Origin of the sequence: Flavobacterium restrictum (assembly GCF_007097245.1) — a bacterium.
GTDB classification, from domain to species: domain Bacteria; phylum Bacteroidota; class Bacteroidia; order Flavobacteriales; family Flavobacteriaceae; genus Flavobacterium; species Flavobacterium restrictum.
Window position 1 is genome coordinate 57672 of record NZ_VJZT01000006.1, and the last position, 55993, is coordinate 113664.

Below are 55993 nucleotides of genomic sequence, written 5' to 3' on the forward strand. Positions count from 1 at the left end.
ATCTTTGTACTGATTCTTATTTTTGAAATCATTGATTTGACCAAGGATGATCCCCATTTAAAAACAGTTCCGCAGCAAATAGGGGTGAAGAAAACCAAAACTCTTGGATTTGTTTTATTATTTGTATTTTGTGCACTAGCGTTTTGGACTGTTAATGCTAATGCTAATTTTGAAGTTTTACAATTGCAATTGGTTTTTATAATAACAATTGTTATTGCTTTTTTTCTGGCTTTTGCCAATACCCAACGCTCGAATTATTATACTGCTTTTTGGGTAGAAAGTATCCCTATTGTATGGTGGCTGTTGCTCTTCGTTTTAGTTAATTGCGTCCGGCGTTTCTAAAATACTCGATTTTATAATTAAACATTTGCGCCATATTTTGGGCTCTTAATTTGGCATCATCGGCTAATTTTCCTGTAAATAAATGGTCTACGGTTTCCGTAAATAGCGCCATCCAACGGTCAAAATGTTGAGTGTTCACAGGCAACTGTTTGTGAGGTGGGAAAGGACTTCCTGTATATGTGTGTTCTTCTAATAAAATGGTTTGCCAAAAACGATACATTTTTTCTAAATGTTCAGGCCATCTTCCCATTATTTTTTCGTTAAAAATAGGACCAATAAGTGCGTCTTCTTGCACTTTGGAATAGAACGAATTTACTAATAATTTGATGTCTTCTAAACTGGTAATGTCTGTATTTGGAGTCATAATAGCGTGTAAAAAAGCCTACGCAAAGGTAGGCTATTTGTAATTGTTTTATAAAAATAAATGGATGATTCTATTTTTTAACTGGCGGATATTGCGCTAAAATTTTACTCACAAACTCGGCAACACGTTCGTCTTTGTGTGCGGTGTTTTTGGTCAAAATACCACTTCCTTCGCCTTGCCAAATCATTTCTTTCTTTTTGGCATCGATTAAATCAATGTACAAAGTGCCTTCCGTCGATGTAGAAACGCTGGTTTGACCGCCCATCATGTAAGGATTCCAACCGTATCCCCAACCATAACCCCATCCGGCATTGAACTGGTTTACGTTGACTTGTTGGCGGGATTTGGTGAAAATATTGATTAATAAATCGGGATTTTCACTTTTTGTAAATCCTTTTGCTGTCATTTGGTCGTCAATGGCGTGTAGAATTCTGCGTTTATCCAAATCCGAAATTTCTACTTTGTCAATCCCCGCTTTAAAAAAAGCATAGGTTTTATACGGTGCAAAATCCACGTTTTTATCGTAATCCGAGTTGACGCTTACGGAACTGCAAGAAGCCATAACAAAGAGGAATAATAGCGGTACTAATTTAATTGTTTTCATATTTAGTCTTTTTTAAATTTTGGGTTCTATTCTTTTGTTTCTAAAATAACTGTTCATCGACACTATTTGGGAGAGTTACTTTCAATAATGGTTCTTTTTCCATGGCTCTTTTTATAGCAAAAATGGCTCCTTCGTTTCTGGCCCAACTGCGTCTGGAAATTCCGTTATTGACATCCCAAAAAAGCATAGATGCCAATCGTTTGGAAGCTGCTGTAGAACCATCAAGAACCATACCAAAGCCACCGTTAATAACCTCGCCCCAGCCTACGCCGCCGCCATTGTGTATAGAAACCCAAGTAGCACCACGAAAGCTATCGCCAATCACGTTTTGTATCGCCATATCAGCTGTGAAGCGGGAACCATCATAAATATTCGAAGTTTCTCGGTAGGGCGAATCCGTTCCAGAAACATCGTGATGATCCCGACCCAGGATAACGGTTTCTATCTCGCTTTTGGCAATAGCCTGATTGAATGCTTCGGCAATTTTTACACGACCTTCGGCATCGGCATAAAGGATTCGGGCTTGCGAACCTACGACCAATTTATTTTCTTGCGCGCCTTTTATCCATTGTATGTTATCTTGGATTTGCTGCTGTATTTCAATAGGAGCAGTTTTGGACATTTCTTCCAAAACTTGACAAGCAATGGCATCTGTTTTGGCTAAATCTTCCAGTTTTCCTGAAGCACAAACCCAACGGAAAGGACCAAAACCATAATCAAAACACATAGGGCCCATAATGTCTTGCACATAACTTGGGTATCGGAAGTCAATCCCCACCCCAGCCCTCCCCGAAGGAGAGGGAGAAGCACCGTTTTCTTCTTTTAAAATATCAGCACTAGCACGAGAAGCTTCCAGCAAAAAAGCATTTCCGTAATCAAAGAAATACGTTCCTTTGACGGTATGTTTGTTGATGGCTATGGTGTGGCGGCGCAAAGTTTCTTGTACTTTTTTCTTAAATAAAACTGGATTGTTCGCCATCATATCGTTGGCTTCCTCAAATGAAATTTCAACAGGATAATAACCGCCAGCCCACGGATTGTGGAGTGAAGTTTGGTCAGAACCCAAATCAATATGAATGTTTTCTTCATCAAATCGTTCCCAGACATGAACTATATTCCCGAGGTAGGCAATAGAAACCGTTTCGTTATTGGCTTTCGCCAAAGTAACTCTTTTGACCAATTGGTCTAAATCTTCGATGACTTCGTTTATCCAACCTTGACTGTGGCGAATGTGGGTGATTTTGGCATTTACCTCGGCACAAACCGTTATACAACCCGCAATATTTCCCGCTTTGGGTTGTGCACCACTCATTCCGCCAAGTCCAGAAGTTACAAACAAACCTCCTTTTGGGGAACGTTTTATTTTACGGAAACCATTCAAAACAGTTATGGTTGTTCCGTGTACAATGCCTTGTGGACCAATGTACATATAACTTCCCGCAGTCATTTGCCCGTATTGGGAAACGCCCAAAGCATTCATCCTTTCCCAATCATCGGGTTGCGAATAATTAGGGATTACCATTCCGTTGGTCACCACCACTCTCGGCGCTTCCTTGTGCGAAGGGAATAATCCCATGGGATGCCCGGAATACATCGTCAAGGTTTGCTCATCTGTCATTTCTGATAAGTATTGCATCGTTAACAGGTATTGCGCCCAGTTCGAGAAAACCGCTCCGTTCCCGCCATAGGTAATCAATTCGTGCGGATGTTGCGCCACGGCATAATCCAGATTGTTCTGAATCATCAGCATAATGGCTTTGGCTTGCTCACTTTTTCCAGGATATTCAGAGATTGGGCGGGCATACATTTTATAATCGGGACGCAAACGGTACATGTAAATACGGCCGTAAGTGGCTAGTTCGTTGCGAAATTCAGGAATTAATTCGGCGTGATGCTGTGGTTCAAAATAACGCAAAGCATTCTTAAGGGCCAGTTTTTTCTCATCGTTTGACAAGATGTCTTTTCGCTTGGGAGCGTGGTTAATGTTTGTTTCGTACGCTTTTGGTTGAGGTAATATAGCAGGAATTCCTTGTTGTATTTGTTCTTGAAAAGTCATTTTTTTGGTTTTTAAAATCTAAAATTAAAGGGTATGTATTGTTTTTAAAAATGCTGAAAAACAACATCCACTAGGGATATCGTATATCCGACCTGTGGTAGGATTTATGAATTTTTATTTTATATTTTAAAGAAAGAATGTCCATAAATAATAATGTAATACTGTTTTCTGAAAGTTGAATACTAAAAAAAGGAACACTGATCACTTTTTCAAAAGCCCCGTTTTTTTATCAAATCCATACGGACAATGGCGGCAACCGCTTTTGCAACAATGACCTCTTTTTAAATGGTATTTCTCGGTGAAACACCTATAGCCTTCGGGGGTTAAATAAAAATCTTCGCCTTCTATTAATTTATTTTCGTTATTTTGCTCCTTCATAGCAACAAATTTATAAACTTTATAACGAATGTACTTCATTGTTACGAAATATTTAATACCAAAAGGATATCGTGGTTTGGCGGCTTTTCCGTTTGTTTTTGTAAAATATCGGAGCGATATCGAGAATAAAACTTTTGTTACTCATGAGCGTATTCATTTGCGGCAGCAGCTGGAATTGTTAGTGATTCCATTTTTTATTTGGTATGGTTTAGAATATCTTTTTCGGCTTATGCAGTACAAAAAAAAGGATTTAGCCTACCGAAATATTAGTTTCGAACGAGAAGCGTATGCCTATGAATTGGATTGTGACTATTTGAAAAAAAGATCTTTTTGGGGATTTTTACCCTTTTTACATTTAAAATAAAAAACCATTTTGAACCAGAAAATACCTTTACTTTTTCCTAATGCTATTTCTTTGACTATCAAAAGAGAGGATTTGCTTCATCCGTTTGTTTCAGGAAATAAATTCCGAAAATTAAAGTATAATTTGCAGCAAGCCAAAATTCAAAACAAAGAGAAATTACTCACTTTTGGCGGTGCTTTTTCGAATCATATAGCGGCAGTGGCTTATGCGGGTGCGGCACGCGGTTTTCAAACCATTGGGATTATTCGGGGGGAAGAATTGCGCAATAAAATCAATGAAAATCCTACATTACAATTTGCTCAAGAATGCGGGATGCACTTTGAGTTTGTGACTAGAGCTGCGTATCGATTGAAAAATGAAACTTCATTTTTGGACGAATTAAAACAAAAACAGGGCGATTTCTATTGCATTCCCGAAGGTGGTACGAATGCTCTCGCAATACAAGGTTGCCAGGAAATACTAACTCACGAAGATGCTGTTTTTGATTTTGTATGTTGTGCGGTGGGAACTGGCGGTACGATTTCGGGAATTATAAATAGTATTTTGCCACACCAAAAAGTTTTGGGATTTCCTGCCTTAAAAGGAGACTTTTTGAAAGATGAAATTCGTAATTTTGTGCAAAATGAACAATGGGAAATCATTTCCGATTATCATTTTGGCGGTTACGGAAAAGTGAATGAAGAATTAGTAGCTTTTATCAATCAGTTTTATGGCGAAACTCAAATCCCATTAGATCCTATTTATACTGGAAAAATGGTTTTTGGCGTTATGGATTTGATAAAAAAGGATTATTTCCCCAAAAATTCCAAAATTTTATTGATTCATACCGGCGGTTTACAAGGAATTCAAGGCATGAATTTGAAATTAAAAAAGAAACAATTACCAACAATTGATACCCATGTTTAAAAAAAGTTTACTGCTATTATCGTTTTTGTTATTGATACGTTGCGGCTCGTCAAAACCAGCTATTATTACCACTAAAGGCTCTCATTATAAGTCCAAAAATGAGGGGAGTTACAGTTCTAAAAAATCAAATTCTAGGTATCCCAAAAAATCCAATTCAGATACCGAAATTATCGAATCAACATCCAGAACACTCGTTACCAGCGATGTTGTTAATGGCTATGTTTTTCATTACAAAGATGTTGCTATGAAAAACATGAAAAAATATGGCATTCCAGCGAGCATTATTTTGGCTCAAGGTATTTTGGAATCGGGAGCGGGACAAGGCAATTTAGCCGTTACAGCGAACAATCATTTTGGGATTAAATGCTATAAAGATTGGACTGGCGAAACGGTCTATCATGACGATGATAGCAGCAACGAATGTTTTAGAAAATACAAAAATCCCGAAGAATCTTTTCAGGATCACGCCGAAATTGTATCCAAAAGAACCCGATACGCTTCCTTATTTAGTTTGCCAAAAGACGATTATGCGGCATGGGCCAAAGGACTACGTGCGGCAGGTTACGCAACGGATGCTAAATATCCCGAAAAATTAATTAGTTACATCGAGCGCTACCATTTAGATCAATATGACAATCAGGTTTTAGGTAAAGAGTATGTAATTGACAAAAGTCAAAATGCAACCGTAATTCCCGTTACCAATACAGAAGGAAAGGTTTATGAAGTTCAAAAAGGGGATACGTTGTATTCTATTTCCAAAAAATTCAATATTTTGGTGGAGGATTTAAAACAAAAAAACAACCTTCCTGATTTTTCAATAGCGGTAGGGCAACAATTAATTGTAAAATAAAAAAAGCAGAGTTGCAAGACTCTTAAAACGAATATAAAATGAAATACCAAAGAAGCAGTCAGTTATTTGCAGCAGCAGAAAAAGTAATTCCGGGTGGTGTAAATTCACCAGTTAGAGCCTTCAAAGCAGTAGGTGGAACGCCAATATTTGTAAAAAGTGCCAAAGGAGCCTATTTATATGACGAAGACGGCAACCGATTAATCGATTATATCAATTCTTGGGGGCCAATGATTTTGGGTCATGCCTACGAGCCCGTGGTTCAAGCCGTAATCGAAAAGGCAAAACTAGGAACTTCTTTTGGAATGCCAACCGAATTAGAAACTCAAATTGCCGCCTTGGCAGTGGCGATGGTGCCTAATATTGATAAAATTCGTTTTGTGAATTCGGGTACCGAAGCCTGTATGAGTGCGGTGCGTTTGGCTCGCGGATTCACCAAGAGAGATAAAATTATCAAATTCGCAGGCTGTTACCACGGTCATTCGGATTCGTTTTTGATTCAAGCGGGTAGTGGTGCCATTACCTTTGGAACACCCAATAGTCCGGGCGTTACAGCGGGAACTGCCAAAGATACCTTGCTGGCCAAATACAATGATTTAGACAATGTTGCCACCTTGATAGCAGCGAATCAAGACGAAATTGCAGCCATAATCGTAGAGCCAGTAGCAGGAAATATGGGCTGTATTCCTCCTAACAAAGGATTTCTTGAAGGCCTACGCCAATTGTGTACAGAGAACGGAATCCTATTGATTTTTGATGAGGTAATGACTGGTTTTCGTTTGGCAGCAGGAGGCGTTCAAGAATTGTTGCATATCAAAGCCGATATAGTGTGTTTTGGCAAAGTGATAGGAGGTGGTTTACCGGTTGGTGCTTTTGCCGCAAGAGCCGAAATTATGAATTATCTAGCACCTCTTGGTCCCGTTTATCAAGCAGGAACGTTGTCAGGAAATCCTTTGGCGATGGCTGCTGGATTGGCAATGTTGCAAGCATTAGATGCTGATCGGGAAATTTTTAAACGATTGGAAGCCAAAACCGCTTATTTAGAAACAGGTATCCGTAGGGTTTTGACCGCTAATAATGTCGTTTTTACCATTAATAGAATTGGTTCTATGATATCGGTACATTTTGATGAAAACCCAGTAGTTGATTTTCAAAGCGCTACAAAAGGTGATAACGAAACCTTTAAGAAATTTTTTCACGGTTTGTTGAACGAAGGGATTTATATTGCGCCATCGGCTTATGAAACGTGGTTTATTACTGATGCCTTAACGTATGACGATTTGGATTTTACCATTCAAGCAATTGATAAAGTGTCGCAAACATTTTAGAGTAAAAATGTATATTTTAAAAAGGAGCTTACCAAAACGGTAAGCTCCTTTTTTTTTGAATTAATTAATTATTCCTTCTTTCGTGCATTCTCTCTTTCATTTTGTCTCTTCTTTTTTCATTGTTTTCGGTCCATTTTGCAAATTGTTCAGGAGTTAAAATCGCTTTCATTTGAGCATCCATAGCGGTTTTTTCATCCATCATTTGTTTTTTGAAATCAGCTCGTTCTTCTGGGCTAGGTTTTTCTTGATTGGCTTTAAAGTCTTCTCTTTTGGCTTTCATGGCTTCTCTTTTAAGCCCTTGTTGCGTGATAATTTTACTTACTTGTTCTTGCTGTTTGGTGTTCAAATCTAAATCGGCAGTCAATTTTTTCAGTCTTTTTTCGTTGCGTTGTTCGGGAGTTAACTTCTCCATTTCGTCTCTATTGGGTTTGTCGTTTCTTTCTTGAGCAAAACTGTTCAATCCCACTAGTAATAATGCGGCAATAAGTACTTTTTTCATTTGTTTATTTTTAAGTTATAGGTATAAGATAGATATGACCTTAATTGGTTTAATTGTTAACATAAGTTTAGTATTTATTTTTAAGGCATACTAGTAATACCTATAAATCATACTAATACTGTTTATAAAATAGTCCAATCAACTCGTTCTTTTTCGACAATGCTCCCTTAAAAAATAACTTCGCCTTTTTGCAACTATTTTACAAACAGTATTGGTGTTATAAACACGAAGATGTTTTACGATAAAAAAACAAACAAAAAACCCACAAGACCGATAATCCTGTGGGTTTCTGTTGTTTTTTATGTACTATTATTTCAAATTACAAACTTCGGCTGCTTTAATGGTTATCATTTTGCCTTTGTGCATCATTACTACCGATTGGTCTTTGGCTATTTTTTCGGCAATCATTTTTTGACCTGAAATTTTTAAACCCATTTCAACTTTCTCAAAAAAATCTGAATATAAACTTCTTTTAGTTTTCATTATGGTTTCGCTTTAAAAAAACACCAAGTGTCTTCGTTAATAATATCAATTTGATTATCTCGCTTTCCTTTAGCAATTATTTTTGATATGAATTGTGTATTATCATAAACAGCCCATTTATCACACAAAGGTATGTATATTTTGAATAAGTTTTCAATTCCACGAAAATATCTTCGCTCGATTACATCTGTCGGAATATTATGTCCACCTTCTTTTACTCTAGTTGCAACTCTATTTACAGCCATTTCGACAGTGGGCAACCAAAAAAATAAAAGCACAACCTTAAACCCTCTTTCTTTTGCCAGAATCAATTTATTCTTATAACTTCTGGTTGACAATGTCGTTTCTATAGCAAAACTTTCTTCCTGCAACAATAGTAAATCTACTCGCTCAATCATAATTCGTCCTGCTTCAAAAGCAACGGTTTCGGGCTGAAAAGGGGATAATCCTTTGGCAATCAAATCGGCATTGACAAACTCTTTGCAATCCAAAATTTCGGGCAAAATAGTATAGGAAGCCGTAGTTTTACCAGCTCCGTTGCAACCAGCAATGATATAGAATACTTTCTCTTTCAATGGTTTTCTTTTAACAAAGGTATTAAAATTGAATTTGTATTTGTTGATTTTTTGGAACGTTTAGAAGTTAGTTGTCCTCTTTTTTTTTAAAAGACTAGCTAAAAAACGACTTTACCTGGTCTACATCAAATGATTTTTTCTCTTCATCGATACTAATAATACTCGTGGCGACAGCTTTCTTTTTGCCTTGCAATAGCGCTATTTTTTCTTCAATCGTGTCTTTGCAAATCATTCGGTAGGCCATTACTTTTTGCTTTTGTCCAATGCGGTAACAACGGTCAATGGCTTGGTTTTCGACTGCGGGATTCCACCACGGATCGACTAGGAAAACATAATCGGCTTCGGTTAAATTGAGTCCCGTTCCGCCTGCTTTCAAGCTGATTAAAAACACTCGAACATCGATATTATTCTGAAAATTATTGACTTTTTCTTCCCTATTGGTCGTTTGCCCGTCGAGGTATTCGTAGTGAATTTGCTCTTCGTCTAATCGTGTTTTTATCAGTTGTAGCATTTTTACAAATTGCGAAAACACCAATATTTTATGATTTCCTGTTTTTTCTTTGATATTTTCTAGCAATAAATCCAATTTGACAGATTGATTTCCATAATCTTCCTCATCCGAAATTAAAGCGGGCGAATTGCATATTTGCCTCAATTTGGTCAATCCTTCCAGAATGTACATTTGGGCATTTTCTACTCCGTTTTCGTCAATTTTGTTGATGAGGTAATCACGGTATTTGTTTTTAAAACTATCATACACCTTGCGCTGTTCGTTGCCCATTTCGCAATAAATAATACTTTCGGTTTTCTCCGGAAGTTCTTTTGCCACTTGCTCTTTGGTTCTTCGAAGTAAAAACGGGGCAATCATTTTGCTCAACAAATGCGAGGCTTCGTGGTTCTTTTCTTTATCAATCGCATCCGAAAATTCGGTTTTGAAATGCGTCATATTGCCCAATAAACCGGGGTTGATAAAATTCATTTGAGCGTATAAATCAAAGGTGTTGTTCTCGATAGGAGTTCCTGTAAGTACCAATCGATTGTAAGAACTCAATAAACGAACGGCTTTGTATCGTTTGGAATTTGGGTTTTTAATGGCTTGACTTTCGTCCAAAATAATATAATTGAACTTGTAATCTTTCATAAATTCAACATCATTCAAGAGCGAACCATAAGTGGAAATAATTAGGTCGTATTTAGAGAAGTCGTCTTTGTTTTCCAATCGATTTCCACCTACAAAAGTCAGCATTTTTAGCGTGGGACAAAATTTTGCAATTTCATTTTTCCAGTTAAAAATTAAGGAAGTCGGCGCAATAATTAGCGAAGGCAAACATTTTTTGTCTTTCAGCTTCAAATATTGCAAAAACGTAATGGCTTGCAATGTTTTGCCCAATCCCATATCATCCGCCAAGCATCCGCCCAATTGGTTCTTGTCCAAAAATGCCAGCCAGTTCAATCCGTGGTGCTGATAATCTCTCAATTTTGCTTTGATGCCTTTCGGAATCGGAACTTCTTCAATATTGGAGATGTTTTGTAAGCGTTTCTTTTTTTCTAATAATTCGACTAGAAACGGAGGTTTTTTCTCTATTTCTTCAAATAATTCGTCGATTATTCCAAATTGATAATTCGAAAGTTTGATGCCATCTTTCTTAATTTCTCCAACTTTAAAATAATTAGAGAATTTTTTCATCCATTCTTCTGGCATTATTCCAAGCGTTCCATCGCCAAGAGCCACATAATTGGTTCTTTTTAAAAATGCTTTTTGTAGTTCTTTTAAGCCCACTTTTTGATTGCCAAAACTAATGTCGATTTCCAAATCAAACCAGTCAATATCCGACTTTAAACCGATTTTGATAACGGGTTTATTGATGTTGAATTTGAACGATTTTAAGTTATTTGCTCCAAAAACTTTCATTTCCTGTTGCTGCATTCTATCGGTGGCGTGCAGCATCCAATAGTTTTCCATCAATTGCTCTGGTGTGAGAAAAAAGAATTCGTCTTGCTCGGCAAATGCGGGGTGCAATCCTCTAAATTCTTCAATAAAATTGTCCTCAAAAGACTGATTTCTTTCTTGGTATAAAATATTTTTTTTGGCGGTGCCGTTCTTTGATTCTTCGACCAGCATTTCATTGGAAAAAACAGAAATCAATTGATTAGGATATTGAACAGCGGGTTTAAAAACGACATATTGCCCTTCAAAATCAGTGATGTAAACGTGTTTTTCGAGGGTAGTTTCCTTAATTTCAGCTTTGCTTTTTTTGAAAATAGCTGTTTGAATTTCAAATTTTTCGGACAATGGTCTTACTATTTTTTCAAAAAAATCAGGTGTGTCTTTTTTTAGATAATTAATCTCCGCATAATTGCTAAAATGGTTTAGATATACCGAAAGCTTGGCGTCATTTATGGGTACAATTACGTCATCTACAAAAATGTATAATGGAGTGATTTGTATTGTGGGACTGTCTAAATTATAGTTCTTGTCGTTTAAAGCAACTTTAGCTTTTAGAGTATAGAAATAGGGAGTTTCGCTTATTGTAAAAAACAACTTTATCGTTTTATTGTCATAAAAACAGGGCGTTAAATTTTTGCAAACCAAGTTTTTACTACCGTCATAAGTATAGCTGAAATTGTTTTGCAAGACCACCAAAAGTTCTTGGTTGGAAGCGATGGCTTTTTTTAAATAATTTACGTCTTTGGAAGACTTGTATTTGGATAATGCTGTATTGACTTGCATTGTTTTTACAATCAAACTTTGCTCTTGATCCGAACTGTAAACCATCAAGGCTTCTTCAAAATTATAAGTATTTATTCTTGTAATGGAGGAAGAAAAATCGGTTTTTGCTTTATTGTATTTGGCTTGAAAAAGAATGAGTTCCGTGAATTTTTTTCTCTCAAATTCAAAACAAACCCCTAAACCAAAATCGTTGTCTTTACTTTCTAAAAAAGGTAAATTTATGATAGTTTCTACTTCGGTCGTTTTGAATATTTTTGAGTAATCTCTGGAATCGGTTGTGATGTTTTTTGCTTTGGGTTTAGCTTCAAATCCTTTGGGCGTAATTTTAAAATTAAAAACACTGTTGTAATCATCCTCCGTTGTGAAACCATATTTTGCAATGGCTTCTTTAGTTTTTTCTTCGATATAGTTTTTAGCAAACAAATTTTCTCCAAAAACCGTCTCTATTTCTTGTAGTGCTTTACCCGTATGTTCACACGGTTTTTTTGTTTTGGTGCAACTGCATTCAAATTCTAAAATTTCGGTTTCGGGATTGTACCTAAAAATTTGTCGGGAACCGTTCCAACCCGTTGTTTGAGTGTTTACTTCGGTTTGGGAGACTGCTGTTATTTTATAGTCATCATAATTGTAGCCACGATATCTTGGTGCAACCGTCCAATTATTAATCGTGTTTGATGTAATAATTCCGTCAATTAGTTTGGCTTGGTTGCCTTTGAGTTTTTCGGTTTTGTTTGCTGTTGCAACAGGAAGTTCTTCGAATAAAGTATATGTTTTGTCTTTCTCTGGAACTATTGTTGGAATCGCACCATTATAATCTTCGATAATTATTTTCAAAGAAGCAATTACGTGTTTGCAAATGCCGGAATAGGTGTTTTTGTATGGGCAAGAGCAAGAGGTGCTTATGTTGTTGTTTTCTATGTCGATTTTTATGATGTAAGCTTCGCCAGAATTACCTTCGCATTCCAATTCAAATTCATTGGGAGAATATTCAGTAACTACTGGATATACATAATGTGAATTGCTCCTTGAATTGGGATTGCTATGTGTTTTAATGTGTTTTTTTATTGCCTTGATATCCATTCTAATTTTTGTTTTGCCAAATGTATAGAAAGATTTGCTTTTTAAAAAGCAATTAAAAAAAACCGAAGCATTTCTACTTCGGTTTAAATCTTAAATCAAAAATTGTTAATCTTCAATCTGAAATCTATAAAAGTCCCGCTCTCTTCAACAAAGCATCAGGTTTTGGCTCCTGACCTCTGAAGCGTTTGTACAATTCCATTGGCAATTCCGTTCCGCCTTTTGAAAGGACGTTGTCTTTGAATTTGGTTGCGACTTCTTTATTGAAAATGCCGCATTCCTGAAAGTAAGCAAAAGCATCGGCATCCAAAACTTCTGCCCATTTATAGCTGTAATATCCAGAAGAATAGCCGCCTTGAAAAATATGTGAAAATGAAACCGACATACAATTTTCGGCTACATCAGGATATAAAGTGGTGTCTTCAAAAGCAGTTTTTTCAAAAGCTTTGATGTTGGTAATTTCAGTTGGATTGTTGCTGTGGAAAGCCATATCCAATAATCCGAAACTAATTTGACGCAAAGTCGCCATTCCTTCCTGAAAACTCGCACTTTCCTTGATTTTTTGGACATATTCTTGTGGAATAATTTCGCCAGTTTCATAATGTTTAGCGAACAAAGCCAAAGCTTCCGGCTCGTAACACCAGTTTTCCATCACTTGACTTGGCAGTTCTACAAAGTCCCAATATACCGATGTTCCTGACAAACTTGGGTAAGTCGTATTGGCCAACATTCCGTGTAATCCGTGACCGAATTCGTGGAATAAAGTGGTTACTTCATTGAATGTTAGTAAAGATGGTTTGGTTTCTGTGGGTTTGGTAAAGTTGCAAACGTTCGAAATATGTGGTCTTTCGTTTACGCCATCTTTACTATATTGTGATTTGAACGAAGTCATCCAAGCTCCATTTCGTTTGCCTTTTCTTGGGAAAAAATCGGCGTAGAAAATCGCCACCAGTTCTCCAAATTCGTCTTTAACTTCATAAGTAGTCACTTCTTCGTGGTATTTATCGATGTCGAATATTTCGGTGAAAGTCAATCCGTATAATTTACCAGCAATGGTAAAAGCTCCATTCAAAACGTTTTCTAATTGAAAATAAGGTTTCAGTTTTTCGTCGTCTAAATTGAATAATTTTTGTTTCAATTTTTCAGAATAATACGCGCCATCCCATTTTTCTAATTGGTCAATTCTGTCTAATTCTTTGGCGAAAGCCGTTAATTGGGCAAATTCTCTTTGTGCTGCAGGCTTGGCTTTGGCCAATAAATCGTTCAGAAAGGATTTTACCTTATCAGGATTTTGAGCCATTCTTTCTTCTAAAACAAAATGTGAATGAGTTTCGTAACCTAATAAATTGGCTCTTTCGAAACGCAATTTGGCAATCTTTAAAGTGATTTCCTGATTGTCGAATTCGTTGTTTTGAAATGCTTTTTTACCGGCAGCGATAGCCATTTCCTTTCTTAATTCACGGTTGTCAGCATATGTTAGAAACGGAATATAACTGGGATGATCAAGCGTGAAAATCCAGCCTTCTAATTCTTTGTCTTTTGCCAATGATTTTGCGGCTTCAATGGTTCCTTCTGGAAGGCCTTGTAGATCGCTTTCTTTGGTAATATGCAATTGATAGTTGTTGGTTTCTGCCAAAACATTTTCGCCGTAAGTCAGTTTTAGTTTCGCTAATTCCGTGTCGATTTCGCGCAGTTTTAATTTTTTTTCGTCAGAAAGTAAAGCCCCATTTCTAGAAAAGCTTTTGAATTTCTTGTCCAATAATGTGGCTTGTTCTGGAGATAAATTCAGGCTGTCTTTTTGCTCGTAAACGGCTTTTATTCTTTTGAATAAATCTTCGTTTAACGTTATATCATTGCTGAATTCGGTTAACCACGGAGAAACTTCCTGAGCGATTTTTTGCATTTCTTCGCAGGTTTCTGCCGAATTTAGATTGAAGAAAATAGACGATAATCGATCCAAGGCATTTCCTGAAAAATCTAAAGCTTCGATAGTGTTTTCGAAAGTTGGAGCTGCTGGATTATTGATTACAGCATCAATTTCTGCTTTTGCCGTAGCGATGTTTTCGATAAAAGCAGGTTTATAATCTGAAAGGTTTATCTGCAAAAATGGCGCAGTATTGTATTTGGTATGAAATGTTGAAGTTAAGATGCTCATGAATATATTGTTTTGTTACACAAAGATTCACAAAGCTAAACAGAGATTCACAAAATATTTTTGGTGCATCTTCCTGTATTCTTCGCGAATCTTCGTGAAATGTTTTTATTTTTTTAAACCCTCGGCGGCTTTATTGACGGCTGTTTTTAGACCTTCTTTGTAAAGAATTATTTTGTCTAAAACGCATTTGTCTGATGTTGCAATGATTTGGGCGGCAAGAATTCCGGCATTTTTCGCTCCGTTTAAGGCAACTGTGGCCACTGGAACGCCACCTGGCATTTGCAAAATCGACAAAACGCTGTCCCAACCATCGATAGAATTACTTGATTTTACGGGAACTCCAATTACGGGAAGTGGCGACATTGAGGCTACCATTCCTGGTAAATGTGCCGCTCCGCCAGCTCCGGCTATAATTACCGAAATGCCACGTGTGTGGGCATTTTTGCTAAAATCGAATAGTTTTTCGGGTGTTCTGTGTGCCGAAACAATATCGACTTCGGTTTCTATATCAAATCCTTGTAGGATGTCGATGGCTTCTTGCATTACGGGCATATCGGAGATGCTTCCCATTATTACGGCTACTTTGCTCATTTGTTTTTTTAATTAAAAATCTAAAACATTTTTTATATTTTCTTTGATTTTCGATTTCATATCATTGTTTAAAAATCCAATTTTTTTGACAAATCTCGAATTATCAATGGCTCGAATTTGGTCAATCATAATATCACTATTCTCGTTCAATCCGCAACTTCCTTTAGGGATTCGGATTCTTAAAACATCAGATTCGTTGTTAAGTTTGGTTGTAATTGGACAAATAATAGTGGAAGGATGTGCTATTTCGTTCAGAAGATTGGTTTGAACAATTACTACAGGTCTTACTTTTCCCGCTTCGGTACCAATTTGTGGATTCAAATCGGCTAGCCAAATTTCATATTGATTCATGTAAAGTGTCTATTTGTTCAAATTCTTTTAAAACTTCCATAGAACTTTCTGAAACTAATTTTGACTCAAAATGTAGCTTTTTTTGTAAAATAAGTCTGCTTTGCATTTTGTTGTAATATTCCAAAGCATCATTTATATACCTATTTCTTGGTTTTTTAATGGATTTGACAATGTTTTCTGTCTCACCGTAAATGGCGTCATCTATTTTTAAAGAAATTGTTTTCATAATAGTAAAAATTAATATTACAAATGTATATCTTTTTAGTATATACTTTTTATATTTTATGTTTTTTATTCAAGGTGTTAATTGCGACTGAACACTCAATTACTGACCACTGATCACTCTAATGGTATTCTTCACATCCTCCGCAATTCGCCTCGCTTCATTAATGTCTTCATTTACTATCGTAACGTGCCCCATTTTTCTAAAAGCACGCGTTTGTTTTTTTCCGTAGATGTGTGGCGTAACGCCATTCCAGCCTAAAATAGTTTCGATGTTTTCGTAAATTACATCTCCCGAAAAACCTTCGGCACCAGTTAGATTGACCATAATTCCAGCTACTTTACTGTCGGTATTTCCGAGAGGCAAATCCAAAATAGCTCTTAAATGGTTCTCGAATTGCGAAGTATAACTGGCCTCGATGCTGTAATGACCCGAATTGTGTGGGCGAGGAGCGACTTCGTTTACCAAGATTTCATCGTCTTCGGTTTGAAACATTTCGACCGCCAAAAGTCCCACGTGATTGAATTTTTCGGAAACGTTCAAGGCGATTGCTCTGGCTTTTTCGGCTAGGTTGTAGTCAATTCTAGCTGGACAAATTACATATTCCACTTGGTTGGCTTCGGGATGAAACTCCATTTCCACAACAGGATACGTTTTTATTTCGCCCGAAGGATTGCGGCAAACAATAACGGCCAATTCGTTTTTAAACGGCACCATTTCTTCGGCAATGCACTCTACGTTGGGTAAATTATCTAAATCTTCGAGGGTTCTAATGATTTTTACACCATTGCCATCGTACCCAAATTCGGTGCATTTCCATACAAACGGCAATTTTAGATTTTGGATTTTAGATTTTAGAATTTCTAGATTTTCAAACTTCTCAAAAGGAGCTGTTGGAATATTATTTGACACATAAAACTCTTTCTGGATTCCTTTATTTTGAATAAGTTTCAAGGTTTTTGGGGATGGATATACTTTTATACCTTCGTTTTCTAGTTTTTCCAAGGCTTCAAGATTGACCAATTCAATTTCGAAAGTCAAAACATCGACTTGTTTGCCAAAATTATAAACGGTTTCAAAATCCATTAAATCGCCTTGAAAAAAGTGATTACAAGCAATTTTGCAAGGTGCTTCGTCACTTGGATCTAAAACATAGGTTTGAACGTCGAATTTTCGGGTGTCAAACAAAAGCATTTTGCCCAATTGACCACCCCCAAGAATGCCTAATTTGAAATGGGAAGAGAAATAGTTCATTGAAATAGTTGTTTGCGCAAAGATAAACAAGATTTAAAACTAGGACTATAACAACTTCAAATAACTTTCGGGATTTTGGCGATTGTCTTTAAAAAGTAAAAATTCTAAACAATCCTTTTCCATATTGATTTTATAATAAAGGGAAGCGTTTTTGTGCAAAATAATTTCTCTAACGTTTTCATTATAAGGTTTTCTTAAATAATTATTTTCTAATAATAAGATTTCAATGTCATCAACCAAAGTTATAAAATCGGATTCCACGTCTTCGTTCCAAAGAAATATTAAAAAATCTAAAATTTCAAAGTAGGATTTTGTAGCCTTGTGTGACCAAATAATTTTCATTTGTAAGTCAATTTTCGACTTTCCATTCTTTCTTTTCTCATTTCCTTCATTTGCTCGCTGGTGTACGTTTTTCCCTCACGTACTTCCTCCTGTGACTTGATTAACAATTGATTCAGAATGTTTTGCCCATATTCTAACTCCCAACTTTTCATATTGTTTACATCGTCATAAATTCTGTCAATCATTTCCTCGGAATTTTCGTTCTGAATGTGTTCGATTAAGGCGGTTTTTTTTTCTTGAATGGTCATAATCAATGATTTTATGTAACAAATTTACAAAATAAATGAAAGGTATTTCTATTTTATTTTCTTCAAAATTTCTCGTGAAACCGCTTTGTAAGCAGCAGAATGATTGCGATACTCCTTTTCGAGAATAATTTTTAATTCAGGATGAATCCACTCATAATGGTTGCCCAAAAAATGCAAACTCCGCATCGAATAGCATTTTGTTGCCACTTTAGTATCCTTGAGTAACCAGTCGAAACAAACTTCGGTCAGGCTTTGCAATTGATTTTCGGTCAAGGATATGGCTCCATCTTTGAAATGGGAATTAACGAGTAGCAAACAAATTTTTGCCATTGGACGAATCGAACTTTCGTGTTCCAAGATTCCAATTTTTGAACAAAAAACATCCAAATAAGGCAATAACCAGTCTAGTTTTTCGTACGAAATACACTCTAAAATCCAACACGCTTTGTGCCCGTTTTTGTCCAAATTATCCAAGCTTATCCCAATTAATTCAGGATAAAAACTAGAATTATTCAAAACTAATCCAGCCAGAATTTGTCTGTTTTCCCTATGACCACTCCCATTTTTAAGTTTTGTTTGCAATTCCGAAAGCATTTCTCCTATTTTAATTTAAAAATACAAAAAAAGCAGCAATTATCGATTCTCAAATACGAATTCTGTATCTTTGCACCTTATTTCAAACACAAAAATAATGATACAACTACACGATAAACAATTTGTTCCGTTTATTTCTTCCAAAGAAATAGCATTTGCGGTTGCCAAAATGGTCAATCAAATAGAAGATGATTTTGCTGATGAAATACCCGTTTTTGTGGGTGTTTTAAATGGTTCTTTTATGGTCGTTTCTGATTTTATGAAATTATACAAATCCCCTTGCGAAGTTTCCTTTATCAAACTGGCTTCTTACGAGGGAACTGCCTCAACAGGCGCCATACAACAACTCATTGGTCTCAATCAGGATTTAACCGGTCGTTCCGTTATTGTCCTCGAAGATATTATTGATACCGGCAACACCTTGGTCGAATTAAAAGCGTTGTTCAAACAACAAAATGTAAAACATTTCAAAATTGCGACCCTCTTCTTCAAACCCGAAGCCTACAAAAAAGACCTCAAAATTGATTATATCGGGATCCGAATTCCAAACAAATTTATTGTTGGTTACGGACTCGATTACGACGGTTTAGGACGAAACTTGCCAGAAGTCTATCAAGTACAGGAATAAACATAAAACGAATTACAAAACACATACTACTTAAAAATGATTAACATTGTTTTATTTGGGAAACCAGGCGCAGGAAAAGGGACTCAAGCAGAATTCCTAAAAGAAAAATACCAACTCACACACATTTCTACAGGAGATGTATTTCGATACAACCTTAAAAATGATACCCATTTAGGTAAAGAAGCTAGAGTTTATATGGATGCAGGTGATTTAGTCCCTGACGAATTGACGACCAAAATGCTCATCGACGAAGTCAATAAGCACCCAGATACTAACGGCATTTTGTTCGATGGATATCCTAGAACAATCGCTCAAGCCCAAGCATTAGATGCTTTTTTGACCACAATAAACTCAAGCGTTGCCGCCACAATAGCCCTCGAAGCCGATGACGAAATCCTAGTAGCAAGACTCCTAGAACGTGGCAAAACAAGCGGGAGAATTGACGACCAAGACGAAGAAAAAATTAGAAATCGCTACCAAGAATACAACGATAAAACAGCTCCTTTAATGGGCTATTACAAGGAACAAAACAAGTTTCACGCCGTAAATGGTATCGGGACAATTCAAGAAATTACGCAACGTTTGACACAAGTTATTGATCAGTTATAGGAGCTAATCCAGCTGTACGTTACAAGTCCTCGTCCAAAAAACTATTTTTTCCTGTCCTAAAAGGAGCTTCCGCTGGTCGCTCTTTTAGGGCAGGAAAAATTAGTTTTTTGGACTCCGGGCTTTCCACTTCCATCTGGGCTAAAACCCAAATGGAACATAAAATAGAATTAACCAACAAATATAAAATTGGAAATACTAATAATATTTTTTCTAATACTCCTCAACGGAGTTTTCTCGATGTCGGAAATTGCATTAATTTCGGCTAGGAAAAATAGGTTAGAAACCGCCGCCAAAAAAGGGAATAAAAGTGCCAAAATCGCTTTGGATTTAGCCAATTCGCCCAATAAGTTTTTGTCCACCGTACAAATTGGGATTACCTTAATTGGGATTCTAACCGGAATTTACAGTGGTGATAAAATAACCATAAACGTAGAAAATTTTGTTAGAACCTATGCCGTTTTAATTCCTTACGCACATTCTATTGCCGTGGGAATTGTAGTAGTTACGTTGACTTTTTTCTCGCTAGTTTTAGGCGAATTATTACCCAAACGTATTGGTTTAAATCATCCCGAAGCCATTGCCAAAGCTGTGGCGTTGCCTATGAAAATAGTATCCATAATAACAGCTCCATTTATTTGGTTACTCACCACATCTACGGATTTTTTATTAGACCTACTTCAAATAAAACCCACCGCTGACGGGAAAGTAACCGAGGAAGAAATCAAAGCCATCATCAAAGAAGGCACCGAGGGTGGCGAAGTGCAAGAAATAGAACAAGACATTGTAGAACGCGTATTTCACATTGGGGATCGAAAAGTAAATTCCTTAATGACGCACCGCAAATCAGTAGTTTTTCTGCCTTTAAATTCAGATAAAGAGCAAGTTAAAGAGTTGATGTTAAAAGAGCTGCATTCTATTTATCCCGTTTATGGTGCTAATTATGATGATATTGTAGGAGTGGTCAACCTAAAAAATATTTTTGCTCATTTTGAAAACGATAATTTTAATTTAGCCAAAATAATGACCGAAGCTCCTTTTATAATGGAGCAAACCACCGCTTACAGAGCCCTTGAAGAATTCAAAAAAACAGGAATTCATTATGCTTTTGTTTCAGATGAATATGGTGTTTTTCAGGGCGTTATAACCTTAAATGATATTCTAGAAGCATTGGTAGGCGACGCTTCTGATTTTTATAAAGATGATTTTCAATTAATTGAACGAGAAGATGGCACTTGGTTGGTAGACGGACATTATTCGTTACACGATTTTTTAACGTATTTCGAGTTAGATGATTTGATAAATGATTATGAAGTAACCACTGTAAGTGGTTTAATTATGACTGAACTTTCTCATATTCCAAAGCAAGGAGAAAAATTGATTTGGCAAAAATTTGAGTTAGAAGTCATTGATATGGATGGCGTGAAGATTGATAAAGTACTAGTGAAAGCCTTAAAAAATTAAAATCGGATTGCAGTTTGCAGGTTTCAGTTCTGTATTGAAATCTAAAGTCTAAAGTCTAAAATCTAAAATTAAAATGACAGAAGGAAATTTTGTAGATTACGTAAAAATATATGTTTCTTCCGGAAAAGGAGGAAAAGGGTCTACGCATTTGCATAGAGAAAAATTTATCGAAAAAGGCGGCCCTGATGGAGGTGATGGTGGTCGTGGCGGACACGTTTTTTTAGTGGGAAACAAGGGACTTTGGACTTTATTTCACCTTAAATTTGCTCGTCACATCAAAGCAGGTCACGGTGGTGATGGAAGTGGCGATCGTAGCACAGGTGCCGATGGCGATGATAAATACATCGAAGTGCCGCTAGGAACGGTTGTAAAAGACAAAGAAACTGGGGAAACCTTGTTCGAAATTACCGAAGATGGCGAGAAACAAGTACTGTCTCGAGGAGGTAAAGGAGGATTAGGAAACTGGCATTTTAGAAGTTCGACCAATCAAACGCCACGCTACTCGCAACCGGGTTTGCCTGGGGTAGAAATGGACGTAATTCTAGAACTCAAAGTATTGGCAGATGTAGGTTTGGTAGGTTTCCCTAATGCTGGAAAATCAACATTGTTATCGGTTTTGACTTCGGCCAAGCCCAAAATTGCGGATTATCCGTTTACGACCTTGAAACCAAATTTAGGAATCGTGGCGTATCGCGATTTTCAATCGTTTGTTATTGCTGATATTCCAGGAATCATCGAGGGTGCCGCCGAGGGTAAAGGTCTTGGTCATTACTTCTTGCGTCATATAGAGCGCAATTCGACTTTATTGTTTTTGGTTCCTGTAGACACGCCAGACATCAAAGCCGAATACGATATTCTAGTCAACGAATTGACTAAATACAATCCCGAAATGCTCGACAAGGAACGCCTTTTGGTCATTTCAAAATGTGATATGCTTGATGACGAACTCAAAGCTGAATTGAAAGTACAATTAGACGTTGCATTCAAAGATATTCCTTATATGTTCATTTCCTCGGTAGCACAACAAGGCTTAACAGAGTTGAAAGATAAACTTTGGAAAATGTTGAATGATTAATTCAATATTTTAGATTACAAAAGAGGATTTCAGTTTTTGAAATCCTCTTTTTTTTGGCTTTTAATTATTTTAAACTTTATAGGTATCAAATAGAAATTGCAAGGTTTCTTGAATGTTGTTGGCTTTGATTTTTGGGTAAATAGGAGTGGAGTTTAACCAGTTTTCGATAACCAAATCAAAATCATTGCCTACTTCATAGAGCACAGGAACACCCATTTTATGCAGTGCAGCCGCATTGCATTCTTGCTCGTAATGGTTTTTGATGGGGATTGAAAGCACTTTTTTTTCTAAAAACAAGGCTTCGGCAGGTGTTTCAAAACCGCCACCTGTAATTATTCCATCGCAACTGATGAGACTTTGATTAAAATAGTCTTGATTTACGGGATAATACGTGATATTTTTTGAAGTGTATTTGGTTTTTACCGTGTCCAAAAACCAATGAAAGGCCGTGTTTGAGAGTTTATGAAACGCTTTTTCTAAACATTCTTTCTGAAAAGAGGGCAAATAAACGGTTATATGCCCTTCGTTTTTGGGTGTTGCGTTTGTAATTACGTCTTTGATAATGGGAGGATAGATAAAATCATCATATTTCTCAAAATGCAACCCGATATATTTGGAAGCTGGGGCATAATGCTTGAAAATAGTTTCGCCAATAAAATTTTTTTTGTCCGGTCGAGGTGTCAATTTGGATTCAAAACTTGCTTGATGTCCAAAAGAGACCGAATGTTTGTTTTGTAACTTGCAAGCGAGTGCCGTAATGGAATCAAAATCATTGATGATTAAATCATATTTTTCTAGAGGAAGAGCTCGAGCATCTTTATAGATTTGATTTGGTTTTACTTTTTTGGCAATATTCCAATAATCAAGTCCTCCACATTGGCTGTAATGCAAGCTGCACCCATTGCTACGGTATTTGATAGGAATAGTTGGGGTTAAGGACGAATAACTACCGCTTAAAAGAAAATCGACTTCGCCAAATTTTTGTAAATAAGGATACAATTGAATCGCTCTGCTAATGTGTCCATTGCCTGTTGCTTGTATGGCATAAAATATTTTCATTCGTTTTTTGTTGCCAAAATTAATCGGGTTGTGTTAGGACAATGTATTTTTAGTGTTACGAATGGTTTAGCTGATTTAAAAAAATAAAATCGCTTTTTTTTTGAAAACCTATGAACCTTTTACAAAACCTTAAGAAAGTGTAAGTTAAAATTTCCTTATTTTTGAACCATGAAACAAATTGTAACGCTATTTTTACTATTTCCACTCCTAATTTGGTCGCAAGTGAACTTTGATACCGCCGAAAAATTGTTCAAAGAAGAGAAATTTGATCAAGCACGCCCTCTTTTTGAAAGTATTGTAAAAGAAAATCCTTCTAACCTAAAAGCAATCGAATATTTGGGGGATATTGCGGGCTATTCTAAAGCGTGGGATAAAGCCATTGGATATTACAAAAAACTAAAATCCTTAAAACCCACCGAAGCCAATTATTACTATAAATATGGTGGCGCACTTGGAATGAAAGCTACCAAGGTCAATAAATTCAGGGCTTTAGGAATGATTGGGGAGGTAAGAAGTTCGTTTGAAAAAGCAATTGCACTCGACCCCAAACACATTGAAGCGCGTTGGGCATTGATAGAATTGAATTTGCAATTGCCAGGTATTGTGGGCGGAAGCCAGTCGGTGGCACTTAAATATTCCGATGAATTATTGAAATTATCACCTATTGATGGCTTTTTGTCCAAAGGGCATATCAACGAATATTTTAAACGCTACACGGATGCCGAGCAACAATATAAAAGAGCAATTGCCGTAAGTGGCTCCAAAACGAGCTATCAAATGCTGGCTAATTTGTATAAAAATAAAATGAATAATCCCGAAAAGGCAAAAGCAGTTTTAGACGAATATCAAAAAAAAAGATAAAAAACATTTTGAGGCAATTAATTCACCTTAATCTTCTTCATAAATAGATGGATTATTATAATCCAATATTATTTAGATAAAATAAATGACGAACAAATGGAAAAAACTAAATGAGGTTTATATATTTGTTACAATACACGGCTAATTTACATGACAGTATAAGGTGTAATGAAAATTTTTGATAAAACAAAGAGTAACTATGATACATAAACTAGTATTAAAAAATTTCAAACGAATAAAATCAGAAATATTTTTATTTAATGAATTTGATTTAATTGTTGGAGCAAATAATAGTGGTAAAAGTACAGCCCTACAGGCGTTAGCTATTTGGCAATATTGTGTAAATCAATTTTCAGCATCAAAAAGGAAAGGAAGCAAGGGTATTCAAGTTGTTTTGCCAAATTTTACAGCACTACCTTTGCCGGAATTTAACCTTTTATGGACAGATAGGACGGATAGAGAATATATTGCAGATGAATTAAAGTCAGGGAAAAAAGCACAAAAATTTATTTATATTGAAATCGATGTTTATTGGTATGATGAAAATCAAACCGAACAAAATTTCTGTGTGCAAATGAGATACCAGTCACCTCAAGCTGCTTTTGCAATTCCTCAAGGTGATTGGGCAAATTTTACTGAAAAAGTGAATCTGACAAGTTTTCCAAAAGTAGTATATGTGCCCCCTTTTTCAGGTTTAGAGCCTCACGAAAAGTGGATTGATGACGGTAATGTACGACAACAAATTGGCAAAGCACAGCCTGGTTCTGTATTAAGGAATTTATTGTATAGAGTTATTGATAGAGAAGATATTGAAATAAAAAAGAATGAAGATTGGAAAGAAATTGTAGAAAGAATAAAAGAGTGGTTTGATATAGAATTAAAAATTCCCTCTTATGAAAAGGGAATAAGCACCGAAATAATCGCGGAATATAAAGCGAATAAAAAAACATTTGATGTAATTTCTGGCGGTAGTGGTTTTCATCAAATTATAACACTTTTAGCTTTTGTTTATGGATATCCTGATGTTACAACGATATTATTAGATGAACCCGATGCGCATTTACATGTTAATTTACAGCGTCAAATAGTCAATTATTTTAAGTTGATTAACAAAAAACAGTTTATCATTGCAACACATTCTGAAGAGTTTATAAAGAGTGTAGAAATACCATCAATTCTATCAATGCTATCAGGTAAGCCCACAAGGGTTGTTTCTAATTATGAAGTTCTCCATGCTTTAAGTGAGATTGATAATATTGATGTTGTAAGAACGCAGTCTAGTCCTTTCATTTTGTATATTGAAGGTGAAGACGATGAAAGGTTATTATCTTCATGGGCTAATATTTTAAATAAAAAAAATATTTATGAGAGATTTTATCCATTTATATTAGGGGGGTCAACCAAAAAAGAAATGCAGGATAAAGCTGACAAACATTTCAGAGCTTTAAAACAAATTAATCCACTAGTAAAAAGAGCTATTCTACTTGACTATGATAGCGAAGAAGTTGCAATAAATCCAAAAGCAGACAACATCGTTTTAAATGAATGGAAGCGAAAAAATATAGATAATTATCTGCTTGTTCCTGATGCTTGGAAAAGAGCAGTTTGTTCAACATTAAATTTCGATTTTGAAAGTCCGAATTTGTACACGGTACCCTACATGAATTTAATAGATAATTTTTTTAGTAGCGAAAATTTAACCTTACCATTTAATTCTACTTGGAGGGAACTTAATGCTTCTATTTTTAAAGTATTGGATGGGAAAAAATTATTATTTGAAAACCAGAACTGTCTTTTTGAACAAATTAAGAAATTAAATAATGATGATTTAATAATTAATAGATTATCTGTTTCTAATAATATGAAAGAAACAGATTTACATCAAGATATTGTCAATTTATTTGACAATCTTTCTAGAATAATAGAAAATTCACAACAAGATTAATATTGAAATAAGAAAATGAGAACACATTTTATAGCCATTGGCGGCAGCGCGATGCACAACTTGGCTTTGGCATTGCACAACAAAGGGTATCAAGTTACAGGAAGTGACGATGCTATTTTTGAACCATCCAAATCTCGCTTGGACAAAAAAGGAATTTTGCCAGCTCAAATGGGTTGGTTTCCCGAAAAAATAACACCAGCTATTGAAGCCGTAATCCTAGGAATGCACGCCAAAGCAGATAATCCTGAATTGTTAAAAGCACAGCAATTAGGACTTAAAATTTATTCCTACCCCGAATTTTTGTACGAGCAATCCAAGAACAAAACCCGAGTAGTTATAGGCGGTTCCCACGGAAAAACGACCATTACTTCGATGATTTTGCACGTCATGCACTTTCATAACATTGAAGTCGATTACATGGTGGGCGCGCAACTCGAAGGATTTGACACGATGGTGCACCTTACCGATTCAACTGATTTTATAGTTCTGGAGGGCGATGAATATTTATCTTCGCCAATTGATAGACGTCCAAAATTCCATTTGTATCAGCCTAATATTGCCTTGATTTCAGGTATTGCTTGGGATCATATCAATGTTTTTCCTACTTATGATTTCTATGTAGAGCAGTTTGAAACCTTTATTGCCAAAATTACGAACGGAGGAATTCTAGTTTACAATGAAGAAGATCCGGAAGTGAAACGTGTTGCCGAAGCCGCCACAAATCCCATCCGAAAAATGCCGTACAGTACCCCAAAATATGAAGTAAAAGATGGAGTTACGCTTCTAGAAACCCCCGAAGGCTTAATGCCTATTGAAGTTTTTGGAGCGCACAATCTCAATAATTTGGCTGGAGCCAAATGGATTTGCCAAAATATGGGTGTGGATGAAGCTGATTTTTATGAAGCGATTGCCAGTTTTAAAGGTGCCTCCAAACGACTAGAAAAAATTGCCGAGAGCAAAACCAAAGTCGCTTACAAGGATTTTGCCCATTCTCCAAGCAAAGTTGCTGCCACTACCAAAGCCGTAAAAGAACAATATCCTAATAGAACCTTGGTAGCTTGTTTGGAATTGCACACCTACAGTAGTTTGAATGCCGAATTCCTAAAAGAGTACGAAGGCGCACTGGAATATGCCGATGTGGCAGTAGTGTTTTACTCACCCGATGCGGTAAAAATTAAGCAATTGGAAGAAGTAACGTATGAACAAATTGCCAAAGCATTTAACCGGGAAGATTTGATTATATATACGAATCCAGCGGAATTTAAAACTTTTTTATTCAACCAAAACCTGGAGAATTCCGCATTGCTATTGATGAGTTCCGGTAACTATGGCGGATTGAATTTTGAGGAAGTAAAGGGGTTGGTGGTATAATAGAATACATTGTTTGTCATTCCGTAGGAATCTTTTAAATAATTAAAATTATTGTCATGATTGAATACACTGAAGGAATTTACACGTTTTATGTTTATATTTTGACGAATAAAAACAGAACTGTTTTATACACAGGTGTAACTAATAATTTGAAGTTACGATTGCAACAACATGAAAGTAAATTAAATCCAAATAGTTTTACTGCACGATATAATTCACATTTTTTGATTCATTATGAAAAATTTACTTGGATTCAATTGGCAATTGAAAGAGAGAAGGACATTAAAAACCTTTCAAGAGAGAAAAAGTTACATTTAATAAAAGAAGCAAATCCCAATTTAGAGTTTTGGAATTATCATTTTAAATAATAGATTCCTACGGAATGACAAATTCGTAAATAGTATTTGTCCTTAATGCGTAAAATTTAGTTTTTTTTCCTAAACGATGTAGCGCTTTTGTCATTCCGTAGGAATCTCTTTTTTATTTTGTTAGAACAAATTAATTGGTATTGTAAAAGTCAAAAAATAAAATGCTTTCATTACTTTTAGCCTAATATTAATTATTCCTTTTCGTACAATAATGGAACAACCTAATTTCCCCATTACCCATTGGGCAGAAGACGACAAGCCACGAGAAAAACTGATGCTAAAAGGCAAAAGCGTTTTGAGTGATGCCGAATTAATGGCTATTTTGATTGGATCGGGCAACCGCAACGAAAGTGCTGTGGATTTAAGCAAACGCATCCTTGCCTCTGTGGAAAATAACCTTAATAGTTTGGGAAAAATGTCGCTTTCGCAATTGATGACTTTTAAGGGAATAGGCGAGGCCAAGGCTATTTCGATTATTGCTTCGATGGAATTAGCTCGCCGCCGCCGCACCGAGGAGGTGGTTGAGCTGACCAAAGTTACTTCTAGTAAAATCGTTTTTGAAGTCATGCAACCTCTAATAGGCGAGTTGTCTCACGAGGAATTTTGGGTTTTGTTTTTGAATAATTCCAATAAAATTCTCTTCAAATCCCAATTGAGCAAAGGCGGAATGACAGGAACCGTAGTCGATATTCGGTTGATTTTCAAAACAGCATTCGAACAAAATGCCGCTGCCATTATCCTAACGCACAATCATCCTTCGGGAAAATTAGAAGCTAGTGATGCTGATATCGAAATTACTCGAAAAATAAAAATCGCAGGAAAACATCTTACGATTCCAGTTTTGGATCACATTATCGTTACCGAGCACGGCTATTATAGTTTTGCTGATGATGGAATTTTTTAAATTAATTATTTTCATGATGATAAATAACATAAAAGATGTCTTCTTTGATTTAGACCACACCCTTTGGGATTTTGATAAAAATTCGGAAATGGCCTTTGCGACTATTTTCGAACAAAAGTATCCAAATCTTGCCGTGAATCTATTTATCGAAAAATATATTCCCATCAATCAAGCCTGTTGGAAATTGTACCAATACGATACCATTACACACGAGGAATTGCGTTACAACCGACTCAAACATTCCTTTGACGCCTTGAATTATTCCATTTCGGATGAAGAGATTGACCAAATGGCAAATGATTATATTACTATTTTGCCCGAAAATAATCATCTTTTTGAGGGTACTTTTGAAATTTTAGACTATTTGAATCAAAAATACCGTTTGCATATCATTACAAATGGTTTTGCTTCCGTTCAAGAAAAGAAGATTAAGAATTCGAATATTGCTAATTTTTTTCAAACGATTACAAATTCCGAGATGGCAGGTGTAAAGAAACCAAATTCTATTATCTTTGACTATGCTTTGAATTTGGCCAATGCCAAAAAAGAAACCAGCGTAATGATTGGGGATTGTATAGAAGCCGATGTTTATGGTGCTTTGAATGCTGGGTTGGAAGCTATTTTTTTTAATACACATAACGTACAAACCGATCAAAATATCAAACAAATCAACCACTTAATTCAATTAAAAAAATATTTATAACCCATGAAAAAGTATCTATTCGTATTCCTTTTTGCAGTATCCTATTGTTTTTCACAATCGGTAAATGACTATGAAACTGTTTTGATTCCTTTGAAATTTGATTTTACCAAATCCGAAAATCAATATAGATTATCGACTTTGTCCAAATTTAATTTGAATAAAGCAGGTTTTCAAGCATTTTATACCAGCGAAAGTTTGCCAAAAGCAAATAATGATAGATGCAGTTTGTTGTATTATGATGTGATTAAAGAAAAATCTTTTTTAACGACCAAATTGCATGTGGTTTTCAAGGACTGTAACGGTAAAATTGTTTTTCAATCGGTTAACGGTATGAGTAAAGAAAAGGATTATCAACTTGCCTACACCGAAGCTTTAAACGAAGCCTTCGAGTCTGTTTATGCTTTGCAATATAAATACAGTCCAGTTGCGAACACTTTGATTCCTGCTGTTCCCATCGTTCCTGCCGTTCCTGTGATAGCAGCTGTTGCAGTACCAGTAATCGCAATACCTACTAGTACTGCCGATTCAAAAGCGGAAATAACTAGTACTGATTTGCTGTATGCGCAACCATCTTCAAACGGATTTCAATTGGTAGATAGTACACCAAAAGTGGTTATCAAAATCTATAAAACATCCGTAAAAGATTATTATACCGCTGTAAAAGGAACGATTCAAGGCGTTTTTATTACCAAAGACAAGCAGTGGTTTTTTGAATATTACCAAGACGATAAATTAATTTCAGAGAAAATTTCGGTTAAGTTTTAGTTTTTTTGAGACGAAATGAATTATTTAAATTTAAAAAGAAAAGGTATGAATATAGCAACGCAACGTAATAATATTGTGCACAGAGTTTTAGATATAACGGATTCAGAATTGCTTAAAGAAATTGAAGAATTGCTTAATAAAAATGTTTTTACTTATACTGCCTCTGGAAAAGCACTTTCTGTGAAAGAATATAAAAATCATTTAGATAAAATATTGATTGCATCAGATTCTGGTACTTTGGGCTATTCTACATTAGAGGCGAAAAATAAAATTATACGCTAATGAAATTAGTGGAATGGTCAGAAGATTCTATATTTTCATTGCAATCTATTTATGATTATATTTTTATAGAAAGTCCTCAAAACGCAAATTTTGTTGTTGATACTTTACTTGATTTAGGAGAAAAATTAAATGTCTTCCCAGAAAAAAATCCAAAAGAACCACTTTATAATTCTGAAAAAATTAGATTTTTTCCAAAATGGAATTACAAAATAATTTATAGCATAGAAGAAAACAGAATTTACATACTTGATGTTTTTTCTACTTTACAACATTACCGTAGGATTAAAATATAATACCAATTGCTTATAGAATCAGATACTATTTCTATTCTAGTGTTTTTTTGGATTGCATTAATACCCATATTTACTTTTCCAGCGATTTCTCAAAAACTCCCGATTCGTATTTTCTCTCGAATTATTGCCAGGAACGTAAAAGGCAGTATTGCTCAAAGTATCGGGGAGAAATTCCTGATCGGCAAAATTATTGGCATAATCATGCGAATATTTGTATTCTTCGCCATAGCCTAATTCTTTCATCAATTTAGTCGGAGCATTTCGTAAATGAAGCGGTACGGATAAGTTACCTGTTTGTTTTACGGCTGCTTGAGCATTGCCAATGGCTAGATAGGAGGCGTTGCTTTTAGCAGATGTTGCTAAATAAATAGCGCATTGACTCAATAGAATTCGGCTTTCGGGATAGCCTATAATGGCCACAGCTTGGAAGGTATTGTTTGCCATAATAAAAGCAGTTGGATTTGCATTGCCAATATCTTCACTGGACAGAATTAGCATTCTTCGGGCTATAAATTTCACGTCTTCGCCTCCTTCAATCATGCGTGCTAACCAATATACGGCTGCATTAGGATCACTGCCGCGTATGGATTTTATAAATGCCGAAACTATGTCATAATGTTGTTCGCCACTTTTGTCATACAAAACGGTATTTTGTTGCACCAATTCAAAAACACGGTCGTTGGTAATGATGATTTCATCTTCATTGGAGGCGTTTACGACCAATTCGAAAATATTTAATAGTTTTCGTCCATCACCTCCTGAAAGTCGCAACAACGCTTCGGTTTCTTTTAATTGAATATTTTTTGATGCCATGTAAGCATCTGTTTGCATTGCTCGGGCTAGTAACGTTTCTAAATCTACTTTTGTAAATGCATTCAAAACATAGACTTGACAGCGCGAAAGCAAAGCGGGTATAACTTCAAAACTTGGATTCTCGGTGGTGGCACCTATGAGCGTAATCCACCCTTTTTCGACTGCAGCGAGAAGGGAGTCTTGTTGCGATTTACTAAATCGATGAATTTCATCAATAAACAATATGGGATTTTTGGAAGTAAATAAACCGCCACTTTGTTTGGCTTTTTCAATCACATCCCTAATGTCCTTCACACCAGAATTAATAGCACTCAGTACATAAAACGGACGCTTGGATTCTTGTGCAATAATTTGAGCCAAAGTCGTTTTGCCAGTTCCTGGTGGTCCCCAAAAAAGTAAAGACGGAATTATTCCTTTGGCAATTTGTTGGGTCAAAGAACCGTTTGAGCCAACTAAATGCAATTGACTGATGTATTCTTCTAGTTTTTGTGGGCGTATGCGTTCGGCTAGTGGTGCTTCCATTTTTTTAATCTTAAATCAAAAAGGGTTAGTTTTTAATCTGGAATCAAAAAGTAACTTTGGTAAAAATACTGCTTTTATTTGAAGCTACTATCAATGTTGGGTGTTTCGAAATGATTTTACGCAGTATATTTTTTTAAAGTCAAAAAAAAATCGTTTCAATTTTGAAACGAATTTTTATATGTATAAATGTTAACTTTTAATTAATTGCGAAGACCTGAAGTATTTTTTATTTGTTCTTCGTATCTTGTTACGTGATTTATCTTTTTAAGTTCTTCAATTACTTTTTTAAATCCATCATTCACAGCAACTTCAACAGCTCCTAAATTACCTTTTGCATCTCCTTTAATGTCTGATATTTTGGTATCAATACTGTCAAGGCGTGCTAATATCAATTCAAAACCAGCTGTAAGTTGATCCCCAATACTATCCACTTTGGTCTCTATCGCTGTTATTCTTAATTCATGATTATCCATAAAATAATTTATTCATGCAAATGTAACATAAAAATACAAACTTTTTCTTTAGATTGAATTTTATTTTGAATTTATGTAAATAAATTCGTTCGTTGTTTTTAGAGCTTTCAAAAGTGAATGTCTTGGTCTATATTTTATGCTCTCTTTTTCTAAATATGACAAAATAGCAGGTTTTTTTTTTGGATAAATTTTTGAATAAATCTTTTAAATCAAAAATCTAAAAGTTATAATGAGCGACAATCAATTTAAATATAGCAATTCTGTTATTGTAATCCCTCTTGTATTTGTTTTGAGTTTGTGGTTTGTTTTTTGGTTAGAAATTCGCTTTGACTTTGATTTTGATGAAAATGGAATTCTACCAAGAACATTTTCTGGTTTACAAGGAATTCTATTTAGTCCCTTTATCCATTCGGATGTAAGTCATTTGTATCATAATTCCATTCCTCTTTTGGTGTTACTAGCGGCATTGCGTTATTTTTATCGCCAGCAAACAGTTGTAGTTATTGGATATGGAATCTTATTTTCTGGTTTTATTACCTGGGTAATTGGCAGAGAGAATTATCATATAGGTGCCAGTGGATTGATTTATGTTCTGGTTAGTTTTATTTTTTTCAAAGGCATACAAACCCAGTATTATCGGTTGGTAGCACTTTCATTAACCATAATTTTAGTGTATGGCGGGATGATTTGGTATGCTTTTCCAAAAGTAGACGATACCATTTCGTGGGAGGGGCATTTGGCAGGACTTATTACAGGTTTCGTTTTGTCTTTATTATACAAAACTGCCGAGTACAAAAAGGTCGCAAAATACGATTGGGAGCAACCGGATTACAATCCGCTAGAAGACAAGTTTATGCAGCGATTTGACGAGAACGGGAATTTTGTAAATATACCTGTCCTAGAAGAAAATGAGATTTGTGATTTTGAAGAGATGAATTGAATTATTTTGTATTTTTGTAAGTATAAAATTTAAAAATGAGCACAATTATTACAAATATTAAGCAACTTGACTTAAAAGGGAGTTATACATACGCCGATTATTTGTTGTGGCAATTTAAGGATAGAGTTGAAATAATAAAAGGCAAGATTTTTAAGATGAGTCCAGCTCCAAGTCGTTCTCATCAAGACACTTCATGGTCGATAGCACGCCAGTTAGATAAAACATTTTACAAGACTACTTGTAAAATGTATACTGCTCCTTTTGATGTCCGCCTAATTAATTTTAAAGAAAGTACAAAGGATAATCAAATAACTTCGGTAGTGCAACCCGATTTGTGCGTTGTATGTGATATAAACAAACTTGATGATAAGGGGTGTATTGGAGCACCAGATTTGATTATTGAAATTCTTTCTCCTGGGAATTCGTATCGAGAAATGACTATTAAATTCGATTTGTATGAAGAGAACGGGGTAAAAGAATATTGGATTGTCAACCAATCTGATAAAACTATTTTGATTTATGTGCTAAATGAAAATAAATTCGTCGGTTTGAAACCAATCGTTGAAAGTGGTAAACTTGAAAGTCCAACATTTCCAACATTAAAGTTTAGTGTAAAAAATATTTTTAAACAATAGGTAATTGCGATAAGAGTTTTTGTTTTTTAGTTTTGCTAATACAAAAAAAAATGAATCAAAACCAAAGTCTTAATTCATTTTTGTGCTTTATCTGAAATAAAATTTTTTTACTCTTCGTATAGAACTCTTTAGCTTCTTTGTCTAACGGCTTCGTATAAAAAAGCACCACAAGCTACAGAAACATTCAGTGAGCCAATAGTTCCAAACATTGGTAATTTGGCCTTTTCATCGACAATTTTCAATACTGATGGGTTTACACCACGATCCTCGGAACCCATGATAATTGCAATTGGTTCGTTTAAGGAAAGGTCGTAAATATTTTGATCCGTTTTTTCGGTTGCGGCAATAGTTTTAATACCACTTGCTTGCAGTAAGAAGATGGCATCTTTAATATGTTCTACTTTACAAATTGGAATATTAAATACAGCACCAGCCGATGTTTTCACGGTGTCACCATTTACGGGAGCAGAACCTGCTTTCTGAACAATAATACCATTCACTCCAGTGCATTCTGCAGTACGGATAATAGCACCAAAGTTACGCGCATCTGATATTTGATCTAGAATTAGGAATAACGGTTTTTTACCATTTTCCAAAACCGTTTCGATTAATGTTTCCAAATCAAAAAACGAAATAGGAGAGATGCTAGCTACAGCACCTTGGTGGTTGTTTGGAGTGAGGCGGTTTAATTTTTCGACAGGAACATAGGAAAAATTGATATTTCCTCGTTTCATTACTTTCATTAAATCCTTCATCAATTCGCTACTTGCTTCTTTCTGAATGTAGACTTTGTCTACTGTTGCGCCTGCTTGTATGGCTTCAATGATTGCTCTAATCCCAAATATTTGATGTTCTTTTTCCATGTGGCAAAGTTAGGTAAAAGGTTTGTATAAAAAAAACCACCAGCAGAAGCTGATGGTTTTAAAATTAAAGAATCTTCTATTTATAAGAATGATGCTTCTTTGTATACTATTCCGAATGAATTTGTTGTAACTGCATTTAAAGTAGTGGTGTTTATATCACCAACTTTAATCATACCGTATGAAGTTACAGCTGCTGTACCAGTACCTCTTACAATTTTGTAAAGAATTATATCGTTCATCATTAAGCCAGTTAATGAAGTTACTTTTGTTCCTGCATTGTAATCTGCTTGAACTTTAAATAAATCTGCTGTATCATAAGGTGTCGCATTTGATTTTACAAAATCAATTACAGTGGTACCTTGTTTTGAGATTCCAAATGGAGTAGTAAAAATAATTTCTCCATTTTTTGTGTCAGTGTTAGCATAATTCAGTCCAGTTTTTAAACTGAATTTGTTAGATGCTAAATCATCAGAAAGAGTTGCTGTCATTTCAGAACCTAAAGGTTGAGTAGCAATTGTAACTTTTGTATTTATATAATCTTTTTGACCGGTTGAAGTTGTAACCGTGAATTTATAGTAAATCACATCGTCTACAGCTAACCCTCCATATGTAGAATATGGGATAGCAGCAATGTCTATAGTTTGTTTTGTATTTGCAAAACTACCAGGAAGTGCAGCATAAGTTAATCCATCTTTTGACCATTCTCCAACAACACTTGCAATGGCTGTTGCGGCTTTTTTAACTACAGCATATCTAATGTTAACAGCTGTTGGGTCATCTAGCATAAAGCTAGTAACTCCACTAGTTGAGCTAGTTACGGCATTCCCATCAGCATCAAGAACTTTCCAAACAATTCCTTTTCCAACGGTTTGCACATAAGGTATTGTTGTAACAGATCCGTCTGAAAAAGTAGATTTGATGGCTAATGCAAAAGTCCCGCTTTTTCCAGTATTTCCTGCAGTGGCAGTTGGGAATGTATCAAAACTTCCCAAAGTTGAAGAACTATAGGTTGCTGTTGTTACATTATCTACAGTAGTTGTAGTTGCATCTGAAACTTTATCTCCAAGTATTATTGCAGCTGTTGAACTTGCAGCAATATTTTTGTAAATTTCAATTTTAGTAACTGTTACCCCTTCTTTTAATTTTACAGTAAAGTTTATAGGGACGTTATTGTCTAAACGGCTTATGCTCCCCGGTAGTGCTGAACTTCCGCCAGCAGAAAGCATGTCTATCTTTTCGTCATCAGGTGAACAAGATGCAAAAGACATAATTAATGCCAGCGCAACAATTTGTTTTATGTATTTTTTCATTTTATTTTATTTTTAATTAGAATTTATCCCAGAAAACTTTTGTTGTTAATTTGTCACCACCTATTGCAGTAGAAGCTGCAGTTACATTTGTAGCGTTTAATGTTTGTTCTACTGAAGGATATGAATATCTTTTTGGAACTTCTGTTAGGTTATTGTACGTAACAGCAGGGGCAACCAATACAGGGAAATCTAATCTTCTGTAAGATGTCCATGCTTCAAAACCTCTGTTGTATAATCCCAACCAAGCTTGCTCACCAATACTTTTTTTCCAATTTGTTGCGTCATAAGCAACACTTGGTTGTGCTAAATAAGCGGCTACATCAGCTGTTGCTACTCCCCAGTTTTCCATTGATGCAGTAATTGCTGCAGTATAATGAGACCCAGCAGTACCTCCTACAGCAATACCTCTTGCGGCAGCTTCTGCAAGTAAGAATTGTACTTCTGTATAATCAAATAAAGTACCTGCAAATGTTGGATCTGCTATAGTTGCTGAAATATGAGAGAAAGCCGCAAAGTTATTAGACCCTCCATAAACACCACCTACATAATTTGTAGTTCCAGTTTTGTAGTCAAAATATTTAGCTCTTCTAGGATCAGAAAGCGTATTCATTTTGTCTACTAAAGTATTCGCTACTACAAAATCATTTCTTCCACTAACTACTAAATCAGCATACAATGGGTTTGCATTTGGTTGTAGTGGCAAGTAAATTAAGTTTGTATTGTCTGAATTACTGCTTATTAAACCTGCAGTAACCGCAGCTGTTATTTGACTAGTGGCGTAAGGAAGATCTACATCTGCCATATTAACTGCTAATCTTAATTTCAATGAATTTGCAAATTTTTTCCATTTAGAAGCTGTTCCTCCGTAGATTAGATCAGCATCGCCAAAACTTTCAGTTCCAGTAGTTAATGAACCTGAAGCAACGGTTAATCTTGAAATTAAATCTTTGTAAATGGTTTTAGCATCATCATATTTTGGTAGTGGGTGACCTTCAATATCCAATGCTTCTGAATAAGGTACATCTCCAAATGTATCAACCAAAACACTATAACTGTAAACAGATAATATTTCAATTAAAGCTTTTTTGTTGTTCAATATTGCTATTGCTTCTGGTGTTATTGGAAGTTCTTTGTCTAACAACATTTTTGATTCTTGTAAATCTCTCAATACGTCTCTGTATAAAATTCTGAAATGTCTGTCAGGAATTGTTCTTGTTGTAATGTCGTATTGACTTTCATCAGGGTACGTTGTCTCTGTCCAATATTGGGAGAACAATCGAAACACATTTGTATTAACAGATGTATTAACCATTTGGTCTACTAACGTTTTTTGAGCATTTGTAAAAAGAAACTCTGGTTTCGTTGTAGTTGGGTTTTTTGTATCTTCATTTAATCCCGTAATATCATCTGTACAAGAAGATATAGTCAGGGCAAAAAATGCTAGTAATAATACTATCTTTTTCATAATTTAAAATTTAAATGTTATGTTACCACCAATATTTCTTGTTGTTGGCAATGATCCTGCTGAATAACCAGTAGATAAAGCGCTACCACTTAATCCACTTTCTGGGTCTGCATAAGGAAGGTTTTTCTTTATGATCCATAAATTAGAACCAACTATACTAAAAGTCATAGCTGTAAGATTTAATTTAGAAACCATAGTAGAAGGGAAGCTATAGGTAATGTTTACTTCTCTCAATTTTATGAACGATGCATCATATACAAAAGCTTTGTTTGGGGCTCTTCTATATCCAGAAATATTTCCATATTGATCAGGAGAGATTGTTCTTATTGTATTTGTAGTTCCATCAGCTTGAACACCTGGTAGAATTATACCACCACCATTGGCAATTGAATTTCTTATTGGGTAGCCTAAATCATTATTGCCAGCTGTTTCAGTATACAATCCTGTTGCTTGGCCATACGATTGGTCTAATGAAAATATATCACCACCTTGTTTCATGTCAATTAAGAAACCTAACGATAAGTTTTTGTAAGTAAATTTATTACGAATACCGCCTATCCAATCAGGATTAACATTTCCTATATTATTGTTTGTAGATGCATTAATGATATATCTACCATTTGTACCAACAACTTTTTGACCATCTAAATATGTGAAATCTGTACCTTTAATTACTCCGTAAGGTTGACCTACCGTTGCGTTAAGAGTAACTCCACCTTGGAAACTGTTTAATTGTAGATTTTCGATACCTTCAGCTAACTTGGTTACTTTGTTGTCGTTTTTCGACCAGTTTACAAAAACTTCCCATTGGAAATTCTCTGTTTTGATAGGTGTTGCATTGAATTGAACTTCAATTCCTTTGTTTTCTACTGTAGCTGCATTAATAAATTTTGAACTATTACCTGTAGCTGTTGAAAATGGAACTTCAAAAGCTTCACCATCATTTACGTTTTTATAAGCACTTACATCAAATCCAATTCTTCTATTCAAAAATTGCATTTCTAAACCAATTTCTTGTGTATTGGTTTTAACAGCTTTCAAATTTGGATTGTTTTTTGTACTTGCAACCGAATATTGTTGGTTAGTTCCAAAGGGATCAATTTTAGTGTAAGTGTCAATTAAAGATTGATTTGGAGTTCCTAATGGGCTTTCTGAATATCCTGCTCTAACTTTACCAAATGACAACCATGGTACATCAATAGTTTTAGTAAATACGTAGCTTCCAGATACAGAATAAGATTCTATTGCATTTTTTCCAGTTGGTAGTTGAGAAAAAGCATCTCTTCTTGCTGTGGCATCAAGGAATAAAAAATCTCTAAACCCAAATGATGTTGAAGCGTAATAACTGTTTATTCCAGAATTATCTTCTCTTTCTGATGGAAATGGCACACTTGCAACTGAATTTGATAAACTGTATACGCCAGGAACGATAAGACCACCTTGAGTTGAGTTTAAGGTTGATGTTATTCTTGTTCTTACAACTGTTCCCCCAGCAATACCATTAAAACTAAAATCCTCTGAAAAGTTTTTCTTGAAAGTTAAAATGAAATCATAGTTTTGTTCAGAAAAAGTACGGTTATATTTTTGGTATCCTGATGTTTCGTCTAACCTATTGATTCCAAACTGTCCTGCAATGGAACCTACTGCTCTTCTTTCTTCTCTTAGTTCAGAGTAAGTATCGGTAGATATTTTTCCAGTAGCTGTTAACCAATCATTCACTTTGTAATCTAATTTACTGTAACCAGTAAAACGATTTCTTTCGTCTGATTGATAGTTTTTGTATCTGATAAAATAGGGGTTATCCCAGTATATTTGAGATAAATTTGATGGATCTGAATAATTCCAGTTGATGTTTTGTCCTCCTGATCTTTCGTATACTTGTTTTAGTTCTTGTACATCAACATTCGTTTGCCACCATTGACGGAAATTAGACATGATGTTTTCATTATATCCTGTTGAGTTTCTACCAACTGTACTTTGAGCTAAATAATTTGCAAAAACACTTACGGATAATTTGTCAGTAAATTGGTGATTTACTTTTACACTTAAGCTATTTTTTTTCAATTCACTGTTTGGTAAAATACCTGTTTGTTTTGAATTGTTAAAGTTTAAAACAAAGTTAGTTTTGTCATTACCATCTTCCAATGAAACAGAATTATTTAAAGAAAGAGGTGATTGGAAAAATGTAATTGGTCCGTTTTTTGCCGCCTGCCATGGTGTAGCTTTGCCATAATTGTCTGAATATGGCGTAAAAGCATTCCAATTGTAAACCATTAAAGTTGGGTCAAAAGCGGCACCAAAAGAAGCATCTTCTGATGTAGGAACAACCAAATCTTCTTGACCATCACCATCAATATCTCTGTATAAAAACAAACCCGATGGATCCTCATAATAAGGACCATATCCCGCTCCATATTTATCTTGGTATTTTACAAAAGTTGATTTGTCTACACTTCCAGTAACTACTTCACTAGACACTGTAACGCCCAAACCTTTTTTTGCTTTCCCTTTTTTGGTTGTTATCATTACAACTCCATTTCCTCCTAAATACCCGTATAATGCAGATGCTGCTGCACCTTTCAATACGTTTATAGTTTCAATGTCATCAGGATTAACGTCCATTGCTGCATTACCGTAATCGTAAGTTCCACCTACTCCAGCACCTTGATTTCCTGTATTCGAGTTGATGTTCGAGTTGTTTATTGGCATTCCGTCAATAACAATTAACATTTCATTGTTTCCTTTCAAACTTTTTATACCACGTGAAACAATACTAGAAGAACCTCCAAAGTTGTTGTTTCTTTTAATAGAAACCCCAGCAACTTTACCAGAAAGTTCATTAATAAAATTCCCGCTTCCTGCACCAGAAGTTAAATCAGAACCTTTAACCTCTTGTGTAGCGTATCCAAGAGATTTTTTTTCTCTTTTGATACCTAACGCCGTGGTTACCACAACTCCTTCAAGTTCTGTAGCAGTACTTGCCATTTTTACATTTACCGAAGCTGATTTAGCTGTAACTTCTTGGGTTTTCATCCCAACATAGCTAAAAATCAATACTTGAGTAGGTGTAGCTTTGATAGAATACTTTCCATCAAAATCAGTTTGTGTTCCAGATTTAGTTCCTTTCACTAATACACTTACGCCTGGTATTGGCATTCCTGCATTATCAGAAACAGTCCCTGAAACAGCTCTTTCTTGCGCAAAAGTTAGTTGCGCCATAAGTACTACTAGTAGCACTAAGAATCCATTGAACTTTAGTTTCATTTTTAAATATTTTGAATTAGTTTGACAAAAATCTTAATAATTTGTTAACTTTCCTAACGTTTGAATTGTTTTTTTATGCACGCATCTAAAATTTAACATTATAACATATAGTAATGTTAGTGTTAGAAAATTTTATTTCTTGATTTTTTGTGCTTCCGTTGACTAGTGCTATTTTTAGCAATCCATTATTGGTTTGTATTCCAAAACCTATTCCTAGACCTAATATTTTTTCGAAATTTTCTTTGTTTTGTGTGTTGGTTTCGTCTTTGTAAAGGCAATAATCTGCTATGGAGTGCAGGTATAAATTGGAGGAGACTTGATAGCGATACTCTGTAAGCATTGAAGTTACTAGGTTTGCTTGAAGGCTGTTTTCGGCAAAACCTCTTATGGAGTTGATGCCGCCAAATCGAAATAATTCATTAGTTAGATAGCTTTGACTTTGTAGATAATAGTTTTGTGTTTTTAAATTAATGCTGTTTTTTTGATTTAAATAAAAAGTATGCATGGCGTTTACTGCCAAGTAAAATTGTTTTACATTTTGATTGGTGTTTGTAGTATTTCGCTTTCCAAATCCTAAATTGATGTTAAAAAATGATTTTTCTGGAAATGTTAAATTTGTGTTATCCTGTTTTATCCAATTTATTCCTAAAGTGGTGTAACTGTTTTTGTAATCGCTCAAAAAGGTGCTATTTGTATTTTGAATATCGCTAGATTCATTGCTTTGATATCCCAAATAAATTCGACTTGTATAATCTAAAAAGTAACCTAAATTAAGTGCTGTTTTAGTGTTTTGATACGTACTGTCTTGTTTAAAAATATTAATTTCTGCTTTTATGCCTAATGGGCTTTTGAAGATATAAGGAATTTCGATACTTGTTTTAAAGGTTTTCTGATTATTACCATCGCTTTTCCAGTAAACTGATAAATTTTCGCCGGCTCCCAGTATATTTTCTAAATTGATGTCTACATAACCATTCAGCTTTATTTTTTTGTTTTCTTTATTCGAAAAACCAATATATCCATCAAAAGTATTCGCCTTTCTTTTCTCTAGGTAAACATAAACTTTGGTCGAATCTTTGGTAAATAAAATCTCGGGATATTTTATTTGATATACAAATTTGAATTTATCAAAATCCTCATGAATATGGCGTACCGTTTCTTGGTTAAAGAGGGTGTTTTTGTATTTCCTGTTAATTTGTTTGGTATAGCCAATTGGGAAGTTGTTTTTTTTATCTTTTTCTGTTTTTATGACAATTGTGTTTAAGGCTCTTTTTTCGTTTGAGTTAAAATCTAAATCGGCATAGAGTGTCTCTTTTTTTAATTGAATGTTGAGTAGCTTTAATTTTGCAAAAGCAAATCCTTTTTGTTCAGTTTCCTTTAAAGTTTGATTCAAAAATGTTTCTGTATCTGAATATTTTAAGATCAAAGTGTCTGATTTTTGAACAAGTTTTAGGAGTTTGTTTGCTTCGGAATTTATACCTATATATATATGACTTGATTGTAATTGTTGTCCAAGTGCTATAATGACAGTAAATAGGCTATCATTTTCTCTCGTGTTTTGAATAACCTTGTTATTAAGGTAGCCTTGTTTGGTGAGTTGTTGCGTTGTTTTTGTTATTTCGTCGGTTACTGATTTTATGTTTTTAAGTGACGAAATATATTTTGTAGAATCTATTATTTGATTTTCGGTCGAAGTGATTCCAGTTATTTTTAATTTAAAGTTTTGAGCATTGCAAGGTAGGCTCAAAATAAAAAGGGTGATAAGTATTGCAAATGATTTCAATGGAATTGCCGTTTTGATAAAAGTAACGCAAATATCTATTGTTTGTTATTAGAATCATAATCTAAAATAATGTTGTTGAAAATTAATGGATTAACATTTGTAGATTGAAAAATATTTTATACATTTGCAACCCCGTAAAAAGCGGGAATTTAATATAATAAGAAATTTTTAGTATTAATTATGCCAACAATTCAACAATTAGTAAGAACAGGAAGAACTCAAATAACTAAGAAGAGTAAATCGGTTGCTTTAGATTCTTGTCCTCAAAGAAGAGGGGTTTGTACGCGTGTTTACACTACAACACCAAAAAAACCAAACTCTGCAATGCGTAAAGTAGCGCGTGTACGTTTGACAAATGGTAATGAAGTAAATGCCTACATCCCTGGTGAAGGACACAATTTACAAGAGCACTCGATAGTATTAGTTAGGGGTGGAAGGGTAAAAGATTTGCCAGGAGTAAGATATCACATCGTTCGTGGTGCGCTTGATACGTCAGGAGTAGCAGGAAGAACGCAAAGAAGATCTAAATACGGAGCAAAAAGACCAAAACCAGGTGCAGCGCCAGCTACAACAGGAAAGAAAAAGTAATCTGAAACGTTAGTTTTGGGGTTGTTTATTAAGTGTTTACACGATGATAAATAGCGCACAATTCTTAACTTTCTAAAACAAAAAGACATGAGAAAAAGAGCGGCAAAGAAAAGACCACTTTTACCAGATCCAAGGTTTAATGACCAATTGGTAACGCGTTTTGTGAACAACTTAATGTGGGATGGTAAGAAATCAACAGCTTTCAAAGTATTTTATGATGCAATTGATATTATAGAATCAAAAAAGCAAGATGCAGAAAAACCTTCATTGGACATCTGGAAAGATGCTTTAACTAACGTTATGCCTCACGTAGAAGTACGTAGCCGTAGAGTAGGTGGAGCAACATTTCAAATTCCAATGCAAATTAGACCAGACAGAAAAATATCAATGGCTATGAAATGGTTAATTCTTTATTCAAGAAGAAGAAACGAAAAATCAATGGCTCAAAGATTAGCTTCAGAATGTTTAGCTGCGGCTAAAGAAGAAGGGGCAGCTGTTAAGAAAAGAATGGATACTCACAAGATGGCAGAGGCTAACAAAGCATTCTCTCACTTTAGATTTTAATTCTTAAGAAATGGCTAGAGACTTAAAATACACAAGAAACATAGGAATTGCTGCTCACATTGATGCTGGTAAAACAACAACAACAGAGCGTATATTATTCTATACGGGAAAATCACACAAAATTGGTGAAGTACATGATGGTGCTGCAACAATGGACTGGATGGCGCAAGAGCAAGAAAGAGGTATTACAATTACATCTGCTGCTACAACTTGTGAATGGAATTTTCCAACTACTCAAGGTAAAATTTTACCTGAAACATTGCCTTATCACTTTAATATTATTGATACTCCAGGACACGTTGACTTTACAGTTGAAGTAAACCGTTCTTTGCGTGTGTTGGATGGTTTAGTTTTCTTGTTTAGTGCTGTTGATGGTGTAGAGCCTCAATCAGAAACAAACTGGAGACTAGCTGATCAATACAGAGTACCTCGTATTGGATTTGTTAATAAAATGGATAGACAAGGATCTAACTTCTTGATGGTATGTCAGCAAGTAAGAGATATGTTGAAATCAAATGCTGTTGCAATCACTTTGCCAATTGGTGAAGAAAATGATTTCAGGGGTGTTGTGGATTTAGTTAAAAATCAGGCAATTGTTTGGCATGAAGAAGGTTTGGGGGCTACTTATGATATTGTGCCTATTCCAGAAGACATGTTGGAAGAAGTGAAAGAATACAGATCAATTCTTATTGAAGCAGTAGCTGATTATGATGAAAATTTGTTAGAAAAATTCATGGAAGACGAAGAGTCTATTACAGAAGAAGAAATCAACATTGCGTTGAGAGCTGCTGTTATGGACATGGCTATTATTCCTATGATTGCTGGTTCTTCTTTTAAAAATAAAGGAGTTCAATTCATGCTAGATGCGGTATGTAAATATTTGCCATCTCCAATGGATAAAGATGGTATCGAAGGGATTCATCCTGATGATGCTGAACTTTTAGAAGAAGATCAAACAAAAATCTTGCGTAAGCCAGATGTTAAGGAGCCATTTGCTGCTTTAGCATTTAAAATTGCTACTGATCCATTCGTAGGTCGTTTAGCGTTTTTCCGTGCTTATTCAGGTCGTTTAGAAGCGGGTTCTTATGTTTTGAACACACGTTCAGGAAACAAAGAAAGAATTTCTCGTATCTACCAAATGCACGCAAACAAACAAAACCCAATCGAATATATCGAGGCAGGTGATATTGGAGCAGCAGTTGGATTTAAAGATATTAAAACTGGAGATACATTGTGTGATGAAAAACACCCAATTATTTTGGAGTCAATGAAATTCCCAGCGCCAGTAATTGGTATCGCTATTGAACCAAAAACTAAAGCTGACGTTGATAAAATGGGTATGGCTTTGGCTAAATTAGCCGAAGAAGATCCAACATTTACAGTTAGAACTGATGAGGCTTCTGGTCAAACTATTATATCTGGTATGGGTGAGCTTCACTTGGATATCTTGGTAGATAGAATGAAACGTGAGTTCAAAGTTGAAGTAAATCAAGGGGAGCCTCAAGTAGAATACAAAGAAGCTTTTACTAAACTAGCTCAACACAGAGAAACATACAAGAAACAATCAGGTGGTCGTGGTAAATTCGGTGATATCGTATTTAAATTAGAGCCTGCTGATGAAGTTGACGGTAAAACTCCTGTAGGTTTGCAGTTTATCAATGCGGTAAAAGGAGGTAACGTTCCTAAAGAATATATTCCATCTGTAGAAAAAGGTTTCCGTGAAGCTATGAAAACTGGTCCTTTAGCAGGATACCAAGTAGATAGTTTGAAAGTAACTTTATTAGACGGATCTTTCCATCCTGTGGATTCTGATGCTCTTTCTTTTGAATTGGCAGCTAGAATGGGGTACAGAGAGGTAGCTAAAGCAGCTGGTGCTGTTATTTTAGAGCCAATCATGAAAATGGAAGTGATTACACCTGAAGAAAACATGGGGGATATCGTAGGTGACATCAACCGTCGTAGAGGTCAAGTGAATGACATGGGAGATAGAGCCGGTGCAAAGACTATCAAAGCGGATGTGCCGTTATCAGAAATGTTTGGATATGTAACCACATTAAGAACATTGTCATCTGGTAGAGCAACATCTACAATGGAATTTTCGCACTACGCAGAAACGCCTTCTAATATTTCGGAAGCAGTTATCAAAAAAGCAAAAGGAAACGCATAATCTTTAAGAAAATGAGTCAAAAAATCAGAATAAAACTAAAATCTTACGATCACATGTTGGTAGACAAGTCTGCTGAAAAGATTGTAAAAACGGTAAAAAGTACCGGTGCAGTAGTAACAGGGCCAATTCCATTACCAACTCACAAAAAACTTTTTACAGTATTACGTTCTCCACACGTAAACAAAAAAGCAAGAGAGCAATTTGAAGTAATGTCGTACAAGAGATTGATTGACATTTATTCCTCTTCATCAAAAACTATTGACGCATTAATGAAACTTGAATTGCCAAGTGGAGTTGAAGTAGAAATCAAAGTTTAAGTAGTTCAAGAGTAAAAAAGGACGCTGTTTTTAAGTGAAAATATTTTTTTTGGTTTGTGTGTGAATAATGTTTACTTTTGCACCACTAAAAAAAATAAGGTTCGCTTAAAAGCTGCGTTCTATATTTATATTTAATAATTAATAATTACTATTTATGTCTGGGTTAATCGGAAGAAAAATTGGCATGACAAGCATCTTTGACGAGAACGGGAAAAACATTCCCTGTACTGTTATTGAAGCTGGCCCATGTGTAGTTACCCAAGTCAGAACCAAAGGTGTTGACGGGTACGAAGCGTTGCAACTTGGTTTCGATGACAAAAACGAGAAACATTCCACAAAAGCGGCCGTTGGTCACTTTGCGAAAGCAGGAACTGTAGCTAAGAAAAAAGTCGTTGAATTTCAAGATTTTGCAACAGAACAAAAATTAGGAGACGTTATTGACGTTTCTGTTTTTGAAGAAGGAGAGTTTGTAGATGTACAAGGTGTATCTAAAGGTAAAGGTTTTCAAGGAGTTGTTAAACGCCACGGTTTTGGTGGTGTAGGACAAGCAACTCACGGTCAACACAACCGTTTAAGAGCGCCAGGTTCTGTAGGAGCTTCTTCTTATCCATCTAGAGTATTCAAAGGAATGCGTATGGCTGGAAGAATGGGAGGAGACAATGTAAAAGTTCAAAACCTTAGAGTTTTAAAAGTAGTGGCTGAAAAGAACCTACTTGTTATAAAAGGATGTATTCCTGGATGTAACAACTCTTATGTAATCATTCAGAAGTAATGGAAGCAAAAGTATTAGATTTCAACGGAAAAGATACTGGAAGAAAAGTGCAACTTTCTGATTCAGTATTCGGTATAGAACCAAATAATCACGCAGTATATCTTGATGTTAAGCAATATCTTGCTAATCAACGTCAAGGAACGCACAAAGCCAAAGAAAGAGCTGAAGTTGCGGGAAGTACACGTAAGATTAAAAAACAAAAAGGAACTGGTACTGCTCGTGCGGGTAGTGCAAAGAATCCGTTGTTTAAAGGTGGTGGAACAGTTTTTGGACCAAGACCAAGAAGTTATTCATTCAAATTGAATAAAAGCTTGAAAAGATTGGCAAGAAAATCTGCTTTCTCAATTAAAGCAAAAGAATCGAATATTATCGTTCTTGAAGACTTCAGTTTTGAAACGCCAAACACTAAAAATTTCATTAATGTTTTGAAAGCTTTAGAGTTAGAAAATAAAAAATCACTATTCGTGTTGGGTGATACAAATAAAAATGTATATTTGTCCTCACGTAATTTGAAGTCTTCAAGCGTAGTAAGTAGTTTAGAATTAAGTACTTATGCTATTTTGAATGCTAATAATTTAGTGCTTTTAGAGAGTTCTTTGGAAGTAATTGAAGAAAATTTAAGTAAATAATAGGATATGAGCATCATAATTAAACCTATAGTAACGGAAAAAGTAACCAAAGAAAGTGAAGTTTTGAACCGTTTTGGATTCGAAGTTAACAAAAAAGCAAATAAAGTGCAAATTAAGAAAGCTGTTGAAGCTGCTTATGGTGTAACTGTTTTAAGTGTTAATACGATGAATGTAAGACCAGACAGAACTACTAAATACACTAAAAGTGGTTTAATCAGTGGAAAGACAAATGCTGTTAAAAAGGCAATTGTACAAGTACAAGCAGGAGAAACAATTGATTTTTACAACAATATCTAAGATAAAATGTCAGTAAGAAAATTAAAACCTATTACCCCAGGTCAGCGATTTAGAGTTGTGAATGGTTATGACGCCATTACAACTGATAAGCCGGAACGCTCTTTGATAGCGCCGATAAAAAACTCTGGAGGTAGAAATAGTCAAGGAAAGATGACCATGCGTTATACGGGTGGTGGTCACAAGCAGAGATATCGTATTATTGATTTTAAACGTACTAAAGAAGGAATTCCAGCTACAGTGAAATCTATCGAATACGATCCAAATCGTACTGCGTTTATCGCTCTATTAGCTTATGCTGATGGTGAGAAAACTTATGTTATTGCTCAAAACGGATTGAAAGTTGGACAGAAGTTAGTTTCTGGTCCAGAATCTCAACCAGAAATTGGTAATACATTACCTTTAAGTAGAGTTCCGCTTGGAACTGTTATTTCTTGTATCGAATTGAGACCAGGTCAAGGAGCTGTAATTGCTCGTTCTGCTGGAACATTTGCTCAATTAATGGCAAGAGATGGAAAATATGCAACAATCAAAATGCCTTCTGGAGAAACAAGATTAATCTTGTTGACTTGTTCGGCTACAATTGGAGCGGTTTCTAATTCAGATCACCAATTAGTTGTATCAGGAAAAGCTGGTAGAACAAGATGGTTAGGAAGAAGACCTAGAACAAGACCTGTTGCAATGAACCCTGTCGATCACCCAATGGGTGGTGGTGAAGGACGTTCTTCTGGTGGACATCCACGCTCTAGAAACGGTATACCTGCTAAAGGTTATAGAACACGTTCTAAGAAAAACCCGAGTAACAAGTACATTGTAGAACGTAGAAAGAAATAATAAGATATGGCACGTTCATTAAAAAAAGGACCTTTCGTTCATTATAAGTTAGAAAAGAAAGTTGAAGAAAACATTGCAGGTGGGAATAAAGGAGTGGTTAAGACTTGGTCTAGAGCTTCTATGATTACTCCAGACTTTGTTGGACAAACTATCGCAGTTCATAACGGTCGTCAATTTGTACCAGTTTACGTAACAGAAAACATGGTAGGTCACAAATTAGGAGAATTTTCACCAACTAGATCTTTTAGAGGTCATGCTGGAGCAAAAAATAAAGGTAAAAAATAAGAAGCAATGGGAGTTCGTAAAAGAGAAACAGCAGACGCAAGAAAAGAGGCTAATAAGTCTTTGGCCTTCGCAAAGTTAAATAACTGCCCTACTTCACCTAGAAAAATGCGCTTAGTAGCAGATCTAGTAAGAGGTCAGAAGGTAGAAAGAGCACTTAACATCTTAAGATTCAGTTCTAAAGAAGCTTCAAGAAAATTAGAAAAATTGGTTTTATCCGTTATTGCCAACTGGCAAGCAAAAAACCCTGAAGCTAATATGGAAGAAGCTGGTTTATTTGTTAAGGAAATCCGTGTAGATGGTGGCATGATGTTGAAAAGACTTCGTCCAGCTCCACAAGGAAGAGCACACAGAATAAGAAAACGTTCAAATCACGTAACAATCGTGTTGGGAGCTATCAATAACACACAAAGCAATTCTTAAGCAGCATGGGACAAAAGACAAATCCAATTGGAAATAGACTTGGTATCATCAGAGGATGGGACTCAAACTGGTATGGTGGAAATGATTATGGCGATAAATTAGCCGAGGATCATAAAATCAGAAAGTATATCCATGCTCGTTTATCAAAAGCTAGTGTATCAAAAGTAATCATCGAGAGAACTTTGAAACTTGTAACCGTTACTATCACTACTGCTAGACCTGGTATCATTATCGGAAAAGGTGGGCAAGAGGTAGACAAGTTGAAAGAAGAACTTAAGAAAATTACGGACAAAGAGGTTCAAATCAACATCTTTGAAATTAAAAGACCTGAACTTGACGCGTATCTAGTTGCTACAAGCATCTGTCGTCAAATCGAAAGCAGAATTTCTTACAGACGTGCAATCAAAATGGCTATTGCTGCTTCTATGCGTATGAACGCAGAAGGTATCAAAGTTTTGATTTCTGGTCGTTTGAATGGTGCAGAGATGGCTCGTTCAGAAGGTTTCAAAGAAGGTAGAATTCCTCTATCAACTTTCAGAGCCGATATTGATTATGCGCTTGCAGAAGCTCATACTACTTATGGTAGAATGGGTATTAAAGTGTGGATCATGAAAGGTGAAGTTTATGGAAAGAGAGATCTTTCGCCGCTTGCTGGAATGGACAAAAAACAGTCTGGTACTGGTGGTGGTAAAGGTGATGCGCCTAGAGGTGACAGAAAACCTTTCAATAAAGGTGGAAAACCAGACGCTCGTAAACGAAAGTAAATTTTTAAACTAAAGAAAAATGTTACAGCCTAAAAGAACAAAATACCGTAAGGTACAGAAAGGTAAAATGAAAGGAAATTCTCAAAGAGGACATGAACTTTCTAATGGAATGTTTGGTATTAAATCTGTACATGAAGATGGAATGTTCTTAACCTCTCGTCAAATCGAAGCTGCTCGTATCGCTGCAACTCGTTTTATGAAAAGAGAAGGACAATTATGGATTAAAATATTTCCAGACAAACCTATCACAAAGAAACCTCTTGAGGTACGTATGGGTAAAGGTAAAGGTGCCGTTGAATATTGGGCAGCTGTTGTTAAACCCGGAAGAATTATGTTTGAAGTTGGTGGAGTTCCTTTGTCAGTTGCAAAAGAGGCATTGCGTCTTGCAGCTCAAAAACTACCAGTAAAAACTAAATTCGTTGTTGCTAGAGATTTCGAAGCATAATCTATATTATATTATGAAACAATCAGAAATAAAAGATCTTTCTGCAGCGGAGTTGCAAGAAAAACTTAGTCAAACTAAAAAGGTTTATTCCGATTTAAAAATGGCTCACGCTATTTCGCCTATCGAGAACCCACTTCAAATAAGAAGCGTTCGAAGATCGGTTGCTAGATTAGCTACAGAACTTACTAAAAGAGAATTACAATAATTCTGCTGAAAGATGGAAGAAAAAAGAAATTTAAGAAAAGAAAGAATTGGTGTTGTTACTTCAAACAAAATGGATAAATCTATTGTTGTTGCTCAAGTAACCAAAGTAAAACACCCATTATACGGTAAGTTCGTGTTGAAAACAAAGAAATTTGTGGCACATGACGAAACAAACGACTGTAACATAGGAGATACTGTGAGAATTAGCGAAACGCGTCCTTTGAGTAAATCAAAATGTTGGAGATTAGTTGAAATCCTAGAAAGAGCTAAATAATTATGGTACAACAAGAATCAAGACTAAAAGTAGCAGATAACACAGGAGCTAAAGAAGTTTTAACTATCCGTGTTTTAGGAGGTACCAAAAGAAGGTATGCCTCTGTTGGAGACAAGATTGTAGTATCTATAAAAGACGCAACACCTAACGGAAACGTTAAAAAAGGTGCCGTTTCAACTGCAGTTGTAGTACGTACCAAAAAAGAAGTGAGAAGAGCCGACGGTTCATACATTAGATTTGATGACAACGCTTGTGTGTTATTAAATGCTGCTGGTGAAATGAGAGGTACTCGTGTTTTTGGTCCAGTAGCAAGAGAACTTCGTGAAAAACAATTCATGAAAATTGTATCATTAGCACCAGAAGTGCTTTAATTCGTTTTAAGATGATAAAGCTAAAAATAAAATCAGGAGACATAGTAAGAGTAATTGCTGGAGACCATAAAGGGGAAGAAGGTAAAGTATTACGTGTTTACCGTGAGAAAAACAAAGCTGTTGTTGAAGGTGTAAACATGGTTTCAAAACATACGAAACCGAGTGCCAAAAGCCCTCAAGGTGGTATTGTTAAAAAAGAAGCTTCTATACAAATTTCTAACATTTCTCTTATTGATCCTAAAACAAAGGAAACAACAAGAGTAGGTATTAGAGTTGAAGGAGATAAGAAAGTAAGATTTTCAAAAAAATCTAATCAAGTACTATAGTAATGGCGTATATACCTAGACTAAAAGAAGAATATAAGAGCAGAGTAATTGCTGCTCTTAAAGAGGAATTCGGATACGTAAACGTAATGCAAGTTCCAAAATTGGAAAAAATCGTTTTAAGTAAAGGAGTTGGTGCAGCTGTATCTGATAAAAAACTAATTGACTATGCAGTTGATGAGTTGACAAAGATCACTGGACAGAAAGCAATATCTACTATTTCAAAGAAAGACGTTGCGTCTTTTAAATTGAGAAAAGGGATGCCTATTGGAGCAAAAGTTACTTTACGAGGTGAGAGAATGTATGAGTTTTTAGATAGACTTATTACTTCTGCTTTGCCGCGTGTTAGAGATTTCAGTGGTATCAAAGCTACAGGTTTCGATGGAAGAGGAAATTATAACCTTGGTGTTTTGGAGCAAATCATTTTCCCAGAAATTGATATAGACAAAGTAAACAAAATATCAGGTATGGATATCTCTTTTGTAACTACTGCAAAAACTGATAAAGAAGCAAAATCATTATTGGCTGAACTAGGTTTACCTTTTAAAAAGAATTAAGATATGGCTAAAGAATCAATGAAAGCCCGTGAGGTTAAGAGAGAAAAAACGGTAGTAAAGTATGCTGAGAAAAGAAAAGCTTTGTTAGAAGCTGGAGATTTCGTAGGTTTGCAAAAATTACCGAAAAATGCTTCACCAGTTCGTTTGCACAATCGTTGTAAATTAACAGGTAGACCAAGAGGTTATATGCGTCAATTCGGTATTTCACGTGTTACATTCCGTGAAATGGCCAACAATGGATTGATACCAGGTGTTAAAAAAGCATCTTGGTAGAAAAATATTCAGACGTGAGTAATCACGTCTGTTTTTCACATTTATAAACTGGTTTCAGGTTCAATTACATTTAATTGAAAACCGTTACCGCAAATCAATACATATGTATACAGATCCAATTGCAGATTATTTGACGAGAGTTAGAAACGCTGTGGCTGCAAACCACAAAGTTGTCGAAATTCCAGCATCTAATCTAAAAAAAGAAATAACAAAGATCTTATTTGATCAAGGTTATATCTTAAGTTACAAATTTGAAGACAACTCTGTTCAGGGTTCAATCAAAATTGCTTTGAAGTATGATAAAGATACTAAAGAGTCTGTAATAAAAGATATCCAAAGAATTAGTAAACCAGGTTTACGTAAATATTCTAGCTCTACAACAATTCCAAGAATCCTTAATGGATTAGGAATTGCTATTGTTTCTACTTCTAAAGGTTTAATGACTGGTAAGAAAGCAAGACAATTAAACGTTGGTGGCGAAGTAATTTGTTACGTATACTAATTTTAAAGACTAAAATAAGATGTCAAGAATAGGTAAAAGCCCAGTAACAATACCTGCTGGAGTAACTGTTTCAGTTGCTGATGGTATTATTACAGTAAAAGGAAAAAATGGTCAACTTACACAGGAGTTTTCGGACGTAACTGTTACAGTTGAAGGAGATCAGGTTCAAGTAGAAAGATCTTCTGATCACAAAGACCAACGCGCAAAACACGGTTTATACCGTTCATTAATCAATAATATGATTATTGGTGTTAACGAAGGTTTTACAAAATCATTAGAATTGGTTGGAGTAGGTTACAGAGCTTCAAACCAAGGACAAAAATTAGATTTAGCTTTAGGTTTTTCTCATAATATTGTTTTAGAAATTGCTCCAGAAGTAACTTTAGAAACAATTTCTGAAAAAGGAAAAAACCCAATTGTTAAGTTAACTTCATTTGATAAACAACTGTTAGGTCAAGTTGCTGCCAAAATTAGAGGTTTCCGTAAACCAGAACCGTACAAAGGTAAAGGGGTTAAATTTGTAGGTGAAGTATTAAGAAGAAAAGCAGGTAAATCAGCTTAAAAAATAAGATTATGTCATTAACAAAACCTGAAAGAAGACAACGAATTAGATTCAGAATTAGAAAATCGATTAGTGGTACTGCTACAAATCCAAGACTATCTGTTTTTAGAAGTAACAAAGAAATTTACGCTCAACTTATTGATGATGTAAACGGTGTTACTTTATTGGCTGCTTCTTCGAGAGAAAAAGAAATAGAAAAAGGTACGAATATTGAAGTAGCAACTGCCGTAGGGAAACTAGTAGCAGAGAAAGCTTTGAAAGCTGGTATAGATGTAGTAACATTCGATAGAGGAGGTTATTTATATCACGGTCGTATTAAATCATTAGCAGAAGGCGCGAGAGCGGCTGGACTTAAATTCTAATATAGTATGTCTAATAGTAAATACAAGAATGTAGAGCTAGTAAAACCAAGTGGTCTTGAACTTAAAGATCGTTTGGTAAGTGTTAATCGTGTTACTAAAGTTACAAAGGGTGGTAGAGCTTTTGGTTTTTCTGCTATTGTAGTTGTAGGTGATGAAAATGGAGTTGTTGGACATGGATTGGGAAAATCTAAAGATGTTTCTGAAGCAATTGCGAAAGCAGTAGAAGATGCAAAGAAAAATTTAGTAAAAATTCCTTTGAATGGACAATCGGTTCCTCACGAACAAAAAGGTAAATTTGGTGGTGCACGTGTATTCTTAATTCCTGCCTCTCATGGTACAGGAGTTATTGCTGGTGGGGCTGTTCGTTCAGTTCTTGAATCAGTAGGTATTCATGATGTATTATCTAAATCACAAGGATCTTCAAATCCTCATAACGTAGTTAAAGCAACTTTTGATGCTTTATTGCAAATGAGAAGTGCTCATACTGTTGCAAAACAAAGAGGCGTTTCATTAGAGAAAGTTTTTAAAGGTTAATTCAAGGAAATTATGGCTAAATTATTAGTAAAACAAGTACGTAGTAAAATTAACTGCCCTCTTACTCAAAAAAGAGGTTTGGAAGCTTTAGGTCTACGTAAAATGGGACAAGTTGTAGAGCATGATTCAAATCCTGCAATCCTTGGTATGATAAATAAAGTTAAACACTTAGTTTCTGTAGAGGAAGCTAAATAACAAATACTGTTATGAATTTAAGTAACTTACAACCTGCTGAAGGTGCTACACACAATCAAAATAAAAGATTAGGTAGAGGTGAAGGTTCTGGAAAAGGTGGTACTTCTGCAAGAGGTCACAAAGGAGCAAAATCTCGTTCTGGTTATTCTAAAAAGATTGGTTTTGAAGGAGGTCAAATGCCTCTTCAAAGACGTGTGCCTAAGTTTGGTTTTACAAACATCAATCGTAAAGATTACGAAGGTGTAAATCTAGATACACTTCAATTATTAGTTGATAATGGTATTGTAACTGAATCTGTTGATATGACAGTTTATGTAGCAAATCGTTTGGCTACCAAAAATGAAATCGTAAAGATTTTAGGTAGAGGAGAATTAACGGCTAAATTGAAGGTAACTGCTCACAAATTTACTGCAACCGCTAAAGCTGCTATTGAGGCTGCTGGTGGAGAAGCTGTAATAATATAATTTTTCAATTAACATGAAGAAATTTTTTGAATCATTAAGTAATGTATGGAAAATCGAGGAGCTAAAAAATAGAATCCTTATTACATTAGGACTGCTTTTAGTGTATCGTTTTGGAGCACATGTTACGCTTCCTGGTATAGATGCAACACAATTGACTGGTCTTGCTGGTCAAACTAAAAATGGTATCGGATCTATTCTTGATATGTTTACTGGAGGTGCATTTTCTAAAGCTTCTGTTTTTGCTTTAGGTATTATGCCTTACATTTCAGCATCTATTGTGGTTCAGTTGATGGGAATAGCAATTCCTTATCTTCAAAAGCTTCAGAGTGATGGAGAAAGTGGTAGAAAAAAGATAAATCAGATTACGCGTTGGTTAACTATTGTAATTACTTTAGTTCAAGGGCCAACGTATATTTATAACCTTTACAGAACATTGCCTAGCGGTGCTTTTCTTTTAGGTTTTAATTCTCCTGCATTCTTATTTTCTTCAGTTATCATCCTTGTTACAGGTACAATATTTGCCATGTGGTTAGGAGAAAAAATTACTGATAAAGGTATTGGAAATGGAATATCACTTTTAATCATGGTT

At 35.3% G+C, this 55993-nt stretch carries 68 protein-coding genes (2 of these 68 only partly in view); 44 read left to right on the top strand and 24 right to left on the bottom strand.

The genetic code is table 11. The annotated features are described in order from the left end of the window. Positions 1–342: the final stretch of a UbiA prenyltransferase family protein gene (locus tag FNW21_RS07425; protein ID WP_144256110.1), read on the top strand. It extends 504 nt beyond the left edge of the window; 342 of the gene's 846 nt are visible here — the last part of the coding sequence; the start codon falls outside the window, past its left edge; its stop codon occupies positions 340–342. On the opposite strand, the gene FNW21_RS07430 is transcribed toward FNW21_RS07425, so the two are convergent. The 4 genes from FNW21_RS07430 to FNW21_RS07445 all read right to left on the bottom strand — a co-directional run bounded on the left by FNW21_RS07430 (position 320) and on the right by FNW21_RS07445 (position 3744). After that, positions 320–706 carry a group III truncated hemoglobin gene (locus FNW21_RS07430; RefSeq protein WP_144256111.1) on the bottom strand — a complete coding sequence of 129 codons (387 nt, stop codon included), beginning with the start codon at positions 704–706 and terminating at the stop codon, positions 320–322. The genes FNW21_RS07425 and FNW21_RS07430 overlap by 23 nt on opposite strands. 70 nt (positions 707–776) lie before the next feature. Further along, the gene (locus tag FNW21_RS07435) at positions 777–1310 is read right to left on the bottom strand and encodes a DUF4136 domain-containing protein (protein ID WP_144256112.1); all 534 of its coding nucleotides are present in this window, start codon (positions 1308–1310) and stop codon (positions 777–779) included. Positions 1311–1350: 40 nt separating this feature from the next. Next, on the bottom strand, positions 1351–3366 hold the full coding sequence (locus FNW21_RS07440) for a urocanate hydratase (RefSeq protein WP_144256113.1): 2016 nt from the start codon (positions 3364–3366) through the stop codon (positions 1351–1353). Between the two features lie 201 nt (positions 3367–3567). Further along, on the bottom strand, positions 3568–3744 hold the full coding sequence (locus FNW21_RS07445) for a DUF5522 domain-containing protein (RefSeq protein ID WP_185963901.1): 177 nt from the start codon (positions 3742–3744) through the stop codon (positions 3568–3570). Positions 3745–4117: 373 nt separating this feature from the next. On the opposite strand from FNW21_RS07445, the gene FNW21_RS07455 reads away from it, so the two are divergent. Genes FNW21_RS07455 through hemL form a run of 3 tightly spaced genes read left to right on the top strand, consistent with a single transcriptional unit; the run spans position 4118 to position 7189 of the window. Further along, a complete protein-coding gene (locus FNW21_RS07455; RefSeq protein WP_144256116.1) occupies positions 4118–5014 on the top strand; it encodes a 1-aminocyclopropane-1-carboxylate deaminase/D-cysteine desulfhydrase in 897 nt (298 codons plus the stop codon). After that, entirely contained in the window at positions 5007–5864 is an 858-nt protein-coding gene (locus tag FNW21_RS07460) for a glucosaminidase domain-containing protein (protein WP_144256117.1), read from the top strand. The genes FNW21_RS07455 and FNW21_RS07460 overlap by 8 nt, the downstream gene beginning before the upstream one ends. Before the next feature lie 38 nt (positions 5865–5902). Beyond that, positions 5903–7189 carry a glutamate-1-semialdehyde 2,1-aminomutase gene (gene hemL / locus FNW21_RS07465; protein ID WP_144256118.1) on the top strand — a complete coding sequence of 429 codons (1287 nt, stop codon included), beginning with the start codon at positions 5903–5905 and terminating at the stop codon, positions 7187–7189. Positions 7190–7253: 64 nt separating this feature from the next. Here hemL and FNW21_RS07470 read toward each other — a convergent pair whose 3' ends face one another. From FNW21_RS07470 to FNW21_RS07520, 12 genes are all read right to left on the bottom strand, one after another. Beyond that, positions 7254–7688 carry a Spy/CpxP family protein refolding chaperone gene (locus FNW21_RS07470; RefSeq protein WP_144256119.1) on the bottom strand — a complete coding sequence of 145 codons (435 nt, stop codon included), beginning with the start codon at positions 7686–7688 and terminating at the stop codon, positions 7254–7256. Between the two features lie 309 nt (positions 7689–7997). After that, positions 7998–8171, bottom strand: coding sequence for a hypothetical protein (locus tag FNW21_RS16300; protein ID WP_185963898.1), 174 nt, complete (start codon positions 8169–8171; stop codon positions 7998–8000). Continuing rightward, a complete protein-coding gene (locus FNW21_RS07475) occupies positions 8171–8746 on the bottom strand; it encodes a zeta toxin family protein (protein WP_144256120.1) in 576 nt (191 codons plus the stop codon). Before FNW21_RS07475 ends, FNW21_RS16300 begins: the two co-directional genes overlap by 1 nt. A 94-nt stretch (positions 8747–8840) precedes the next feature. After that, on the bottom strand, positions 8841–12557 hold the full coding sequence (locus tag FNW21_RS07480) for a DEAD/DEAH box helicase (RefSeq protein WP_144256121.1): 3717 nt from the start codon (positions 12555–12557) through the stop codon (positions 8841–8843). A gap of 124 nt (positions 12558–12681) precedes the next feature. Beyond that, positions 12682–14709, bottom strand: a complete 2028-nt coding sequence (locus FNW21_RS07485; protein ID WP_144256122.1) for a M3 family metallopeptidase — start codon at positions 14707–14709, stop codon at positions 12682–12684. A gap of 105 nt (positions 14710–14814) precedes the next feature. Beyond that, the gene (gene purE / locus FNW21_RS07490) at positions 14815–15300 is read right to left on the bottom strand and encodes a 5-(carboxyamino)imidazole ribonucleotide mutase (RefSeq protein WP_144256123.1); all 486 of its coding nucleotides are present in this window, start codon (positions 15298–15300) and stop codon (positions 14815–14817) included. Between the two features lie 12 nt (positions 15301–15312). Then, positions 15313–15651 carry a type II toxin-antitoxin system PemK/MazF family toxin gene (locus FNW21_RS07495; protein ID WP_144256124.1) on the bottom strand — a complete coding sequence of 113 codons (339 nt, stop codon included), beginning with the start codon at positions 15649–15651 and terminating at the stop codon, positions 15313–15315. Further along, positions 15638–15877 (bottom strand): hypothetical protein, encoded by a 240-nt coding sequence (locus FNW21_RS07500; RefSeq protein WP_144256125.1) that lies wholly within the window; start codon positions 15875–15877, stop codon positions 15638–15640. The genes FNW21_RS07495 and FNW21_RS07500 overlap by 14 nt, the downstream gene beginning before the upstream one ends. Positions 15878–15976: 99 nt before the next feature. Continuing rightward, positions 15977–17128: a 5-(carboxyamino)imidazole ribonucleotide synthase gene (locus FNW21_RS07505; RefSeq protein WP_144256126.1), complete on the bottom strand. Its 1152-nt coding sequence runs from the start codon at positions 17126–17128 to the stop codon at positions 15977–15979. Positions 17129–17173: 45 nt separating this feature from the next. Then, the gene (locus FNW21_RS07510) at positions 17174–17470 is read right to left on the bottom strand and encodes a hypothetical protein (protein ID WP_144256127.1); all 297 of its coding nucleotides are present in this window, start codon (positions 17468–17470) and stop codon (positions 17174–17176) included. Continuing rightward, a complete protein-coding gene (locus tag FNW21_RS07515; RefSeq protein WP_144256128.1) occupies positions 17467–17718 on the bottom strand; it encodes a hypothetical protein in 252 nt (83 codons plus the stop codon). Before FNW21_RS07515 ends, FNW21_RS07510 begins: the two co-directional genes overlap by 4 nt. 48 nt (positions 17719–17766) lie before the next feature. Next, positions 17767–18312: a hypothetical protein gene (locus FNW21_RS07520; protein ID WP_144256129.1), complete on the bottom strand. Its 546-nt coding sequence runs from the start codon at positions 18310–18312 to the stop codon at positions 17767–17769. Between the two features lie 97 nt (positions 18313–18409). Between FNW21_RS07520 and hpt the strand changes: the two genes are divergently transcribed. The 4 genes from hpt to obgE all read left to right on the top strand — a co-directional run bounded on the left by hpt (position 18410) and on the right by obgE (position 22085). Continuing rightward, entirely contained in the window at positions 18410–18940 is a 531-nt protein-coding gene (hpt, locus tag FNW21_RS07525) for a hypoxanthine phosphoribosyltransferase (protein WP_144256130.1), read from the top strand. 36 nt (positions 18941–18976) lie between these two features. Further along, positions 18977–19549: an adenylate kinase gene (locus FNW21_RS07530; protein ID WP_144256131.1), complete on the top strand. Its 573-nt coding sequence runs from the start codon at positions 18977–18979 to the stop codon at positions 19547–19549. A 186-nt stretch (positions 19550–19735) separates the two neighbouring features. Further along, positions 19736–21010 (top strand): hemolysin family protein, encoded by a 1275-nt coding sequence (locus FNW21_RS07535; protein ID WP_144256132.1) that lies wholly within the window; start codon positions 19736–19738, stop codon positions 21008–21010. 73 nt (positions 21011–21083) lie between these two features. Next, entirely contained in the window at positions 21084–22085 is a 1002-nt protein-coding gene (gene obgE, locus FNW21_RS07540) for a GTPase ObgE (RefSeq protein WP_144256133.1), read from the top strand. Between the two features lie 69 nt (positions 22086–22154). On the opposite strand, the gene FNW21_RS07545 is transcribed toward obgE, so the two are convergent. Continuing rightward, the gene (locus FNW21_RS07545) at positions 22155–23144 is read right to left on the bottom strand and encodes a glycosyltransferase family protein (protein ID WP_144256134.1); all 990 of its coding nucleotides are present in this window, start codon (positions 23142–23144) and stop codon (positions 22155–22157) included. A gap of 168 nt (positions 23145–23312) precedes the next feature. Here FNW21_RS07545 and FNW21_RS07550 point away from each other — a divergent pair, with 168 nt between their 5' ends. From FNW21_RS07550 to FNW21_RS07590, 9 genes are all read left to right on the top strand, one after another. Further along, positions 23313–24005 (top strand): tetratricopeptide repeat protein, encoded by a 693-nt coding sequence (locus FNW21_RS07550; protein WP_144256135.1) that lies wholly within the window; start codon positions 23313–23315, stop codon positions 24003–24005. Positions 24006–24204: 199 nt separating this feature from the next. After that, on the top strand, positions 24205–25950 hold the full coding sequence (locus FNW21_RS07555) for an ATP-dependent nuclease (protein ID WP_144256136.1): 1746 nt from the start codon (positions 24205–24207) through the stop codon (positions 25948–25950). A gap of 15 nt (positions 25951–25965) precedes the next feature. Continuing rightward, positions 25966–27321: a UDP-N-acetylmuramate--L-alanine ligase gene (locus tag FNW21_RS07560; RefSeq protein ID WP_144256137.1), complete on the top strand. Its 1356-nt coding sequence runs from the start codon at positions 25966–25968 to the stop codon at positions 27319–27321. Positions 27322–27377: 56 nt separating this feature from the next. Then, positions 27378–27689, top strand: a complete 312-nt coding sequence (locus FNW21_RS07565) for a GIY-YIG nuclease family protein (RefSeq protein WP_144256138.1) — start codon at positions 27378–27380, stop codon at positions 27687–27689. A gap of 211 nt (positions 27690–27900) precedes the next feature. Next, a complete protein-coding gene (gene radC / locus FNW21_RS07570) occupies positions 27901–28593 on the top strand; it encodes a RadC family protein (RefSeq protein WP_144256139.1) in 693 nt (230 codons plus the stop codon). A gap of 16 nt (positions 28594–28609) precedes the next feature. After that, on the top strand, positions 28610–29296 hold the full coding sequence (locus FNW21_RS07575) for a YjjG family noncanonical pyrimidine nucleotidase (protein WP_144256227.1): 687 nt from the start codon (positions 28610–28612) through the stop codon (positions 29294–29296). Positions 29297–29299: 3 nt separating this feature from the next. Next, positions 29300–30061: a hypothetical protein gene (locus FNW21_RS07580; RefSeq protein WP_144256140.1), complete on the top strand. Its 762-nt coding sequence runs from the start codon at positions 29300–29302 to the stop codon at positions 30059–30061. Between the two features lie 45 nt (positions 30062–30106). Next, positions 30107–30343 (top strand): hypothetical protein, encoded by a 237-nt coding sequence (locus FNW21_RS07585; RefSeq protein ID WP_144256141.1) that lies wholly within the window; start codon positions 30107–30109, stop codon positions 30341–30343. Further along, a complete protein-coding gene (locus FNW21_RS07590; protein WP_144256142.1) occupies positions 30343–30636 on the top strand; it encodes a type II toxin-antitoxin system RelE/ParE family toxin in 294 nt (97 codons plus the stop codon). Before FNW21_RS07585 ends, FNW21_RS07590 begins: the two co-directional genes overlap by 1 nt. Positions 30637–30693: 57 nt before the next feature. Here the strand turns inward: FNW21_RS07590 and FNW21_RS07595 are convergent, their stop codons facing one another. After that, positions 30694–31971 (bottom strand): replication-associated recombination protein A, encoded by a 1278-nt coding sequence (locus FNW21_RS07595; protein ID WP_144256143.1) that lies wholly within the window; start codon positions 31969–31971, stop codon positions 30694–30696. A gap of 200 nt (positions 31972–32171) precedes the next feature. Beyond that, positions 32172–32444 carry a hypothetical protein gene (locus tag FNW21_RS07600; RefSeq protein WP_144256144.1) on the bottom strand — a complete coding sequence of 91 codons (273 nt, stop codon included), beginning with the start codon at positions 32442–32444 and terminating at the stop codon, positions 32172–32174. A 229-nt stretch (positions 32445–32673) separates the two neighbouring features. Here FNW21_RS07600 and FNW21_RS07605 point away from each other — a divergent pair, with 229 nt between their 5' ends. Together FNW21_RS07605 and FNW21_RS07610 are read left to right on the top strand one after the other, a co-directional pair. Then, on the top strand, positions 32674–33384 hold the full coding sequence (locus FNW21_RS07605; protein WP_144256145.1) for a rhomboid family intramembrane serine protease: 711 nt from the start codon (positions 32674–32676) through the stop codon (positions 33382–33384). A 35-nt stretch (positions 33385–33419) separates the two neighbouring features. Further along, positions 33420–34019, top strand: a complete 600-nt coding sequence (locus FNW21_RS07610; RefSeq protein ID WP_144256146.1) for a Uma2 family endonuclease — start codon at positions 33420–33422, stop codon at positions 34017–34019. A 128-nt stretch (positions 34020–34147) separates the two neighbouring features. Here FNW21_RS07610 and rlmB read toward each other — a convergent pair whose 3' ends face one another. The 5 genes from rlmB to FNW21_RS07635 all read right to left on the bottom strand — a co-directional run bounded on the left by rlmB (position 34148) and on the right by FNW21_RS07635 (position 42704). Further along, on the bottom strand, positions 34148–34882 hold the full coding sequence (gene rlmB, locus FNW21_RS07615) for a 23S rRNA (guanosine(2251)-2'-O)-methyltransferase RlmB (RefSeq protein ID WP_144256147.1): 735 nt from the start codon (positions 34880–34882) through the stop codon (positions 34148–34150). A gap of 80 nt (positions 34883–34962) precedes the next feature. Continuing rightward, complete coding sequence (locus FNW21_RS07620) at positions 34963–36192, bottom strand: hypothetical protein (protein WP_144256148.1); 1230 nt, start codon at positions 36190–36192, stop codon at positions 34963–34965. A gap of 16 nt (positions 36193–36208) precedes the next feature. Further along, the gene (locus FNW21_RS07625; protein ID WP_185963899.1) at positions 36209–37657 is read right to left on the bottom strand and encodes a SusD/RagB family nutrient-binding outer membrane lipoprotein; all 1449 of its coding nucleotides are present in this window, start codon (positions 37655–37657) and stop codon (positions 36209–36211) included. 3 nt (positions 37658–37660) lie between these two features. After that, the gene (locus FNW21_RS07630; protein ID WP_144256150.1) at positions 37661–40921 is read right to left on the bottom strand and encodes a SusC/RagA family TonB-linked outer membrane protein; all 3261 of its coding nucleotides are present in this window, start codon (positions 40919–40921) and stop codon (positions 37661–37663) included. 85 nt (positions 40922–41006) lie between these two features. Beyond that, entirely contained in the window at positions 41007–42704 is a 1698-nt protein-coding gene (locus FNW21_RS07635; RefSeq protein ID WP_144256151.1) for a BamA/TamA family outer membrane protein, read from the bottom strand. A 180-nt stretch (positions 42705–42884) separates the two neighbouring features. Between FNW21_RS07635 and rpsL the strand changes: the two genes are divergently transcribed. The 25 genes from rpsL to secY all read left to right on the top strand — a co-directional run. Next, the gene (gene rpsL / locus FNW21_RS07640) at positions 42885–43292 is read left to right on the top strand and encodes a 30S ribosomal protein S12 (protein ID WP_144256152.1); all 408 of its coding nucleotides are present in this window, start codon (positions 42885–42887) and stop codon (positions 43290–43292) included. Positions 43293–43379: 87 nt separating this feature from the next. Beyond that, the gene (rpsG, locus tag FNW21_RS07645) at positions 43380–43856 is read left to right on the top strand and encodes a 30S ribosomal protein S7 (RefSeq protein ID WP_144256153.1); all 477 of its coding nucleotides are present in this window, start codon (positions 43380–43382) and stop codon (positions 43854–43856) included. A 10-nt stretch (positions 43857–43866) separates the two neighbouring features. Then, positions 43867–46023, top strand: a complete 2157-nt coding sequence (gene fusA / locus FNW21_RS07650; RefSeq protein WP_144256154.1) for an elongation factor G — start codon at positions 43867–43869, stop codon at positions 46021–46023. Positions 46024–46034: 11 nt separating this feature from the next. Beyond that, entirely contained in the window at positions 46035–46340 is a 306-nt protein-coding gene (gene rpsJ, locus FNW21_RS07655) for a 30S ribosomal protein S10 (RefSeq protein ID WP_011963470.1), read from the top strand. Positions 46341–46494: 154 nt separating this feature from the next. After that, positions 46495–47112 (top strand): 50S ribosomal protein L3, encoded by a 618-nt coding sequence (gene rplC / locus FNW21_RS07660; protein WP_144256155.1) that lies wholly within the window; start codon positions 46495–46497, stop codon positions 47110–47112. Next, a complete protein-coding gene (gene rplD, locus FNW21_RS07665; RefSeq protein WP_144256156.1) occupies positions 47112–47741 on the top strand; it encodes a 50S ribosomal protein L4 in 630 nt (209 codons plus the stop codon). The genes rplC and rplD overlap by 1 nt, the downstream gene beginning before the upstream one ends. Before the next feature lie 6 nt (positions 47742–47747). Further along, a complete protein-coding gene (gene rplW / locus FNW21_RS07670) occupies positions 47748–48038 on the top strand; it encodes a 50S ribosomal protein L23 (RefSeq protein WP_144256157.1) in 291 nt (96 codons plus the stop codon). Positions 48039–48044: 6 nt separating this feature from the next. After that, positions 48045–48869 (top strand): 50S ribosomal protein L2, encoded by an 825-nt coding sequence (gene rplB, locus FNW21_RS07675; protein WP_035668122.1) that lies wholly within the window; start codon positions 48045–48047, stop codon positions 48867–48869. 6 nt (positions 48870–48875) lie between these two features. Further along, positions 48876–49154 (top strand): 30S ribosomal protein S19, encoded by a 279-nt coding sequence (gene rpsS / locus FNW21_RS07680; RefSeq protein ID WP_024981511.1) that lies wholly within the window; start codon positions 48876–48878, stop codon positions 49152–49154. 6 nt (positions 49155–49160) lie between these two features. Next, a complete protein-coding gene (gene rplV, locus FNW21_RS07685; protein WP_035668120.1) occupies positions 49161–49574 on the top strand; it encodes a 50S ribosomal protein L22 in 414 nt (137 codons plus the stop codon). A 5-nt stretch (positions 49575–49579) separates the two neighbouring features. Then, positions 49580–50338, top strand: coding sequence for a 30S ribosomal protein S3 (gene rpsC, locus FNW21_RS07690; protein ID WP_144256158.1), 759 nt, complete (start codon positions 49580–49582; stop codon positions 50336–50338). 19 nt (positions 50339–50357) lie between these two features. Further along, on the top strand, positions 50358–50783 hold the full coding sequence (rplP, locus tag FNW21_RS07695) for a 50S ribosomal protein L16 (protein WP_007803637.1): 426 nt from the start codon (positions 50358–50360) through the stop codon (positions 50781–50783). A gap of 13 nt (positions 50784–50796) precedes the next feature. After that, positions 50797–50988, top strand: coding sequence for a 50S ribosomal protein L29 (gene rpmC / locus FNW21_RS07700; protein WP_144256159.1), 192 nt, complete (start codon positions 50797–50799; stop codon positions 50986–50988). A 12-nt stretch (positions 50989–51000) separates the two neighbouring features. Then, on the top strand, positions 51001–51261 hold the full coding sequence (gene rpsQ / locus FNW21_RS07705; protein ID WP_026706247.1) for a 30S ribosomal protein S17: 261 nt from the start codon (positions 51001–51003) through the stop codon (positions 51259–51261). A 2-nt stretch (positions 51262–51263) separates the two neighbouring features. Next, positions 51264–51632: a 50S ribosomal protein L14 gene (gene rplN / locus FNW21_RS07710; RefSeq protein ID WP_007803649.1), complete on the top strand. Its 369-nt coding sequence runs from the start codon at positions 51264–51266 to the stop codon at positions 51630–51632. Between the two features lie 11 nt (positions 51633–51643). Continuing rightward, on the top strand, positions 51644–51958 hold the full coding sequence (rplX, locus tag FNW21_RS07715; RefSeq protein WP_144256160.1) for a 50S ribosomal protein L24: 315 nt from the start codon (positions 51644–51646) through the stop codon (positions 51956–51958). Between the two features lie 2 nt (positions 51959–51960). Next, on the top strand, positions 51961–52512 hold the full coding sequence (rplE, locus tag FNW21_RS07720; protein ID WP_144256161.1) for a 50S ribosomal protein L5: 552 nt from the start codon (positions 51961–51963) through the stop codon (positions 52510–52512). A 3-nt stretch (positions 52513–52515) separates the two neighbouring features. Next, positions 52516–52785: a 30S ribosomal protein S14 gene (gene rpsN, locus FNW21_RS07725; RefSeq protein WP_116761851.1), complete on the top strand. Its 270-nt coding sequence runs from the start codon at positions 52516–52518 to the stop codon at positions 52783–52785. A gap of 103 nt (positions 52786–52888) precedes the next feature. After that, the gene (gene rpsH / locus FNW21_RS07730) at positions 52889–53287 is read left to right on the top strand and encodes a 30S ribosomal protein S8 (protein WP_144256162.1); all 399 of its coding nucleotides are present in this window, start codon (positions 52889–52891) and stop codon (positions 53285–53287) included. A 19-nt stretch (positions 53288–53306) separates the two neighbouring features. Then, entirely contained in the window at positions 53307–53849 is a 543-nt protein-coding gene (gene rplF / locus FNW21_RS07735; protein WP_144256163.1) for a 50S ribosomal protein L6, read from the top strand. A gap of 11 nt (positions 53850–53860) precedes the next feature. Continuing rightward, the gene (gene rplR / locus FNW21_RS07740) at positions 53861–54211 is read left to right on the top strand and encodes a 50S ribosomal protein L18 (protein WP_144256164.1); all 351 of its coding nucleotides are present in this window, start codon (positions 53861–53863) and stop codon (positions 54209–54211) included. Between the two features lie 6 nt (positions 54212–54217). Then, positions 54218–54745, top strand: coding sequence for a 30S ribosomal protein S5 (gene rpsE, locus FNW21_RS07745; protein ID WP_144256165.1), 528 nt, complete (start codon positions 54218–54220; stop codon positions 54743–54745). Positions 54746–54757: 12 nt separating this feature from the next. Then, entirely contained in the window at positions 54758–54940 is a 183-nt protein-coding gene (gene rpmD, locus FNW21_RS07750) for a 50S ribosomal protein L30 (protein ID WP_026706255.1), read from the top strand. An 11-nt stretch (positions 54941–54951) separates the two neighbouring features. Further along, positions 54952–55404: a 50S ribosomal protein L15 gene (gene rplO, locus FNW21_RS07755; RefSeq protein WP_144256166.1), complete on the top strand. Its 453-nt coding sequence runs from the start codon at positions 54952–54954 to the stop codon at positions 55402–55404. A 13-nt stretch (positions 55405–55417) separates the two neighbouring features. Next, on the top strand, positions 55418–55993 hold the start of the coding sequence (gene secY / locus FNW21_RS07760) for a preprotein translocase subunit SecY (protein ID WP_144256167.1). It continues 771 nt past the right edge of the window; 576 of the gene's 1347 nt are visible here — the first part of the coding sequence; its start codon is at positions 55418–55420; its stop codon lies beyond the right edge, outside the window.

Excerpts from the sequence above, each read along its gene's own strand:
- FNW21_RS07430 (WP_144256111.1), bottom strand. The coding sequence starts at position 706 with ATGACTCCAAATACAGACATTACCAGTTTAGAAGACATCAAATTATTA.
- FNW21_RS07435 (WP_144256112.1), bottom strand. The coding sequence starts at position 1,310 with ATGAAAACAATTAAATTAGTACCGCTATTATTCCTCTTTGTTATGGCT.
- FNW21_RS07440 (WP_144256113.1), bottom strand. The coding sequence starts at position 3,366 with ATGACTTTTCAAGAACAAATACAACAAGGAATTCCTGCTATATTACCT.
- FNW21_RS07445 (WP_185963901.1), bottom strand. The coding sequence starts at position 3,744 with ATGAAGGAGCAAAATAACGAAAATAAATTAATAGAAGGCGAAGATTTT.
- FNW21_RS07460 (WP_144256117.1), top strand. The coding sequence starts at position 5,007 with ATGTTTAAAAAAAGTTTACTGCTATTATCGTTTTTGTTATTGATACGT.
- hemL (WP_144256118.1), top strand. The coding sequence starts at position 5,903 with ATGAAATACCAAAGAAGCAGTCAGTTATTTGCAGCAGCAGAAAAAGTA.
- FNW21_RS07470 (WP_144256119.1), bottom strand. The coding sequence starts at position 7,688 with ATGAAAAAAGTACTTATTGCCGCATTATTACTAGTGGGATTGAACAGT.
- FNW21_RS16300 (WP_185963898.1), bottom strand. The coding sequence starts at position 8,171 with ATGAAAACTAAAAGAAGTTTATATTCAGATTTTTTTGAGAAAGTTGAA.
- FNW21_RS07480 (WP_144256121.1), bottom strand. The coding sequence starts at position 12,557 with ATGGATATCAAGGCAATAAAAAAACACATTAAAACACATAGCAATCCC.
- FNW21_RS07485 (WP_144256122.1), bottom strand. The coding sequence starts at position 14,709 with ATGAGCATCTTAACTTCAACATTTCATACCAAATACAATACTGCGCCA.
- purE (WP_144256123.1), bottom strand. The coding sequence starts at position 15,300 with ATGAGCAAAGTAGCCGTAATAATGGGAAGCATCTCCGATATGCCCGTA.
- FNW21_RS07495 (WP_144256124.1), bottom strand. The coding sequence starts at position 15,651 with ATGAATCAATATGAAATTTGGCTAGCCGATTTGAATCCACAAATTGGT.
- FNW21_RS07500 (WP_144256125.1), bottom strand. The coding sequence starts at position 15,877 with ATGAAAACAATTTCTTTAAAAATAGATGACGCCATTTACGGTGAGACA.
- FNW21_RS07505 (WP_144256126.1), bottom strand. The coding sequence starts at position 17,128 with ATGAACTATTTCTCTTCCCATTTCAAATTAGGCATTCTTGGGGGTGGT.
- FNW21_RS07510 (WP_144256127.1), bottom strand. The coding sequence starts at position 17,470 with ATGAAAATTATTTGGTCACACAAGGCTACAAAATCCTACTTTGAAATT.
- FNW21_RS07515 (WP_144256128.1), bottom strand. The coding sequence starts at position 17,718 with ATGACCATTCAAGAAAAAAAAACCGCCTTAATCGAACACATTCAGAAC.
- FNW21_RS07520 (WP_144256129.1), bottom strand. The coding sequence starts at position 18,312 with ATGCTTTCGGAATTGCAAACAAAACTTAAAAATGGGAGTGGTCATAGG.
- hpt (WP_144256130.1), top strand. The coding sequence starts at position 18,410 with ATGATACAACTACACGATAAACAATTTGTTCCGTTTATTTCTTCCAAA.
- FNW21_RS07530 (WP_144256131.1), top strand. The coding sequence starts at position 18,977 with ATGATTAACATTGTTTTATTTGGGAAACCAGGCGCAGGAAAAGGGACT.
- obgE (WP_144256133.1), top strand. The coding sequence starts at position 21,084 with ATGACAGAAGGAAATTTTGTAGATTACGTAAAAATATATGTTTCTTCC.
- FNW21_RS07545 (WP_144256134.1), bottom strand. The coding sequence starts at position 23,144 with ATGAAAATATTTTATGCCATACAAGCAACAGGCAATGGACACATTAGC.
- FNW21_RS07550 (WP_144256135.1), top strand. The coding sequence starts at position 23,313 with ATGAAACAAATTGTAACGCTATTTTTACTATTTCCACTCCTAATTTGG.
- FNW21_RS07555 (WP_144256136.1), top strand. The coding sequence starts at position 24,205 with ATGATACATAAACTAGTATTAAAAAATTTCAAACGAATAAAATCAGAA.
- FNW21_RS07560 (WP_144256137.1), top strand. The coding sequence starts at position 25,966 with ATGAGAACACATTTTATAGCCATTGGCGGCAGCGCGATGCACAACTTG.
- FNW21_RS07565 (WP_144256138.1), top strand. The coding sequence starts at position 27,378 with ATGATTGAATACACTGAAGGAATTTACACGTTTTATGTTTATATTTTG.
- radC (WP_144256139.1), top strand. The coding sequence starts at position 27,901 with ATGGAACAACCTAATTTCCCCATTACCCATTGGGCAGAAGACGACAAG.
- FNW21_RS07575 (WP_144256227.1), top strand. The coding sequence starts at position 28,610 with ATGATAAATAACATAAAAGATGTCTTCTTTGATTTAGACCACACCCTT.
- FNW21_RS07580 (WP_144256140.1), top strand. The coding sequence starts at position 29,300 with ATGAAAAAGTATCTATTCGTATTCCTTTTTGCAGTATCCTATTGTTTT.
- FNW21_RS07585 (WP_144256141.1), top strand. The coding sequence starts at position 30,107 with ATGAATATAGCAACGCAACGTAATAATATTGTGCACAGAGTTTTAGAT.
- FNW21_RS07590 (WP_144256142.1), top strand. The coding sequence starts at position 30,343 with ATGAAATTAGTGGAATGGTCAGAAGATTCTATATTTTCATTGCAATCT.
- FNW21_RS07595 (WP_144256143.1), bottom strand. The coding sequence starts at position 31,971 with ATGGAAGCACCACTAGCCGAACGCATACGCCCACAAAAACTAGAAGAA.
- FNW21_RS07600 (WP_144256144.1), bottom strand. The coding sequence starts at position 32,444 with ATGGATAATCATGAATTAAGAATAACAGCGATAGAGACCAAAGTGGAT.
- FNW21_RS07605 (WP_144256145.1), top strand. The coding sequence starts at position 32,674 with ATGAGCGACAATCAATTTAAATATAGCAATTCTGTTATTGTAATCCCT.
- FNW21_RS07610 (WP_144256146.1), top strand. The coding sequence starts at position 33,420 with ATGAGCACAATTATTACAAATATTAAGCAACTTGACTTAAAAGGGAGT.
- rlmB (WP_144256147.1), bottom strand. The coding sequence starts at position 34,882 with ATGGAAAAAGAACATCAAATATTTGGGATTAGAGCAATCATTGAAGCC.
- FNW21_RS07620 (WP_144256148.1), bottom strand. The coding sequence starts at position 36,192 with ATGAAAAAATACATAAAACAAATTGTTGCGCTGGCATTAATTATGTCT.
- FNW21_RS07625 (WP_185963899.1), bottom strand. The coding sequence starts at position 37,657 with ATGAAAAAGATAGTATTATTACTAGCATTTTTTGCCCTGACTATATCT.
- FNW21_RS07630 (WP_144256150.1), bottom strand. The coding sequence starts at position 40,921 with ATGAAACTAAAGTTCAATGGATTCTTAGTGCTACTAGTAGTACTTATG.
- rpsL (WP_144256152.1), top strand. The coding sequence starts at position 42,885 with ATGCCAACAATTCAACAATTAGTAAGAACAGGAAGAACTCAAATAACT.
- rpsG (WP_144256153.1), top strand. The coding sequence starts at position 43,380 with ATGAGAAAAAGAGCGGCAAAGAAAAGACCACTTTTACCAGATCCAAGG.
- fusA (WP_144256154.1), top strand. The coding sequence starts at position 43,867 with ATGGCTAGAGACTTAAAATACACAAGAAACATAGGAATTGCTGCTCAC.
- rpsJ (WP_011963470.1), top strand. The coding sequence starts at position 46,035 with ATGAGTCAAAAAATCAGAATAAAACTAAAATCTTACGATCACATGTTG.
- rplC (WP_144256155.1), top strand. The coding sequence starts at position 46,495 with ATGTCTGGGTTAATCGGAAGAAAAATTGGCATGACAAGCATCTTTGAC.
- rplD (WP_144256156.1), top strand. The coding sequence starts at position 47,112 with ATGGAAGCAAAAGTATTAGATTTCAACGGAAAAGATACTGGAAGAAAA.
- rplW (WP_144256157.1), top strand. The coding sequence starts at position 47,748 with ATGAGCATCATAATTAAACCTATAGTAACGGAAAAAGTAACCAAAGAA.
- rplB (WP_035668122.1), top strand. The coding sequence starts at position 48,045 with ATGTCAGTAAGAAAATTAAAACCTATTACCCCAGGTCAGCGATTTAGA.
- rpsS (WP_024981511.1), top strand. The coding sequence starts at position 48,876 with ATGGCACGTTCATTAAAAAAAGGACCTTTCGTTCATTATAAGTTAGAA.
- rplV (WP_035668120.1), top strand. The coding sequence starts at position 49,161 with ATGGGAGTTCGTAAAAGAGAAACAGCAGACGCAAGAAAAGAGGCTAAT.
- rpsC (WP_144256158.1), top strand. The coding sequence starts at position 49,580 with ATGGGACAAAAGACAAATCCAATTGGAAATAGACTTGGTATCATCAGA.
- rplP (WP_007803637.1), top strand. The coding sequence starts at position 50,358 with ATGTTACAGCCTAAAAGAACAAAATACCGTAAGGTACAGAAAGGTAAA.
- rpmC (WP_144256159.1), top strand. The coding sequence starts at position 50,797 with ATGAAACAATCAGAAATAAAAGATCTTTCTGCAGCGGAGTTGCAAGAA.
- rpsQ (WP_026706247.1), top strand. The coding sequence starts at position 51,001 with ATGGAAGAAAAAAGAAATTTAAGAAAAGAAAGAATTGGTGTTGTTACT.
- rplN (WP_007803649.1), top strand. The coding sequence starts at position 51,264 with ATGGTACAACAAGAATCAAGACTAAAAGTAGCAGATAACACAGGAGCT.
- rplX (WP_144256160.1), top strand. The coding sequence starts at position 51,644 with ATGATAAAGCTAAAAATAAAATCAGGAGACATAGTAAGAGTAATTGCT.
- rplE (WP_144256161.1), top strand. The coding sequence starts at position 51,961 with ATGGCGTATATACCTAGACTAAAAGAAGAATATAAGAGCAGAGTAATT.
- rpsN (WP_116761851.1), top strand. The coding sequence starts at position 52,516 with ATGGCTAAAGAATCAATGAAAGCCCGTGAGGTTAAGAGAGAAAAAACG.
- rpsH (WP_144256162.1), top strand. The coding sequence starts at position 52,889 with ATGTATACAGATCCAATTGCAGATTATTTGACGAGAGTTAGAAACGCT.
- rplF (WP_144256163.1), top strand. The coding sequence starts at position 53,307 with ATGTCAAGAATAGGTAAAAGCCCAGTAACAATACCTGCTGGAGTAACT.
- rplR (WP_144256164.1), top strand. The coding sequence starts at position 53,861 with ATGTCATTAACAAAACCTGAAAGAAGACAACGAATTAGATTCAGAATT.
- rpsE (WP_144256165.1), top strand. The coding sequence starts at position 54,218 with ATGTCTAATAGTAAATACAAGAATGTAGAGCTAGTAAAACCAAGTGGT.
- rpmD (WP_026706255.1), top strand. The coding sequence starts at position 54,758 with ATGGCTAAATTATTAGTAAAACAAGTACGTAGTAAAATTAACTGCCCT.
- rplO (WP_144256166.1), top strand. The coding sequence starts at position 54,952 with ATGAATTTAAGTAACTTACAACCTGCTGAAGGTGCTACACACAATCAA.